The organism is Thalassolituus marinus (genome assembly GCF_020320395.1).
In the GTDB taxonomy this organism is placed as follows: domain Bacteria; phylum Pseudomonadota; class Gammaproteobacteria; order Pseudomonadales; family Oceanobacteraceae; genus Venatoribacter; species Venatoribacter marinus.
On the sequence record NZ_JAEDAH010000041.1, the window covers coordinates 1 to 57671 of the forward strand.

54 protein-coding genes (1 of these 54 running past the window's edge) are annotated in these 57671 nt (G+C 53.6%); 29 read left to right on the plus strand and 25 right to left on the minus strand.

Features of this window, described 5'->3' with window-relative positions; translation table 11 throughout:
- Nucleotides 1–350: 350 nt before the first annotated feature.
- Entirely contained in the window at nt 351–1676 is a 1326-nt protein-coding gene (gene tyrS / locus I9W95_RS07660) for a tyrosine--tRNA ligase (RefSeq protein WP_225673511.1), read from the minus strand.
- Between the two features lie 92 nt (nt 1677–1768).
- Between tyrS and I9W95_RS07665 the strand changes: the two genes are divergently transcribed.
- The gene (locus I9W95_RS07665; protein ID WP_225673512.1) at nt 1769–3118 is read left to right on the plus strand and encodes an OapA family protein; all 1350 of its coding nucleotides are present in this window, start codon (nt 1769–1771) and stop codon (nt 3116–3118) included.
- A complete protein-coding gene (locus tag I9W95_RS07670; protein WP_225673514.1) occupies nt 3115–4197 on the plus strand; it encodes an anhydro-N-acetylmuramic acid kinase in 1083 nt (360 codons plus the stop codon). Before I9W95_RS07665 ends, I9W95_RS07670 begins: the two co-directional genes overlap by 4 nt.
- 7 nt (nt 4198–4204) lie before the next feature.
- Here I9W95_RS07670 and I9W95_RS07675 read toward each other — a convergent pair whose 3' ends face one another.
- From I9W95_RS07675 to argC, 6 genes are read right to left on the minus strand one after another with little or no spacing between them, the layout of a single operon-like run.
- On the minus strand, nt 4205–4822 hold the full coding sequence (locus tag I9W95_RS07675; protein WP_225673516.1) for a FecR family protein: 618 nt from the start codon (nt 4820–4822) through the stop codon (nt 4205–4207).
- 56 nt (nt 4823–4878) lie between these two features.
- A complete protein-coding gene (locus I9W95_RS07680; RefSeq protein WP_225673519.1) occupies nt 4879–5370 on the minus strand; it encodes a DsrE family protein in 492 nt (163 codons plus the stop codon).
- A 14-nt stretch (nt 5371–5384) separates the two neighbouring features.
- Complete coding sequence (erpA, locus tag I9W95_RS07685) at nt 5385–5732, minus strand: iron-sulfur cluster insertion protein ErpA (protein ID WP_225673521.1); 348 nt, start codon at nt 5730–5732, stop codon at nt 5385–5387.
- A 52-nt stretch (nt 5733–5784) separates the two neighbouring features.
- Nucleotides 5785–6213 (minus strand): bactofilin family protein, encoded by a 429-nt coding sequence (locus I9W95_RS07690; protein ID WP_225673523.1) that lies wholly within the window; start codon nt 6211–6213, stop codon nt 5785–5787.
- Nucleotides 6213–6959 carry a DUF6776 family protein gene (locus tag I9W95_RS07695; RefSeq protein ID WP_225673525.1) on the minus strand — a complete coding sequence of 249 codons (747 nt, stop codon included), beginning with the start codon at nt 6957–6959 and terminating at the stop codon, nt 6213–6215. Before I9W95_RS07695 ends, I9W95_RS07690 begins: the two co-directional genes overlap by 1 nt.
- Before the next feature lie 36 nt (nt 6960–6995).
- Complete coding sequence (gene argC, locus I9W95_RS07700) at nt 6996–8030, minus strand: N-acetyl-gamma-glutamyl-phosphate reductase (protein ID WP_225673527.1); 1035 nt, start codon at nt 8028–8030, stop codon at nt 6996–6998.
- 128 nt (nt 8031–8158) lie between these two features.
- Between argC and I9W95_RS07705 the strand changes: the two genes are divergently transcribed.
- From I9W95_RS07705 to I9W95_RS07725, 5 genes are read left to right on the plus strand one after another with little or no spacing between them, the layout of a single operon-like run.
- Nucleotides 8159–9889 carry a chloride channel protein gene (locus I9W95_RS07705; RefSeq protein WP_225673529.1) on the plus strand — a complete coding sequence of 577 codons (1731 nt, stop codon included), beginning with the start codon at nt 8159–8161 and terminating at the stop codon, nt 9887–9889.
- A complete protein-coding gene (hemJ, locus tag I9W95_RS07710; RefSeq protein ID WP_225673531.1) occupies nt 9889–10314 on the plus strand; it encodes a protoporphyrinogen oxidase HemJ in 426 nt (141 codons plus the stop codon). Before I9W95_RS07705 ends, hemJ begins: the two co-directional genes overlap by 1 nt.
- 20 nt (nt 10315–10334) lie before the next feature.
- Nucleotides 10335–11630, plus strand: a complete 1296-nt coding sequence (gene hemL, locus I9W95_RS07715; protein WP_225673533.1) for a glutamate-1-semialdehyde 2,1-aminomutase — start codon at nt 10335–10337, stop codon at nt 11628–11630.
- Between the two features lies 1 nt (nt 11631).
- Nucleotides 11632–12171: a hypothetical protein gene (locus tag I9W95_RS07720; protein ID WP_225673535.1), complete on the plus strand. Its 540-nt coding sequence runs from the start codon at nt 11632–11634 to the stop codon at nt 12169–12171.
- Nucleotides 12172–12226: 55 nt separating this feature from the next.
- Nucleotides 12227–13717, plus strand: a complete 1491-nt coding sequence (locus I9W95_RS07725; RefSeq protein WP_225673537.1) for a methyl-accepting chemotaxis protein — start codon at nt 12227–12229, stop codon at nt 13715–13717.
- A gap of 20 nt (nt 13718–13737) precedes the next feature.
- On the opposite strand, the gene I9W95_RS07730 is transcribed toward I9W95_RS07725, so the two are convergent.
- The gene (locus I9W95_RS07730; RefSeq protein WP_225673539.1) at nt 13738–14154 is read right to left on the minus strand and encodes a tetratricopeptide repeat protein; all 417 of its coding nucleotides are present in this window, start codon (nt 14152–14154) and stop codon (nt 13738–13740) included.
- Entirely contained in the window at nt 14133–16448 is a 2316-nt protein-coding gene (gene mrcB / locus I9W95_RS07735; protein ID WP_225673541.1) for a penicillin-binding protein 1B, read from the minus strand. The genes I9W95_RS07730 and mrcB overlap by 22 nt, the downstream gene beginning before the upstream one ends.
- 347 nt (nt 16449–16795) lie before the next feature.
- Between mrcB and I9W95_RS07740 the strand changes: the two genes are divergently transcribed.
- The 6 genes from I9W95_RS07740 to I9W95_RS07765 all read left to right on the plus strand — a co-directional run bounded on the left by I9W95_RS07740 (nt 16796) and on the right by I9W95_RS07765 (nt 25021).
- Nucleotides 16796–17896: a polyamine ABC transporter substrate-binding protein gene (locus I9W95_RS07740; protein WP_225673544.1), complete on the plus strand. Its 1101-nt coding sequence runs from the start codon at nt 16796–16798 to the stop codon at nt 17894–17896.
- A gap of 116 nt (nt 17897–18012) precedes the next feature.
- Complete coding sequence (locus I9W95_RS07745; RefSeq protein WP_225673545.1) at nt 18013–19149, plus strand: ABC transporter ATP-binding protein; 1137 nt, start codon at nt 18013–18015, stop codon at nt 19147–19149.
- Nucleotides 19146–20087 carry an ABC transporter permease subunit gene (locus tag I9W95_RS07750; protein WP_404818748.1) on the plus strand — a complete coding sequence of 314 codons (942 nt, stop codon included), beginning with the start codon at nt 19146–19148 and terminating at the stop codon, nt 20085–20087. The genes I9W95_RS07745 and I9W95_RS07750 overlap by 4 nt, the downstream gene beginning before the upstream one ends.
- Nucleotides 20088–20097: 10 nt before the next feature.
- Complete coding sequence (locus I9W95_RS07755; protein ID WP_225673547.1) at nt 20098–20913, plus strand: ABC transporter permease subunit; 816 nt, start codon at nt 20098–20100, stop codon at nt 20911–20913.
- 213 nt (nt 20914–21126) lie between these two features.
- Nucleotides 21127–24036, plus strand: coding sequence for a bifunctional [glutamate--ammonia ligase]-adenylyl-L-tyrosine phosphorylase/[glutamate--ammonia-ligase] adenylyltransferase (gene glnE, locus I9W95_RS07760; RefSeq protein WP_225673549.1), 2910 nt, complete (start codon nt 21127–21129; stop codon nt 24034–24036).
- 55 nt (nt 24037–24091) lie between these two features.
- Entirely contained in the window at nt 24092–25021 is a 930-nt protein-coding gene (locus I9W95_RS07765) for a branched-chain amino acid transaminase (protein WP_225673551.1), read from the plus strand.
- A 78-nt stretch (nt 25022–25099) separates the two neighbouring features.
- On the opposite strand, the gene I9W95_RS07770 is transcribed toward I9W95_RS07765, so the two are convergent.
- Together I9W95_RS07770 and I9W95_RS07775 are read right to left on the minus strand one after the other, a co-directional pair.
- Nucleotides 25100–25729 (minus strand): TetR/AcrR family transcriptional regulator, encoded by a 630-nt coding sequence (locus I9W95_RS07770; protein WP_225673552.1) that lies wholly within the window; start codon nt 25727–25729, stop codon nt 25100–25102.
- Nucleotides 25730–25812: 83 nt separating this feature from the next.
- Entirely contained in the window at nt 25813–27090 is a 1278-nt protein-coding gene (locus I9W95_RS07775; RefSeq protein WP_318653600.1) for an NAD(P)/FAD-dependent oxidoreductase, read from the minus strand.
- A gap of 294 nt (nt 27091–27384) precedes the next feature.
- On the opposite strand from I9W95_RS07775, the gene I9W95_RS07780 reads away from it, so the two are divergent.
- A complete protein-coding gene (locus I9W95_RS07780; RefSeq protein WP_225673557.1) occupies nt 27385–28728 on the plus strand; it encodes a glutamine synthetase family protein in 1344 nt (447 codons plus the stop codon).
- Nucleotides 28729–28917: 189 nt separating this feature from the next.
- Nucleotides 28918–30039 carry an extracellular solute-binding protein gene (locus I9W95_RS07785; protein WP_225673559.1) on the plus strand — a complete coding sequence of 374 codons (1122 nt, stop codon included), beginning with the start codon at nt 28918–28920 and terminating at the stop codon, nt 30037–30039.
- Between the two features lie 161 nt (nt 30040–30200).
- Here the strand turns inward: I9W95_RS07785 and I9W95_RS07790 are convergent, their stop codons facing one another.
- From I9W95_RS07790 to I9W95_RS07810, 5 genes are all read right to left on the minus strand, one after another.
- Nucleotides 30201–30926 carry a type 1 glutamine amidotransferase gene (locus I9W95_RS07790; protein ID WP_225673562.1) on the minus strand — a complete coding sequence of 242 codons (726 nt, stop codon included), beginning with the start codon at nt 30924–30926 and terminating at the stop codon, nt 30201–30203.
- A 36-nt stretch (nt 30927–30962) separates the two neighbouring features.
- Nucleotides 30963–31775, minus strand: a complete 813-nt coding sequence (locus I9W95_RS07795; protein WP_225673564.1) for an ABC transporter permease subunit — start codon at nt 31773–31775, stop codon at nt 30963–30965.
- Nucleotides 31775–32734: an ABC transporter permease subunit gene (locus I9W95_RS07800; protein WP_225673566.1), complete on the minus strand. Its 960-nt coding sequence runs from the start codon at nt 32732–32734 to the stop codon at nt 31775–31777. Before I9W95_RS07800 ends, I9W95_RS07795 begins: the two co-directional genes overlap by 1 nt.
- A complete protein-coding gene (locus I9W95_RS07805; protein ID WP_225673568.1) occupies nt 32731–33900 on the minus strand; it encodes an ABC transporter ATP-binding protein in 1170 nt (389 codons plus the stop codon). Before I9W95_RS07805 ends, I9W95_RS07800 begins: the two co-directional genes overlap by 4 nt.
- 349 nt (nt 33901–34249) lie before the next feature.
- Nucleotides 34250–35575 carry a glutamine synthetase family protein gene (locus tag I9W95_RS07810; protein ID WP_225673570.1) on the minus strand — a complete coding sequence of 442 codons (1326 nt, stop codon included), beginning with the start codon at nt 35573–35575 and terminating at the stop codon, nt 34250–34252.
- Nucleotides 35576–35751: 176 nt separating this feature from the next.
- Between I9W95_RS07810 and I9W95_RS07815 the strand changes: the two genes are divergently transcribed.
- The gene (locus I9W95_RS07815; protein WP_225673572.1) at nt 35752–36447 is read left to right on the plus strand and encodes a GntR family transcriptional regulator; all 696 of its coding nucleotides are present in this window, start codon (nt 35752–35754) and stop codon (nt 36445–36447) included.
- Between the two features lie 12 nt (nt 36448–36459).
- Here I9W95_RS07815 and I9W95_RS07820 read toward each other — a convergent pair whose 3' ends face one another.
- From I9W95_RS07820 to I9W95_RS07830, 3 genes are all read right to left on the minus strand, one after another.
- Nucleotides 36460–37260: a helix-turn-helix domain-containing protein gene (locus I9W95_RS07820; RefSeq protein ID WP_225673574.1), complete on the minus strand. Its 801-nt coding sequence runs from the start codon at nt 37258–37260 to the stop codon at nt 36460–36462.
- Nucleotides 37260–38630, minus strand: coding sequence for an aspartate aminotransferase family protein (locus tag I9W95_RS07825; protein ID WP_225673576.1), 1371 nt, complete (start codon nt 38628–38630; stop codon nt 37260–37262). Before I9W95_RS07825 ends, I9W95_RS07820 begins: the two co-directional genes overlap by 1 nt.
- A gap of 115 nt (nt 38631–38745) precedes the next feature.
- Entirely contained in the window at nt 38746–39237 is a 492-nt protein-coding gene (locus I9W95_RS07830) for a winged helix-turn-helix transcriptional regulator (protein ID WP_225673577.1), read from the minus strand.
- A 133-nt stretch (nt 39238–39370) separates the two neighbouring features.
- On the opposite strand from I9W95_RS07830, the gene I9W95_RS07835 reads away from it, so the two are divergent.
- From I9W95_RS07835 to alr, 3 genes are read left to right on the plus strand one after another with little or no spacing between them, the layout of a single operon-like run.
- A complete protein-coding gene (locus tag I9W95_RS07835; RefSeq protein ID WP_225673579.1) occupies nt 39371–40627 on the plus strand; it encodes a D-amino acid dehydrogenase in 1257 nt (418 codons plus the stop codon).
- A gap of 31 nt (nt 40628–40658) precedes the next feature.
- Nucleotides 40659–41042, plus strand: a complete 384-nt coding sequence (locus I9W95_RS07840) for a RidA family protein (protein ID WP_225673582.1) — start codon at nt 40659–40661, stop codon at nt 41040–41042.
- Between the two features lie 10 nt (nt 41043–41052).
- Complete coding sequence (gene alr, locus I9W95_RS07845; RefSeq protein ID WP_225673583.1) at nt 41053–42162, plus strand: alanine racemase; 1110 nt, start codon at nt 41053–41055, stop codon at nt 42160–42162.
- Between the two features lie 108 nt (nt 42163–42270).
- Here alr and I9W95_RS07850 read toward each other — a convergent pair whose 3' ends face one another.
- Together I9W95_RS07850 and speB are read right to left on the minus strand one after the other, a co-directional pair.
- On the minus strand, nt 42271–43359 hold the full coding sequence (locus I9W95_RS07850) for a polyamine ABC transporter substrate-binding protein (RefSeq protein ID WP_225673585.1): 1089 nt from the start codon (nt 43357–43359) through the stop codon (nt 42271–42273).
- Between the two features lie 191 nt (nt 43360–43550).
- Entirely contained in the window at nt 43551–44492 is a 942-nt protein-coding gene (gene speB / locus I9W95_RS07855) for an agmatinase (protein WP_225673587.1), read from the minus strand.
- A gap of 121 nt (nt 44493–44613) precedes the next feature.
- Here speB and I9W95_RS07860 point away from each other — a divergent pair, with 121 nt between their 5' ends.
- Nucleotides 44614–45516 (plus strand): LysR family transcriptional regulator, encoded by a 903-nt coding sequence (locus I9W95_RS07860; RefSeq protein ID WP_225673589.1) that lies wholly within the window; start codon nt 44614–44616, stop codon nt 45514–45516.
- 35 nt (nt 45517–45551) lie between these two features.
- Here the strand turns inward: I9W95_RS07860 and I9W95_RS07865 are convergent, their stop codons facing one another.
- From I9W95_RS07865 to I9W95_RS07875, 3 genes are all read right to left on the minus strand, one after another.
- Nucleotides 45552–46841, minus strand: a complete 1290-nt coding sequence (locus tag I9W95_RS07865; protein ID WP_225673591.1) for an NAD(P)/FAD-dependent oxidoreductase — start codon at nt 46839–46841, stop codon at nt 45552–45554.
- Nucleotides 46842–46945: 104 nt separating this feature from the next.
- Nucleotides 46946–47437 (minus strand): glutathione binding-like protein, encoded by a 492-nt coding sequence (locus tag I9W95_RS07870; RefSeq protein ID WP_225673593.1) that lies wholly within the window; start codon nt 47435–47437, stop codon nt 46946–46948.
- A 119-nt stretch (nt 47438–47556) separates the two neighbouring features.
- A complete protein-coding gene (locus tag I9W95_RS07875) occupies nt 47557–48471 on the minus strand; it encodes a LysR family transcriptional regulator (protein ID WP_225673595.1) in 915 nt (304 codons plus the stop codon).
- Nucleotides 48472–48586: 115 nt separating this feature from the next.
- Here I9W95_RS07875 and I9W95_RS07880 point away from each other — a divergent pair, with 115 nt between their 5' ends.
- From I9W95_RS07880 to tatC, 8 genes are all read left to right on the plus strand, one after another.
- Nucleotides 48587–50047 carry an NAD-dependent succinate-semialdehyde dehydrogenase gene (locus I9W95_RS07880; RefSeq protein ID WP_263866136.1) on the plus strand — a complete coding sequence of 487 codons (1461 nt, stop codon included), beginning with the start codon at nt 48587–48589 and terminating at the stop codon, nt 50045–50047.
- A 56-nt stretch (nt 50048–50103) separates the two neighbouring features.
- Nucleotides 50104–51441, plus strand: coding sequence for an aminotransferase (locus tag I9W95_RS07885; protein WP_225673597.1), 1338 nt, complete (start codon nt 50104–50106; stop codon nt 51439–51441).
- Nucleotides 51442–51566: 125 nt separating this feature from the next.
- Nucleotides 51567–51947 carry a phosphoribosyl-AMP cyclohydrolase gene (gene hisI, locus I9W95_RS07890; protein ID WP_225673600.1) on the plus strand — a complete coding sequence of 127 codons (381 nt, stop codon included), beginning with the start codon at nt 51567–51569 and terminating at the stop codon, nt 51945–51947.
- Nucleotides 51948–51964: 17 nt separating this feature from the next.
- Nucleotides 51965–52297, plus strand: a complete 333-nt coding sequence (locus tag I9W95_RS07895) for a phosphoribosyl-ATP diphosphatase (RefSeq protein WP_225673602.1) — start codon at nt 51965–51967, stop codon at nt 52295–52297.
- 7 nt (nt 52298–52304) lie between these two features.
- Complete coding sequence (locus tag I9W95_RS07900) at nt 52305–52637, plus strand: histidine triad nucleotide-binding protein (protein ID WP_225673604.1); 333 nt, start codon at nt 52305–52307, stop codon at nt 52635–52637.
- A gap of 33 nt (nt 52638–52670) precedes the next feature.
- Nucleotides 52671–52910, plus strand: a complete 240-nt coding sequence (gene tatA / locus I9W95_RS07905) for a Sec-independent protein translocase subunit TatA (RefSeq protein WP_225673606.1) — start codon at nt 52671–52673, stop codon at nt 52908–52910.
- Entirely contained in the window at nt 52910–53263 is a 354-nt protein-coding gene (gene tatB / locus I9W95_RS07910) for a Sec-independent protein translocase protein TatB (RefSeq protein ID WP_225673608.1), read from the plus strand. The genes tatA and tatB overlap by 1 nt, the downstream gene beginning before the upstream one ends.
- Nucleotides 53260–54000, plus strand: coding sequence for a twin-arginine translocase subunit TatC (gene tatC / locus I9W95_RS07915; protein ID WP_225673610.1), 741 nt, complete (start codon nt 53260–53262; stop codon nt 53998–54000). Before tatB ends, tatC begins: the two co-directional genes overlap by 4 nt.
- Nucleotides 54001–54606: 606 nt before the next feature.
- Here the strand turns inward: tatC and I9W95_RS07920 are convergent.
- Nucleotides 54607–56274 (minus strand): long-chain-fatty-acid--CoA ligase, encoded by a 1668-nt coding sequence (locus I9W95_RS07920; protein ID WP_225673613.1) that lies wholly within the window; start codon nt 56272–56274, stop codon nt 54607–54609.
- 267 nt (nt 56275–56541) lie between these two features.
- Between I9W95_RS07920 and I9W95_RS07925 the strand changes: the two genes are divergently transcribed.
- On the plus strand, nt 56542–57671 hold the 5' portion of the coding sequence (locus I9W95_RS07925) for a SpaA isopeptide-forming pilin-related protein (RefSeq protein ID WP_225673615.1). The gene runs 772 nt beyond the window's last position; only the first 1130 of its 1902 coding nucleotides appear in the window; it begins with the start codon at nt 56542–56544; the stop codon falls past the right edge of the window.

Genomic DNA, 57671 nt, shown 5'->3' on the forward strand with positions numbered 1-57671 from the left:
TATGCTAATCTAAATCTTGCTCAAGAATAAAACTGTTAACATTCACGTAAATGAATTATCGACGAGTTCTTACTTGAAAATTTGCGCCTTCGCACATCTCAGTAAGCACCCACACGTAATTGTCTAAATACTTTGTTAAAGAACATCGCTTCGTTTCTCTCGAAGCGGGCTGCGCATTCTAAACATTTCGTTTTTCATGTCAACCCTTTTCTTTCTGATCGCCCTGGCTGTTGCCGTGTCGTTCAGAGCGGGGCGCATTATATAGTCGTTAAACTCAATGTCAACCCTTTGTTTTCCTTCGTTTTTATCTCTTTCGAGACCTCAACCCAGGAGCGGCGCATTATAGAGAACTAAAACTTGCCGTCAACACCTTTTCTTTCGATTTTCGCAATTTCAAACAGGTGATACTTCTTCTTACCCAGTTTCACGATAAAGAAGCGGCCATACATCGCTTTCTCTGAAGCAAAGATAGACGCGCCTTCCATCAATGCAGACATGCCATAGGCTTCACCGTTAACGATAACGGCATCTCTACCCAATGCGTCTTTAATCTGCTTGCCCTGGCCGAGTCCTGCCTCAGACAAAAGCGCCGTCAGAGGTTTCTCTGACAGTCCTTCAGTATCGAGATCACTGGCAGGTAAACCATCGAGCTTAATTTGTTCCAGCTCTGCCTCCGTCAGCTGATTAACATCGCCAGAGAACAGTGCTTCGGTAATCCGCTTAGCAGATAGCAGTGCCTCTTCACCGTGTACCAGGCGTGTCACTTCATCCGCAAGTATCGGCTGCGCAGTCTTACGCCCCTGGATCTCAGCATCTGTTGCTTCAATACCTTCGATCTGTTCAATCGGCAGGAAGGTGAAGTAACGCAGGAATTTGTAGACGTCAGCATCAGCTGTATTCATCCAGAACTGATAGAAGGCATACGGTGATGTTTTGCGGGAATCCAGCCAGATAGTGCCGCTTTCGGTCTTGCCGAACTTAGTGCCGTCAGACTTGGTCACCAGCGGCAGAGTCATGCCGAATACCTGTTTGCCGTACATACGACGCGCCAGATCGACACCACCTACAATATTGCCCCATTGATCTGAGCCACCTATCTGCAGAGTACATTCTTCACGCTGCGCCAGCTCGGCAAAGTCATAGGACTGCAGCAACATATAAGTAAACTCGGTAAACGAGATACCAGAGCCTTCGCGTTCAATACGCTGCTTGACCGATTCTTTCTGAATCATGTTGTTTACAGAGAAGTGCTTGCCGACATCACGCAGGAAGTCGAGTACATTCATCTGCCCAACCCAATCAAGGTTATTAACCACTTCGGCGGCGTTCTGGCCATCGAAGTCGATGAAACGACTGACCTGCGCTTTGAGCTTCTCAACCCAGCCTGCGACCACTTCCGGGCCATTCAGTTTTCGTTCTGCCGCTTTAAAGGAAGGATCACCGATCAGGCCGGTTGCACCACCGACCAGAGCAACTGGCTTATGACCCGCCATCTGGAAACGCTTAAGCGCCAGCAGAGGTACCAGCGAACCAATGTGCAGACTGTCAGCGGTTGGATCGAAGCCGCAATAAAGAGTACGAGAGCCGGATTCAAGATGATTGATCAGTTCGTCATCAGCGGTTGCCTGGTTGAGCAGACCGCGGTCTTTGAGATCGGCAATTAATGCAGCTGTCATGGGAGCTCTCGTAAAAATCGGTTGTCAGAAGGGTGCTGAACATTACCTGATCAAGGTGCAAAATCAAGCTCACCGGGTAAAATGCCAGTGAATTGTTTACACTTGTAAAGCGTAGCTACATCGACTCTTTCAATAATAAGGAAACGTCAGACACCATGGCTTTGTCGGGACGCCTGCAGTATTTCCCCCTCACGCACCTGGCCGCAACTGCAGCGGCATTTGTAGTCATACTGGCCGTTGTACTCTGGCCATCCGCTGCAAACAAACCGGTAGAGGAAACCCGCTTCACTATTGAGGTGGCCGAATCCATTCCGGTTGAACCAGAAGTACCCGCTCTTAACTGGGAGTCGGATAAGATTAAATCCGGCGATAGTTTGTCTACGCTGTTCAGTCGTAACAATCTTAGTGCAGCCGATGTAATTGAATTAGCCGCAATGGCCCCGCGAGAGGCGTTGAAGCTTCGTCCCGGACAAACCCTGAACTGGGTTCGCTCCAACGACAATCACATTCAGCTGCTGGAAATTGAAATCTCTCCACTGGCGAAGCACTCGTTTGCCCGCGACGATCAGGGCGCACTAAGCTATGAACTCGCAGAGCGCCACGCAGATTATCGTCCGCGCTTTGCCACTGCGACAATTCAGAATTCGCTGTTTCTTGATGGCTCCGAAGCCAGTATTCCGGATCAGATTCTGTATCAGCTGGCTGCTATTTTTGGCTGGGATATCGACTTTGCACTGGATATCCGTAAGGGCGACACCTTCAGTCTGATCTACGACGAGATCTATCTGGATGGTGAGAAGATCGGCAATGGCGACATCCTGATTGCCCGTTTCAACAATCAGGGCCGAGAACTGACAGCCATCCGTTACGAAGACAAGAACGGCAACGCCAACTACTACAATGCGGAAGGCGCAAGCATGCGCAAAGAGTTCCTGCGCAACCCGATCGATTTCGCCCGCATCAGTTCGCGCTTCAACCTGAATCGCCGCCATCCGGTCCTGAACACCCTGCGAGCCCACAAAGGCACAGACTATGCTGCGCCGACAGGAACGCCAATCAAAGCAGCTGGCGATGGCAAGGTCGTGTTCGCTGGACGCAAAGGCGGCTTCGGCAACTGCGTTATTATCCAGCACGGTTCGCGCTATCAGACACTGTACGCTCATCTGAGCAAATTCAATCGCGCTGCGCGTTCTGGCCGCAATGTTAAGCAGGGCCAGGTAATTGGCTATGTTGGCAGCACGGGTCTCGCAACCGGCCCGCACCTGCACTATGAATTCCGTGTGGATGGCGTACACCGTGATTCTTTGCGCGTAAAACTGCCCAAAGCCAAAGCCATTGCACAGGAAGAAAAGTCGGCATTCAGTCAGAAATCAGAGAGCATGGTGAACTGGCTTAACAGTTATACCGATGGCGAAGATAACCAGATCGGAGCCTTTCAGTGAGCCTGTTTATCGGCCTGATGTCCGGCACCAGCGCCGATGGCATGGATGCAGCCTTGGTCGACTTCAGTGACGGCGTACGCCTGATTGATGCCATCAACCTGCCTTACAGTGATGTATTCCGCCAGCAATTACGTGACCTTGCTATCGTCACTTCAGCCCGGGTAAGAGATCTGGCCCTGCTGGACCGGCATATTGCCGAGCAATCGGTTGCCGCCATCAATGAATTGCTGCAGCGTAATGCCCTGAGCTGTGAAGATGTAACGGCGGTGGGGTCCCATGGCCATACGCTACGGCACAAAAGCCAGCCAGATGGCTTCAGCTGGCAGGTTGGCGATCCGTCCTGGATTGCTGAGCACACAGGCATTACCTGCATTGCAGACTTTCGCCGCAGAGATATAGCAGCCGGCGGACAGGGCGCTCCTCTGGTGCCAGCCTTCCACCAGCACTGTCTGACCAGCGATGGCCAGCGCATGGTGCTGAATATTGGTGGTATCGCTAACCTAACTGTTCTTCCATTCGGTAGTCAGCCTCTTATTGGTTTCGATACCGGTCCGGGCAATGCACTGATGGATGAATGGTGTCAGCAGGAACTCGGCTGTCCCTGCGACATGGGTGGCCAGCTGGCAGCTCACGGCGAGGTAGTGGAAGACCTTTTGCCTGAGTGGCTGGCGCATCCGTTTTTCGATATTGCACCACCGCGCAGCACCGGGCGGGAATTATTCAATCTGCAGTTGCTTGGTGATCTTAGCCAACACAGTCCGGAAGATGTGCTGGCCACACTGGCTGAGTTCAGTGCTCGCAGCATCAGTCAGGCAATTACGTCATACGGTTATCTGACCGGAGAGCTGCTGATCTGTGGTGGTGGTCTGCACAATGCTCATTTACTGAAACGTCTGCAGGCATTGCTGCCGGCGCTGGATATCAAGAGCAGCGCACGTGCAGGCATTGATCCTGACTGGCTGGAGGCCATGGCTTTTGCCTGGTTGGCATGGCGTACCTCACAGCACCTGAGTGGAAACGCACCAGCCGTTACCGGTGCGCAGGGTGAGCGCATACTTGGCGGTATCTACCCCGCCTGAGTATGGGTTATTGCGGTAAAGAGATGCTGCGTACAGCGCGCGCCAGCTTTTCATCACTCCAGGCTTTCGGCTGTTGTGGTGCTTCACCCGCAACAACCGATACCCCAAGACCAGGTTGTTCAATCACGACCTCACCCTGATCGTTACTGATGACCAGCGCATGCTCGCCTTCGAGCAGGATGACATCGAGAACATCGGCCTGCAGATAGCCACCCCAGAAGTCTGTTCCGCGGATACCGATTGTCCCTGCTGGCGTTGCCACCTGCAAATCAGGCTGAGGTTGCTGCGTGATCAGCCCGGTGACAAAACGGAATACGCCCTCGACCAGCTCCATGCGGGCATGATTATTCTCACTTCCCTGCTGATACTGCCAGTCGCTGAAGACCACCTGAGAATCAGCGCCCAGCGTAATGACACTGCCTTCATTCATACGCAGTACCAGACGAGCATCCATTCCCGTGGTCACCCGATCTCCGGCGACAACGGAATCACCGCGGCGCAGGCTGATTACCTCTCCCGCGCGTTGCCATTGTGCGTCGCCGACAAGCGTCACCACGACTCCCACTGATGTTGCATGGGATACAGAAACAAAAAACAGACTCAGACAAAACAGTAAGGCTTTCATACGTGCCTCCGTTGGCTGGATACAAAAATGGCCACCCGAAGATGACCATTCAACAATCAGAAACTGGCAAAGCCCTGCAGCTGCATGCCCTGTATTTCGGCATTGCCGTCGGCAACCGGCTGCAGAAACGAAGGCAGATCGGCGGTTGTCAGACCCGAGCGTCCGAGCCACTGTTCGCAGACTTTAAGATCCACCACATTAAAGGCGTCGAGTCGGGCAGCGAGATCCACCAGCGCTTTGTTATCGCGGTACTGGTCTCTGGCGAACAGGGCAATTTCATCACCATACAGAACCAGCACTACCGGATCAGCATTCTGATAACTGGCATTGGCGGCCAGCGCATCTGCGCGCAGCAATACGGTGCGTAATTCTTCTTCTGTGTGCAGTAAAAGAACGGCCTGAGAGCGGCCGCTGCTTACCAGCCCGACAACCTCCGACACAACCTCTGCCTCTGGCTGAAGCGCGCCAGTGTCCTGCTCTATAGGTTGCAACTCAGCCATCACTGCGGCGGAGAACAGAGCTGCCCCAAGCAAAAACGCCTTACCCATGACAGCCTCCGACATCAGATAGAAAAAGAGGATCCACAACCACAAGTCGAACTGGCCGATGGGTTGTTTACCACAAAGCGGGAGCCTTCCAGACCCTCCTGATAATCCAGTACGGAGCCTGTCAGGTAGGAGTAGCTAAGGGAATCGACCAGCACGCGAACACCGTCATACTCAATCAGAGTATCGTCTTCCGCACGCTCGTCGTCGAAAGTGAAACCATACTGAAAGCCCGAACAGCCGCCACCGGTCACAAAGACCCGCAGGCAGAGTTCGTCGTCGGCTTCTTCGAGCAGAAGCTCGCGCACCTTGGCTTCCGCACTGGCGCTGAGTTCAATAGGGTTTGCTTGCTGAACGGCGTTCATACACTTTCCGGGATATGTCAGATACGGGCTATTATCCGTTTATCCGACTAATTCAGTCAACTTTGCTCTCTGTTGTGGATGCGTCCACCACCGGCTCACTGACTTTTTTACGCATATCGGCTTTGCTCTGATGATGCAGTTTACCGTTCACCTCGGCGCCCAATACCATTTCCATAGCCTGATAATGAACATCGCCACTCACCTGAGCCTTCTTGGCCAGCTCGATGTATTCACTCGCATGAACATCACCGATCACTTTACCGTTGATGATGATATTCGGTGCAGAGATCTGTCCTTCAACACGACCCTTATCGCTGACGCGGACGACTGCACCACTGCCAGCTTCTGCCACCAGATTGCCTTTGATAACGCCATCAATGTGGAGACCACCGGTGAACTTAACATCACCTACGATTTCAGTTTTGGAAGAAATCAGGGTGTCGTAATGGGTGTTGGCACCCTTATCTTTACTGCTGAACATTAAGATGCTTCTCCTGCTTGTGGCCAGTCAATGGTCTGCTCTACTCGCTGAGCCTTGCTGCCGGTTGACTGTAATACAACCTGAACCTGCTCAGGCGTAAAGTTATCAGGTAACTGGATTTCTCCCGAAACCTCCTGGAAATAGCGGAATCGGAACTTCACCCCTAAATCGGTGACGCTCGAATCCATATCACGCAATGGCAGGATGACTTTCTCGGTGGTCTGCAGACCAACGAAGTTCACTGCTGCCAGCCCCGAAATGTACGAACTGTTGTCCGCCACCTGAGTCAGCATGATGGAATAACGATAACGGCCTTTGGTCTCCAGCGGCTGAAGATCAATTTTGCTGATACGCAGCCCTTTATCATCTGCACTCGGAGCCATGATGCCTTTATAGAAGGCGACTTCTTCTTCCAGCGTAGAAATCTGGGCTTTCAGTTCCTTAACGGTCTGTCGGATACCTTCGGTGGCCTTACGATCTACTTCGCCACCCTTTTCCAGCACCCCTACCCGTTGTGTCAGCGTTGTGATGGTGCGTTCAGCATCCTGCAGCGAACCCTGCAGGGAATCCCGTTCGGCGGTTAAATCACTGATGCTCGACATGCTGTCGTAGACACCACCAAAATAGCCACCCACACCAATCGCAGCGATAAACAACAGTAAATACAGATTCCGGCGAAAACGTTCCCACGGACGATACTGGCGAATGACCAGTCGTTCTTGTTGGCTACCTTTTACTACCGCCATGCCTGTAGTCCCTTTGTCTATTCTGTGGATTTTTCCTCAGGGCAGCAGTGCAACCTGCTTCAACCCGGCGTTCTCATCCAGACCGAACATAATGTTCATATTCTGAATTGCCTGACCGGATGCCCCCTTAACCAGGTTATCAATCACCGACAGGACGATGATCTGACCTGTGTGCTCATGATAATGCACAGCAATACGACAGACGTTGCTGCCTTTCACACTGCGCGTCGCCGGATGACTTCCCGCCGGCATCACATCAACGAATGGTTCGTTGGCATAACGCTGTTCAAACAGCGTCTGCAGCTGTGCCTGAGTCAGGCCCGGCGCCTGAGCATAGAGTGTAGAATGAATTCCGCGGATCATCGGTGTGAGATGCGGAACAAACGTCAGATTGACCGCCTTACCCGCCGCCAGTTCCATACCCTGACGAATTTCCGGCAAGTGACGGTGACCTTTCACCGCGTACGCCATCATGGATTCACTGGCTTCGCACAGCAATGAACCAACCGCCGCACCACGACCAGCACCTGAGACACCGGACTTACAGTCGGCAATCAGCATCTGCTCTGGCAGCAGGTTGTTTTCCAGCAGCGGCAGGAAACCCAACTGTACCGACGTTGGATAACATCCCGGCACAGCAATCAGACGAGCATCTTTGATCTGTTCACGGTTCACTTCCGGCAGACCATAAACCGCCTGTGGCAGGATGTCCGGCGCACCGTGTGGCTGGCCATACCACTGCTCCCAGGTCGGAACGTCTTTGATACGGAAGTCTGCGGACAAATCGATAACACGAGTGCCGGTATTCAGAATCTCTTCCGCCATCGCATGGGCAACACCATGGGGCGTGGCGAAGAACACCACGTCACAGGCGCCCAGAGTATCCACATCCGGTACACTGAAGCGCAAATCAGTATGACCGCGCAGATTGGGGAACATATCGGCAACCGCCACCCCATCTTCACTGCGCGAGGTAATCACTTTGAGTTCCACATCCGGGTGGTTAACCAGAATTCTGAGTAACTCGACACCGGTGTAACCGGTGCCACCAACGATACCTACTTTAATCACACTGAACCTCACGTTGCATAGCTGCCGATGCAGGCAGCGATAATCAGAAAGACAGGTATAATACTCACTCTTATGACGCTATAACACCAGCCGGCTATGCAAATGCCGGATAAGGAAGCCGCCTCAACGTGAAGTTCCTGCGCCAGCATTGGCAGAACCTGATTTCGTTGTCCGATAACCAGATAGGTCTGGCGCTATTGGCGTTGCTGGCTGGTATTGCCAGCGCACTGGTCATCAGTCTTTTCCGTCTTGCCATCGAGTGGCCACTCACCGGCATCTTCGCTATCGATAATGCCGATCAGTTCGAAGCACTCTCCGAAAACTCACGCTTGCTGCTGTTACTGGGCGGCGGTGCTGCCTTGATTGCGCTGTTTCATTACCTCCGTCCGGAACGGCGCGGCGTCGGCGTCACCCATGTCATGCAGCGTATGGAGTTACATCAGGGCTATCTGCCGCTGGGTAATCTGGTCACCCAGTGGGTGGCAGCCGTGATAGCTATCGTCAGTGGCCATAGCGTAGGGCGAGAAGGTCCGGCGGTTCATCTGGGGGCGGGTACCGCCAGCCAGATTGGTCAGTCTGCCGGTCTGGCGCATCATCGTTTACGCATTCTCGCCGGTGCCGGTGTTGCCAGCGCGATTTCGGCATCGTTTAACACGCCAATGGCCGGGGTTATCTTCGCCATGGAAGTGGTATTGCTGGAGTACAACATACGTGGCTTCGTGCCAATCATTCTGGCCTCCGTTGCCGGTGCCATTGTGTCGGAAGCGCTGTTCGGTGCTGAAACTGCATTCGCGGTACCGGCATTCGACATGCGCTCGCTGGCCGAAATCCCCTACATTCTGGCACTGGGCGTCATAGGCGGCCTTGTCGCGACGGCTTTTATTTATCTGGTAAAGGGCTTTCAGAAACTGAATCGTTTCCCCATCTGGTTTAAATGGGGGGCACTGACGCTGACCACCGCTGCCATCAGCCTGATGTTCCCACAGCTGCTCGGGATTGGTTACGACACAGTGAACGCGACCCTGGCCGGCGAGGTTGTGATGGGCACACTGCTGGCGCTGTTACTGGGTAAGCTGCTGCTATCGTCCTGGGCAGCAGCAGTCAGCTTTCCTGCCGGATTGATTGGTCCGACATTGTTTATCGGCGCAGCACTGGGTGGTCTGATGGGGCAACTATCGGCCTGGCTGCTGCCGGAATATCCGGTATCCATCGGTTTCTATACCCTGTTAGGTATGGGTGCACTGATGGGTGCTGTACTGCGCGCACCGCTCGCTGCACTGGTCGCATTACTGGAGCTGACTGCTAACCCCAACATTATTATGCCGGGCATGCTGGCCATCGTGATTGCCAGTCTGGTGGTCAGTGAAGTGTTCCGCCTGCCATCGGTGTTTGAAGTTCAGCTTGGTGGCGGTCACAACTATCAGCTGCCCGACCCGGTTCAGCAGATGCTGCGTAATACATGGGTGGCGGCCGCCATGTCGCAATCGTTTGTCGTCGCTCCGCGCAGTGTCAGCGTAGAGACTGCTGGCTTTATGCTTCAGCGCGAACCGGACTGGCTGCTACTGGAAGATGAGAAAGTCATCGTGCCACCCGCGGCTATCGCTGAAGCACTGGAAATAAGCGAAGCCGATGATGATGGACGCCACCCGGATGTTGATCTGATCGCCATTCCGGCCGATCGCCAGCAGGTAGAATTTATTTCGCTGAAGGCCAATATGCAGGATGCCTTAGACCTGATGGAGCAGCATCACATACAATGGCTGGCCGTTTACCGCGACGACCAGTACAGTCGCTGCGTTGGTCTGGTGTCACAAACCATGATCGAACACTTTTACCACTATCACCCAAGAGGTCGCTGATGCTTTGGGTAAAAGCTTTTCACATTATTGCTGTCGTTACCTGGTTCGCCGCGATTTTCTATCTGCCGCGCCTGTTTGTGTATCACGCAGCTGCAGAGGATGAAGTCTCGCGTGAGCGTTTCAAAATCATGGAACGTAAGCTCTATCGCGGCATTATGATGCCATCCATGATAGCCGTGGTGGCACTGGGTAGCTGGGCCATCAGCTATAACCCGGATTACTATCTGGTGCAGACTCACTGGCTGCACGCCAAGCTGACGCTGGTCGCGTTGCTGATCGTTTACCATTTTTACTGTGGCCACCTGGTGAAGGTGTTCCGCGATGACAAAAACCAGCGCAGTCATGTGTTCTATCGCTGGTTTAACGAAATCCCTGTATTCCTGCTGATCGCCATCGTCATTCTGGTGGTCGTGCGTCCATTCTGATTTATACCGAAGAGATTGTTATGAGCTATTCCATCGCCCAATCCGAAGCCTTATTTGAAGCTGCACAGAAACACATTCCGGGTGGCGTTAACTCGCCGGTACGTGCCTTTAAAGGTGTTGGCGGCACGCCAATCTTCTTCGACCATGCCAAAGGCGCATATGTATTCGACGCTGACGGCAACCGCTATATCGATTACGTTGGCAGCTGGGGGCCGATGATTCTCGGTCACTCCGCCGATGAAATTCTGGATGCGGTAAAAGCGCGCATGGAAAAGGGCCTGAGCTTTGGCGCACCAACCCATATCGAAATCGATATGGCAGAAGAAGTGTGCAAACTGATTCCCTCCATGGACATGGTGCGCATGGTGAACTCTGGTACCGAAGCCACCATGAGTGCCATTCGTCTGGCGCGTGGCTTTACCGGTCGCGATAAACTGGTGAAGTTTGAAGGATGCTACCACGGCCACGCCGATTCTCTGCTGGTAAAAGCCGGCTCTGGCATGCTGACCTTAGGCGTTCCTACGTCGCCGGGCGTTCCTGCAGCCGTTGCTGAAAACACCATCACCCTGAACTACAACGACCTCGACCACCTTAAGGAATGCTTCGCTCAGTGCGCTAATGAAATCGCCTGTGTGATCATCGAGCCGGTAGCCGGCAATATGAACTGCATTCCGCCGAGCAAATCCTTCCTGCAGGGTCTGCGTGAGCTGTGCACTACCCACGGCATCGTACTGATTTTCGACGAAGTCATGTCTGGTTTCCGTGCCGCTCTTGGTGGCGCGCAGGAATACTACGGCATCGTGCCGGACATGACCTGTCTGGGTAAGGTCATCGGCGGCGGCCTGCCTGTGGGTGCCTTCGGTGGTAAACGCGAAATCATGGAATACCTGGCACCGCTGGGCCCTGTGTATCAGGCTGGTACGCTGTCGGGTAACCCGTTGGCGATGGCGGCTGGCCTGGCCATGCTGAAAGCCATTCAGAAGCCAGGCTTCTACGAGCAACTGAGCGCACGCGTACAACAGTTACTGAACGGCCTGCAGGCCGCAGCAGATGCCCACGGCGTTCCGTTTACCCACAACAGTGCGGGCTCTATGTTTGGCTTCTTCTTCACCGAACTGAAAGAAGTGAACACCTTCCGCGATGTCGCTGACCACTGCGATGGCGAGCGCTTCAACAAGTTCTTCCACGGTATGCTGAAAGAAGGCGTTTACCTGGCACCGTCTTCGTTTGAGGCTGGCTTTATGTCTATCGCGCATAGCGAGCAGGATATTCTGGATACCATCGCCGCCGCCGACCGGGTTATGGCGACGCTGTAAGATGCTGATTGCCGGTTCAATACTACTCGCCGCCCTGAGTGGCTTGCTGCTGTGGAGCAGTAAGCCCGCTGCTAATTGGTCGGGTATAGCCAGTGCCCGCTTTGCTGCGGGCCTGATTCTGCTGATTCATGCGTTGCTGTCGCTGACGGGCAACCTGATCCCCGCCGAGGGGCAGCTGATTGCCGAACAGTTAAGTCTGTATGCAGCACTGCCTTTGCTGGTTGCTACCCTGCTGGTTAACGCCCTTGGTTATCAATGGTCGCGCCTGATCTGGGGCCGCATATTGCTGGCCTTGTGTGTGGTGTTTGAACTGACCCGCCGAGCGGGAGAACTCCCTGCATTGCTGTGGGCCAGTCTGGCCATCGCGGCAATCAGTGCACTACTGCAGATACCAGCTAATAAGAAAAACGCCAGTGCGGCTCTGGGCTGCTGGATTCTTCTGGGTGTGTGGTTACAGCAAACTGCGCTGCATCAGGGGGATATTAACCTCTGGCTGAGCATCACTCTCATTCCTGTCATATATCTCCATCGCCGTCACTGATCCCGTTACATTGTCTACACTTACGTAATGTGTGGATATTTACAATGGTATCAGTATGGTTACAATCCGTGATCAGTTTTACCGTCAGGCGGACCGGTTTTTCACCGGCGTTCTGGCCGCCCTGCTGGGTGTTTCTTTCCTGCTGGCCAGTTGGTACAACACCTGGGCGGAAGCCCTGCTGATCGGTATTCCGGCGTTGCTGGTACCGGTAATAGTCAGCAAGATATCACCGGCCAGCCGCATGTCGCGCCTCAGCTATGCCGCAGCGCTGATGGTCTTTTCTGCGCTGCATATCCATCAGGCTCACGGCTTACTGGAAATGCACTTCGGCATCTTTGTGCTGCTCGCATTGCTGCTCTACTACCGTGACGTATTACCGATTGTGACCGCTGCAGCCGTGATTGCGGTTCACCACCTGACCTTTAATTATCTGCAGGAACAGGGCAATCCGGTATGGATATTCGAGGCCCGCACCGGCATCAATATTGTGTTATTGCACGCGGTATTTGTGGTGGTTGAGTCTGCAGCACTGATTTACCTGGCACGTAAGAGCTGGGCCGAATTCCTGCAGAATGCCGAGCTGCTGAAAATTGGCCAGCACATTTCCAGAGAGGGACCGGTCGACCTGACTTTCCGCGTAGAAAGACCGGAAGGCGAATTTACAGAGTCATTCAACGAATTCTTTGCCCTGATGAACAGCATTGTTGCGCAGGTGAATGACCTGTCACAGCAGATTGATAGTGTTGGGCGCTCATTTGCCGAAGGCACACAAAAGCTGAGTGCCGGAGCTCGGCGCCAGCATGACGAAACCGATCAGATTGCCACCGCCACCAGCCAGATGACCGCCTCGATGCAGGAAGTGCAGTCCAACTCACAGAGCGCCGCGACAACAGCAAGTGAAGCCGATCATATTGGTGGTGAATCTGAGGTCAGTATTACCAGGGCGCGTTCTACCATTGAAACGCTGGCGACCAGTATTACGCAGGCCAACAGCGTGATTCAGAACCTGGATAGCGAAAGTAACAATATTGGCTCGGTACTGCAGGTGATTCAGGGCATTGCCGAACAAACCAACCTGCTGGCACTGAACGCAGCCATTGAAGCAGCGCGCGCAGGCGAACAGGGCCGAGGCTTTGCCGTTGTTGCGGACGAAGTACGAACACTGGCTTCCCGCACCCATGAAAGCACCAAGGAGATTCAGCAGATGATTGAACGTCTGCAGAAAGGTTCCGCGGAAGCGGTTCATGCCATGGACGCCAGTAAGAAAGGGGTTGATTCCAGTGTCGAGCAGATTGCTCAGGCCGCCGACAAGCTGTTGAGCATGAAAGCATCGGTGACCAGTATTCATGGCATGAGCCAGCAGATTGCCCGCGCTATCGACGAGCAAAGCATGGCCATCAATGAAGTGAACTCCAACCTGACCGTCATTCGTGATATCAGTGAGGACACCACCGAACAGGCTGCACTATCGGCATCCAACTCCGCCCAGCTGGTTGCTATGGCCAGCGACCTGCGTGGATTGCTGACACGTCTTAAAGCGGAATAAACAGGCCAGTGCATAATCAGTTACTGGCACTGCGCCAGTAACTGATTCAGCCGCTCAGTCATCGCCACGTCACTTTGCGCAAAGACCAATCCACGCTGCAACAGATTACGTGCCTGAGCACGATCACCCATCTGCAGGCTGACCCAGGCCTGACGATAAAACACCGCCGGGTTACGTGGCTGAATCTGCCGCGCCTGATCGAGATAGGTCATGGCCGAACGCCAGCGTTGCTTACGTCGTTCAATCTCAGCTTTGGCAAAAAGACTGGCAATGGCCGGATGGTGATTCCCCTCGGTAAAGCTCCCCATCGAGCCGTCCGCCTGCCAGTCAGGTAAGGCTGCAACATTGACCCTCTGCTGGTCAGGCCCTTCAGGCACCGCAGAGCAGCCCGCCAGAAAAGCAGAAAAGGTAAAAATCAGAACAACCAGTCGAACCACGACTTTTTCTCCCCGGATGAAGGCTCGGTCAGTGGATCGCATTGCCCTGCTGCTGCCGGCACCCGATCCCTGATAAATGGGTACAGTGTACCGCGGCAACCGTTTTCTACCAGTTGCCCTGCCGCATTCACCGGCACCATCTGCAATAAGTCGGCTGGCGGCAATGGTTCACTGCCTGCACTGCGGAATGTATCCAGCCAGATTGGCAGGGCAGCACTACTGCCAGCAAATGGCATTGGCTGATTGTCATCACGACCGACCCAGACGACACCGAGATGGCGGTTATCAAAACCTGCGAACCAGGCATCACGCTGATCGTCACTGGTACCGGTTTTCGCCGCCAGCGGCCCTTCCAGCTCCTGAGTGATACGACGAGCGGTTCCGCGCTCAGCCACCTGTTCCAGACCGTAGCGCAGCCACTGCATCATAGCCGGACTGACGACCTGCTCCCCACGCAACGCATAGGATGAAAGCGTCTCACCTTTCGCCGTCGCCACCGCTTCGATGGTGCGCAGAGGCATGACAAAACCCTGCGAGGCGATAGTCTGATACATGGCCGCGACTTCAACCGGTGACAGAGAAATCGCCCCCAGCAACATGGATGGATACGGTGGCACTTCCGCCTGCAACCCCAGCTCTTTGAACGTGGCGGCAACGTTACCGAGCCCAACAGTCATGCCAAGACGTGCCGTAGCCTGGTTCAGGGATCGCGCCAGCGCATCGGCCATCGGCAACGCACCGTGCGACTTATGATCATAATTCTGCGGCTGCCACAGCTGGCCACCCGGACCGGAAACACTGACCGGCTTGTCGTCGATCACCGAGCCCCAGTGATAACGGCCACTTTCCAGTGCCGCCAGATAAACCACCGGCTTGGCCAGCGAACCAATGGCACGTTTCGCCGCCAGCGCGCGGTTAAAACCAAAGAACTCCGGTTTACGCGAGCCGAGTAAAGCCCTGACTTCACCACCATCCACACTGGTGATCACGGCAGCGGTTTCCAGTACATCCTTCAATTCACGACTGCGGCTTTCGAGTCGTTTCAGCGTCGCTTGTGCAGCTTCTTCAACCGCGTTCTGCATCCATGGATCAAGGGTGGTAAATATACGCAGGCCTTCACTCTGCAGGTCTTGCAGACGGTAATCCCGTTGCAACTGAGCACGCGCCAGTTCAAGGAACGCGGGATACTCACGTTGCCCAGCCCGCCCGGCTGCAGACGTCAGCAATGGCTTACCCTGTGCAACAATGCGCTGACCATCAGTGATAATGCCGTTGTCCGCCATCAGCCCCAGGATCAGATCACGACGTTCTTTGGCGCGCTCGGGATTGCGACGTGGGTTGTAGTAGGAAGCGCCTTTAACCAGTCCGACCAGTGTCGCGATCTCTCCGTTATCCAGCTCTTTAACCGACTTACCAAAATAGAAACGCGCCGCCAGTCCGAAGCCATGAATTGCGCGCCGTCCGGCCTGCCCGAGATATACCTCATTCAGGTAGGCCTGCAGAATTTCCTCTTTGCTGTAATGCAACTCCAGCAGCAGGGCCATCAGCGCCTCCTGCCCTTTACGTATCAGAGTACGTTCACTGCTGAGGAAAAAGTTTTTTACCAGCTGCTGGGTAAGTGTCGATCCCCCCTGAACAAAGCCGCCCGCTTTAACATTGGCCAGCATGGCGCGCGCAATGCCACGCAGCGAAATACCCCAGTGTTCGAAAAAGGCTTTATCCTCGGTAACCACCAGCGCAGCAACCAATGCCGGGGGAACATCTTCCAGCCTGACCAGCTCACGGTCTTCATTGTGGGCGGGGAAAATACCGCCGATGTACTGAGGCTCAAGCCGCACCAGGCCAACGTCCTCACCCTGCTCGCGCAGGCGACTGATGCGGCCATCGCGAATACTCAATTCGATCCGGCGCGCAGACTCAGGACCATCCCAGAACGGGAACGCACGGCGGAAAATAGTCCATTGCTCGCCGCTACGGGTGTAACTACCGGGGCGATCCGCATAGCCACGAGCGCTGTAGTCCGACCAGCTCAGCTCCGCTTCCAGCTGGCTCGCTGACAACAATTGCCCCGGATACAACAACAAGGGTCGCGCATACACCTTGGCCGGCAGAGCCCACTTATTACCGTCAAAACGCTCCCGTACCTGGGCATCAAGATACACCAGCCAGCCTGCCAGCAGCGCCAGCCCGACCAGGCTCAGGCGCAGCATCCATGCCAGCCAGACTTTACGTCTGCCTGATAAAGAAGGCCGTTCAGACTTAGATTTTTTAGCGGCAGGTTTGCGTTGACTCATCAGGTAATACCGGGCTCCGGACAGCGGGCATCATAGCAGCAGCCCTGCGCCAAACCTAACCTCGACGATAAGCATGGCAGCACCGCTGGGAACCCATCGGGCCAGAGATGACAACAAGTATTCTTCATCGTGACAATCCAATCTATTGTCTGTATTTTTTCCATATTATTGCCATTATTGCCAGCTGATGCCTGTCTTCCTGACAGTGGTTGGCGATGACTGATGGCATCTGATTCCGGGGTTTGCTGCGCACTGTCAGGCGCTTTAATCCCTGAATACCTGAGACGGTCACTGTATGACCGATTAATTGGCCCCCTGTTGCAGGGACAAGCTGGAGAACTGGCTTAATGAACAAGCGCTTACTGGGTATTAGCACTGTTACCGCGGCACTGATGGCGACCAGCCTGACGGTTTCAGCGCAGGAAGAACTGCACATCTACAACTGGTCTGACTACATCGCCGAAGACACCATCGCTAACTTTGAAAAAGCGACAGGTATCAAGGTGACCTACGACGTTTACGATTCCAATGAAGTTCTGGAAGCGAAGATGCTCGCTGGCCACAGCGGCTACGACCTGATTTTTCCAACTGCGCGCCCGTTCGCCGACCGTGGCATTAAAGCCGGTCTGTACCAGACCTACGACAAGAGCAAGCTGAGCAATTTCAGTAACCTTGATCCGATCATCATGAATTCACTGAGTGATATCGACCCGGGCAACCAGTATCTGGTTCCTTACATGTGGGGCACCACAGGTATCGCTTATAACGTCGACAAAGTGAAAGCGATTCTGGGTGACGATATGCCGCTGGATACCTGGAAGCTGGTATTCGACCCTGAAATCACCAAAAAGCTGTCAGCCTGTGGCGTTGCGCTGATGGATGACCCAACCGAAGTATTCGTTGCCGCCCGTGCTTATCTGGGTAAGCCGACTGATGACTTCAGCAAGAAAGCCGTCGCCGAAGCCGCTGATGTTGTCGGTGCTGTGCGTGAAAATATCCGTTATTTCCACAGTTCACAGACCATTAACGATATGGCCAATGGTGATATCTGTGTCGCTCATGGCTACTCTGGCGACATGCTGCAGGCTCAGGCTCGTGCCGTAGAAGCCGCAAATGGCGTACAGGTTGAGTACGTAGTGCCAAGCGAAGGCGCTGTCGTCTGGACCGACGTTGCTATCATTCCTGCCGATGCGCCAAACGTTGCTAACGCACACAAATTCGTTAACTACCTGCTGCAGCCGGAAGTGATTGCACCAATCACCAACTACGTTGCTTACGCAAACGCCAACAAGGCCGCAACCAGTCTGGTCGACGAAGAAGTGCGTAACAACCCGGGTATTTACCCACCACCGGCCACGCAGGAAAAGCTGCTGGTTCTGAAAACGCCTGCCGACAAGGAAGTGCGTAATATGAACCGCGCCTGGACCCGCGCGAAAACCGGTAAATAATTCGCAGACTGTTGCGAAATACACTGGAAGTGCTGCTTTAAATGCAGCCTTCCTGACCCCGTCCTGCAAAGTTCGGGGTCTTTTTGTTTTTAAGCCTACTGGAGCACTCAGCACGAATGACTCAACTTCGTCCTGCATCCTCCGAGCAGTCATGGGCTGCTCCTGAAGAAGAACCGATCGTCCGTATTGAGAACGTGACGAAAACCTTCGGCTCAACCTATGCCGTTGATGACATAAGCCTGACCATTCATAAGGGCGAGTTTTTCTCGCTGCTGGGCGCTTCCGGCTGTGGCAAAACCACCCTGCTGCGTATGCTCGGCGGCTTCGAGACACCAACCTCCGGGCGCATTTATATTGATGGCCAGGATGTCACCGACGTGCCGCCTTATCTGCGCCCGATTAACATGATGTTCCAGAGCTATGCCCTGTTCCCACACATGACGGTGGAGCAGAATATTGCCTTCGGCCTGAAAGAAGAAAAGATGCCAAAAGCCCTGATTCGCGAACGCGTACAGGAAATGATGGCGCTGGTGCAGATCGGGAAACTGGCCAGCCGTAAGCCACACCAGCTGTCCGGCGGTCAGCGTCAGCGCGTGGCGCTCGCCCGCTCTCTGGCTAAGCACCCGAAAATTCTGCTGCTCGATGAACCGCTGGGTGCGCTGGATAAAAAACTGCGTGAGCATACCCAGTTCGAACTGGTGAATATTCAGGAACGCCTGGGCATCACCTTTATCATCGTCACCCACGATCAGGAAGAAGCCATGACCATGTCATCGCGTATTGCCCTGATTAATGAAGGTCGGATTGAGCAGGTCGATACTCCGCGTCGCATGTACGAATTCCCTGCGACCCGTTATGCCGCCAGCTTTATTGGTTCGGTGAACTTATTTAACGGTTACGTCGCCTCACACGAAGATGACATGGTGATTGTGCATTCCGACGACACCGCCGGCGAGCTGAAAGTGCACCACAGTCAGCCACTGACTGCCGGCATGGAAGTCACCGTAGCAATTCGTCCGGAAAAAATTACTGTGCGCGATCAGCACACAGAAGAGCCGAATGCCATTTACGGCGTGATCAAGGAAATTGCCTATCTGGGCGACGTATCGATTTATCACGTCGAACTGCCTAGCGGTAAGCGTGTGCAATTCACTCAGTCGAACATTCAGGCACTGGCCGAACAGCCGCTGACCTGGGGGCAGGAAGTAGCTCTGAGCTGGAGCGCCTACAGCTGCGGAGTACTGACCCAATGAACGGGCCGGTGAAACTGATTCCGCAAACGCCGCTGGAAAAAATGCGTAGCCTGGTTTCCGGACGTGCCGTAATTCTCGGTACGCCGTGGTTCTGGCTGGCATTGTTTTTTGTGCTGCCGTTCCTGTTTGTACTGAAAATCAGTTTGTCCGAAGCACAGCTGGCACAACCGCCCTACCTCGACTGGATTCGCGAAGTTGAAGACGGGCTGGTGACGATTCAGCTGAATTTCGGCAACTACCTGATGCTGTTTGAAGATGAACTCTACCGTGATGCACTGTGGGGTTCGTTTGAAGTAGCCAGTATTTCCACCCTCCTGTGCCTGCTGCTGGGTTACCCGATGGCTTATGCAATATCGCTGTCACCCAACCACTGGCGACTGCCGCTGCTGATGCTGATTATTCTGCCGTTCTGGACCTCATTCCTGATTCGTGTGTACGCCTGGATCGGCATATTAAAAGGCAACGGTTTGCTTAATCAGCTGCTGCTTGGCCTCGGCATTATTGATACTCCTCTGGAAATTCTGCACACCCCGGTAGCCGTTTATATCGGCGTGGTATACAGCTATCTGCCATTTTTAGTATTACCCCTGTACGCCACACTGGTACGACTGGATAACACACTACTGGAGGCTGCGGCAGATCTTGGTGCGCGCCCGTGGAAACAGTTTCTGAAAGTGACATTGCCACAATCGGTACCGGGCATACTCGCCGGTTCCATGCTGGTATTTATTCCGGTAATGGGAGAATTCGTGATTCCGGATCTGCTCGGCGGCCCGGATACGCTGATGATCGGCAAACTGATGTGGACCGAATTCTTCAGTAACAAAGACTGGCCTCTGGCATCAGCACTGGCCTCAGTGTTGTTGCTGGTACTGATTATTCCGTTCGTACTGATGCGTCATTACGAACAGAAAGTCGCCGAACGCGAACAGAAATAGGAGCAGCAGTATGTTTAAACGTTATCCATTTCTGTTCAGCGTTTTGCTATTGGGCTACGCCTTCCTGTATCTGCCCATCATCAGCCTGATTGTTTACTCCTTTAACGAAAGCCGACTGGTTACCGTATGGGGCGGTTTCAGTACCAAATGGTACGGCGAGCTGGTGAATAACGGCCCACTGCTGGATGCCGCCTGGCTGAGCATAAAAATCGGTGCCATGAATGCCACACTATCCGTTGTGCTTGGCACTCTGGCAGCATTAGCACTGGTACGTTTTCGTAATCTGCGCGGCCACCAGAGCTTAGGTGTCATGGTGACAGCACCACTGGTGATGCCGGAAATTATTATCGGCTTATCACTGCTGTTGCTGTTCGTGGCGATGGAGCAACTGATCGGCTGGCCCGCTGGTCGTGGCCAGGTCACTATCCTGCTGGCGCACGTTACCTTCTCGATGGCCTATGTCACCGTGATTGTACAAAGCCGCTTAGCACACATGGATCGCTCGATTGAAGAAGCCGCACTCGATCTGGGCGCCCGCCCGGTTAAAGTATTCTTCAGGATTACCCTGCCAATGATTGCCCCGGCATTAATGGCGGGCTGGCTGCTGGCCTTTACCCTGTCTATGGATGACCTGGTAATCGCCAGCTTCGTCTCCGGGCCGGGTTCAACCACCTTGCCAATGGTGGTGTATTCCAGTGTGCGGCTGGGGGTAAGTCCTCAGATCAACGCCCTGGCAACCATTATTATTGGCGTGGTCGCGATGGCGGTACTGATTGCCGGCGTGGTGTTGTATCGCAAGGAAATGCGTAAGCAGCAGGAAGGCTGAACAAACTGCTGCCAGCTTCGTTCAAGCTGGCAGCAGCAGGAATAAGCCCCCTCAATCCAGAATGAGCACCACTCTCCACCGAAAGGAAAAATCCGGTTTAATATCTCTGCGCTTGCATTAAACACCGCTCAATATTCCTTTGACCCAACCCCCTACTCTTCTTCGCCAAACCCGCTAAAGTAGTGGGATAGCAAACAAGGAGAGCAGGAACCCATGCTGCCGCCATCCCTTCAGCAACACTGGCAAAAAACTTCCACCGCACTGAGCGAAGACGGTGCCCGCCACGGCTTCGACTGGCCGGCCTTATGGCAAGGCCTTAGCGAAGAGCAGCAGCAACAGGCACAGAAAGTTCTGACCATCAGTCACTATGTGGCCGATGCGCTGCCACGCGAGGCAGAGTGGTTCAGCAATGCATTACTCAGCAGCGCCTTTCACCAGCCACTGTTGCGCAGCACTATCAGTGGCTGGCTGGATGAGCTGGCGGCTAATGTCAGCAGTGAGGATGACTGGGCCAAAGCGCTGAGATTATTACGACGTCGCTGCATGGTGCACATTATCTGGCGTGATGTTCTGCGTCTGGCGCCAACACTGGAAACTACCCGCGCGCTGTCGGATCTCGCCGATGAATGTGTCAGCCGTTCTCTGGATTTCCTCAGTACCCTGCTGGAAGCCCGTCATGGCCAGCCTGTGGGCAAAAGCAGTGGCGACGTGCAACGTATGCTGGTGCTCGGCATGGGCAAACTCGGTGCGCATGAGCTGAACCTGAGTTCTGATATCGACCTGATTTTCACTTATCCGGAAAGCGGCGACACAACCGGGCCGAAGGTGATCACCAACCAGGAGTTCTTTATCAAGCTGGGGCAGAAGCTGATTCAGGCGCTGGATAAGAACACTATTGATGGCTTTGTATTCCGTACCGATATGCGTTTGCGTCCCTATGGTCAGAGCGGGCCACTGGTAATGAATTTCGCTTCAATAGAAGAGTATTACCAGGATCAGGGGCGCGACTGGGAACGTTATGCCATGGTCAAGGCACGCATCATGAACGGTGAAAAAACGGCAGAAGGCCAGGAGCTGTTATCGATTCTGCGACCGTTTACCTATCGCGTGTATGTGGATTTCAGTGCCTTCCAGTCACTGCGCTCAATGAAAGCCATGATCAACGCCGAAGTCCGCCGGCGCGGACTGGATAACAACGTTAAACTCGGCTCCGGCGGTATCCGTGAAGTCGAATTTATCGTGCAGGCATTTCAGCTGATTCGCGGCGGTCAGGATAAAAGCCTGCAGACCCGCGAGTTGATAAAGGTTCTGGATATTCTCGCCGCCGATGGTTATCTGCCCGCTGCGGCCTGCGACGAACTGAAAGCCGCTTACCTGTTCCTGCGCGATACGGAACATGCCATTCAATGCCTGAACGATGAGCAGACACAACTGTTGCCAGACGGCGAAGAAGAGCAGGCGCGCATTGCCTGGGCCATGGGGTTCAGCGACTGGTACAGCTTCGGCGAAGCATTGGAACAACACCGCGAGAAAGTACGTCATCATTTTGCCCAGATCGTTGCCGGTGATGACGACGACGAACAACATGGCGATGTTGATACCGTCTGGCACGACCTGTGGCTGGGCGAACTGCAGGGCCAGCACGCCGATGACTTCCTGCAGCAGTTCCCCTGCGCCAACTCAGATGAGGTGCAGACCCTGCTGAGTGGTTTCCGTGATTCTCGTGCCGTACTGAAAATGCAGCAGATTGGCCGCGAACGTCTGGATGCCCTGATGCCGCGCCTGCTGCGTGAACTGTGGCAGCAACCTGAACCGAAAGTCACACTGGAGCGCGTGCTGCCGTTACTGGAAGCCGTAGTTCGCCGGACGGCGTATCTGGTGCTGCTGAAAGAAAACCCCCAGGCGTTAACTCAGCTCATTCGTCTGTGCAGCGCTTCCAGCTGGGTGGCCGCCTACATCACTCAGACTCCGCTGTTGCTGGACGAGTTGCTGAACCCGGCCACTCTCTACACCCTGCCTAGTCGCGACGAACTGGCAGAAGAGCTGCACCTGCGTCTGCTGCGCGTGGATGAACAGGACCTGGAGCAGCAGATGGAACAGCTGCGTCAGTATGTACGTGCTCACAAGCTGCGCGCCGCTGCCTGCGAAGTAATGGATGCGCTGCCACTGATGAAAATCAGTGACTACCTGACCTGGCTGGCGGAAGTCACGCTGCAGACCGTCATGGAACTGGCCTGGAAACAATCGGTGGAAAAATACGGCTACCCGCAAAATGCCGCGGGCGAAGCGGTCACCAGTCCGGAACTGATCATTGTCGGCTACGGCAAAGTGGGTGGACTGGAGCTGAGCTACAGCTCAGATCTTGATCTGGTGTTCCTCAACAACAGCTATGCCATGGGCAGCACCAACGGCGACCGCAGCCTGGATAACGGCGTGTTTTACACCCGCATGGGACAGCGCATGATTCATATCCTCAGCACTCAGACCCGCAGCGGTGATCTGTACGAAGTGGATATGCGACTGCGCCCATCCGGTAACTCCGGCATGATCGTGGCGTCGATGAAAGCGTTTGAGGAATATCAGCAGAAACATGCCTGGACCTGGGAGCATCAGGCACTGGTACGGGCGCGCGTATTGTGTGGCAGCGACAGTGCCGCGGAACAATTCCTTACGATCCGTAATGCCACTCTGGCGCAGACACGCGACCTTGGTGGATTACGTGAAGAAGTGCGAGCTATGCGCCAGAAAATGGTGGATAATCTCGGCTCCAAAGATACGAGTGGCCAACAATTTCACCTGAAGCAGGACGCCGGGGGTATTGTTGACATCGAGTTTCTGGTTCAATACGGGGTTCTGGCCTGGTCACACCAACACCCAGAGCTGCTCGACGTAACCGACAATATGCGTTTACTGGATGCGTTCGCAGCCACTGGTCTGATGAATCCACAAGATTGTCAGACACTGCAGGAAACCTACCTGACCTATCGAGCCGAAACTCACCGGCGTGCATTGCAGCAACAGAGTCTGCTACTGGATTCGGCCAGTCTTGACCGACTGGGCTTCAAAGCGCGGCGTGACGATGTGACCCGACTGTGGAAACTCTGGCTGGAGCCCGCAGACTGACGGCGGAATCCCGGCCACCCGACACTGTTATTATTCGAATTTGAGCGAGGTCCTTATGCTACCTTCCATGTCCGACCGTGATGGTCTGATCTGGCTTGACGGAGAGTTGGTTAACTGGCGTGACGCCAAAGTACACGTACTGACTCACACTTTGCACTATGGCATGGGCGTATTCGAAGGTGTGCGGGCTTATGAAACAGATCAGGGCGCGGCGATTTTCCGTCTGCAGGAACACACCGACCGTCTGTTCAATTCGGCTCACATCCTGAATATGCCAATGCCTTTCAGCAAGGCAGAGATTAACGAAGCACAGCGTGCTGCGGTTCGTGAAAACAACCTGAACAGCGCATACATCCGCCCGATGGTGTTCTTCGGTTCCGAAGGCATGGGTCTGCGTGCAGACAACCTGAAGGTTCACGTTATGGTCGCTGCCTGGGAATGGCCGGCGTACATGGGTGAAGAAGCCAAGACTCAGGGCATTAAAATCCGTACTTCCAGCTACACCCGCCACCATGTGAACATCACCATGTGTAAGGCGAAAGCAAACGGTAACTACATCAACTCTATGCTGGCGCTGCGTGAAGCGATCGACAGCGGTTGTGAAGAAGCCCTGCTGCTGGACAACGAAGGTTACGTAGCAGAAGGTTCCGGTGAGAACATTTTCCTGGTGCGCGACGGCATCATCTACACCCCGGAACTGACTTCCTGCCTGGACGGTATTACTCGCCGTACCATCATGGAGATGGCTCGTTCTCTGGGTTATGAAGTACGCGAAAAACGCATCACTCGCGATGAAGTGTACATTGCTGATGAAGCCTTCTTCACCGGTACTGCCGCAGAAGTTCTGCCAATCCGTATGCTCGATGGCCGTAGCATTGGTACTGGTAGCCGTGGCCCGGTAACCGAAAAACTGCAGAGCATGTATTTCGATACTGTCACTGGTAAAGCACCGTTCAACGCTGAATGGCTGACACTGGTTAAGTAAAGCCAGTCACGCCATCCGGCTATAAAAAAATCCGCTGCGGGCAACCTCAGCGGATTTTTTTTGCTCGGCCAGGCGATATTACTGCAGGTGATGCTGCAACCAGGTACTCATCACCATACGCAGATCATCCAGTGTTCGTCTGGCGCGCTGACCATTCTGATTAACAATCACCAGAAACGCCGCATGCGTCATCTCCAGATAAAAACGGCCCAGTCTTTCCCGTTCTTTCGGGTGGCGCTGAATCCCCATACGGCGGAAGATCTCAGCCATATGACCAATCACCATATCATCGTGACGGGTATCCAGTTCCCTTAGTTCAGGCACCGCAAACATAGCCTGTACCAGCGTCAGTACCGCCCGCTGTTTACGATACACTGCCAGATGCGTCGTCAGCATTTTATCCAGCAGCTCATCGCTATCCATACTTTCCACCGACCAACCGGCAATAGTGCCCAGCGCCTGTTCAATTTCTTCCAGCCAGCGCAATCCCAGCGCATGCAGAATGGCGTGCTTATTCGGATAGTAGTGATACAGAGAGCCAACGGAGATACCCACTCCTTTGGCGATCAGAACCGTCGTCAGATCGTCGAACCCCACCTTCTCCAGCAACTCACTGGTGACATCCAGAATAAGCCGGGTGCGCTCGCGCGAACGCCCCTGAACCGGTGCGCTGCGTGGTGCCAGATCCTGTACTTTACGGTTTTCCACTGTGCTCTCTGTACCTGTATTAAGCGTTGTAGCAACGCGCATTATAGAGTCTGAGACGCTGCGCTTACAGCACTGCAGCCGCCTCAGAACAACGAGTCACGCAGCGAGTAATAAAGCATACCAGCGACCATGCCCGGCTTACGCAGCAAGGTGCCGCCCGGAAAGGTCGGCGTCGGGAAGCGAGCAAAGACGTCAAACTGCTCCGCACTGGTGGCAATGGCATCGGCCATCAGCTTACCGCCCAGTGTCGCCAGAGCAACACCATGACCGGAGTATCCCTGAGCAACAAACAGTTGCGGGTCCAGTCGTTCAAAGTGCGGCATTCGGTTCAGTGTGATGGCTAGCTGGCCACCCCAGCCATAATCAATCTTCACATCTTTCAGAAACGGATAACGCTTCAGCATCGGTCCGCGAGCATAGGCACCTATGTCGGCCGGCATGCGCCCGGTATAGGTTTCACGCCCCCCCCAGAGCAGGCGCTTATCGCCGGAGATGCGAAAGTAATTCACCGAAAACTTAGAGTCAGCAACCGCCACATCATCGCGGTTAATACGGCGAATCAGCTCGTCCGGCAGCGGCTCGGTAGCCAGCATCAGACTCTTGATTGGCATAATTTTTCCGGCGATGCGCGGCTCAAGGTTCCCCAGATAGCCATTGCAGGCAAGCAGGATATAACGACTGCGCACACGCCCCTGAGCCGTCTTCACCTCACACTGATCACCGCTGGTGTAACCAGTAACAGCGCTGTTTTCATAAATAACAGCACCAGCTTTCTGTGCCGCACCGGCCAGCCCCAGCGCATAATTAAGTGGGTGCAAATGCACAGCATCAGTCCAGAGCTTACCGCCAAAATAACGGTCAGTGCCCAGCATTTCCTGCACCTGATCAGTACTCAGATGACGAATACCCTCATAGTTCAGCTTGTCCTGCATATAAGTCGCAGAATCATGTATCCAGGAAACATCGCCCGGCTTGGCGGCCACATAGGCAATACCCTGCTTCAGATCGCAATCAATCTGATGCTCAGTAATCAGATCTTTTACCAGCTCAACCGAATCCAGCGACAACTGCCACAGAGCATCGGCATCCTGCTTACCGACCTTCGCCTGCAACTCCTCGTGGTCTTTGTTATGACCCGGGCAAACCTGACCGCCATTACGCCCGGAAGCGCCCCAGCCCACACGTTGCGATTCAAGAACCGCCACCCGATAGCCACGCTGAGCCAGGTGCAGGGCAGCGGACAACCCTGTGTAGCCTGCACCCACAATACAGACATCGGTTTCCACATCGCCTTGCAGCTGCCCGAATGACACACCCGCATTGGCGCTGGCGACATAATAAGAAGGCTCATAACCGGACATATTCATTTCCAGACTCCGATAACAACTACCCGACAAAGGCCAAAGCACGGCACTTTGCCAATTCATAACCCGAATGATAATTCGGGTTTAAGAAATGATAAAGGTAACATTCCCGCCATTCTGACCCGATTCTTACATTGATTTAAAACAAGCCTTTTCATAATCTAGAACCGAATGATACTTCGGGTTACGAATCCAGCCCGGTTATTGTGAAGGCGTTCGCAAAAGTATCTGCCTATAAATGAATAGGCTATATAAATACGATTTCTTAGCGCTAAAAAGCACAGGTGACTTATGGAAGCCGTCGAAAGGTTTCTTAAAGAACACAACATCACAGAAGTAGAATCCACCCTGCCAGATCTGACAGGTAATGCCCGCGGCAAATTCTACCCAACCAAAAAATTCCTGGCCGAAAAAGGTGGCCGTCTGCCTGAAAGTGTTCTGGTGCAGACAGTAACCGGAGAATGGGCCGACAATCACTACGAGCTGGTCGATCCCAGCGATCGGGATATGCATCTGCGTCCGGACCCGGCGACCCTTCGCCTGGTACCCTGGACCGACGAACCAACCGCTCAGGTGATCAACGACTGCTATACCGCCGATGGCCTGCTGCATCCGCTGTCCAGCCGAACAGTTCTGCGGCGGGTATTGAATCTGTTTGAGAAAGAAGGGCTGAAGCCTGTGATTGCTCCGGAAATGGAGTTCTACCTGATTCAGAAAAATAACGATCCTGACTACGAACTGAAACCTGCGACCGGACGCTCCGGCCGTCAGGAGAGCGCGCGTCAGTCGTACAGTATTGATGCGGTGAACGAGTTCAATCCTTTTATCGATACGCTGTACAACTACTGCGAAGCTCAGGGATTGGATGTCGACACTCTGATCCACGAACAGGGAGCCGCGCAGATGGAAATCAACTTTCTGCACGGCGATCCGCTGAACCTCGCAGATCAGGTTTATTTCTTTAAACGTACACTGCGTGAAGCTGCGTTTAAGCACGGTATCTATGCCACCTTTATGGCTAAACCGATGCAGAATGAACCCGGCAGCGCCATGCATATTCACCAGAGTATTATCGACGTTAAGTCTGGTAAGAATATCTTTGCCAGCGAAGAAGGTAACTTCAGCGAGAAATTCCATAATTATCTTGGTGGACTGCAGAAATACATTCCAAGTGCGATCAGTTTTTTTGCACCAAATGTGAATTCCTATCGTCGTTTTGCACCAGATAATGCCGCTCCCATCAATATGAAATGGGGAATCGATAATCGCACCGCAGGTTTGCGTATTCCTGAATCCGATCCGGCAGGCACCCGTATCGAAAACCGCTTCCCGGGATCAGACTGCAACCCATATCTGGCCATCGCTGCAAGCCTTGCCTGTGGCTACCTTGGTATTAAAAACAGCCTTCAACCGACAAAACCGACATACGATGCCGCTGCAGAAGACGGAGATACCGTAGAGTTGGCACGTACTTTGGAAGAAGGATTACGATTACTGGAAGACTGCCCTGAGCTGCGTGACATTATGGGTTCAGACTTTGTTGACGCTTATATTGGTGTTAAACGTGCAGAGTTTGAAACCTTCCATCGTGTTATCAGTTCCTGGGAGCGGGAATATCTTCTGCTGAACGTTTAAAGAAGATTATATGGGCCAGCGATGGCCCATAGTTGCCGTTAATATATCGGCCACCTGACGCTTTTCCAGCTGGATATCTACCTGTTGTTAGCAGAGAAAATGAATTCGGAGCAAGTCTGCTTCGTGCTCTTCTGTTGCCGCCAACAGACATAAGTTTTGATAACGAGAAAACCCGATGAGGAAAGAGCAATGAAAAAATCATGGACAAAACGTCTGACGTTTTCTGCTTCACTACTGGCACTTGGCGTCGCCGGCTATGCGCCAGCGGGGCAGGCTGAAGAAGAGTTAAAATTCTATAACTGGTCTGACTATATAGCCGAAGATACCGTTCCGGTATTCGAAGAAAAAACCGGTATTAAAGTTACCAACGATGTTTTCGATAGCAACGAAGTGCTGGAAGCGAAACTGCTCGCAGGAAGCTCTGGTTATGATCTGGTAGTACCTACCGCCCACTTTATGGGCCGTCAGATTAAAGCAGGTGTATTCCAGCCTCTGGATATGTCTAAACTGCCAAACTACAAATATCTCGATAAAGATCTGATGTCTTTCCTCGCTGCCGTTGATCCGGGTAACAAATACGGCGTACCTTATCTTTGGGGAACCACGGGTATCGGTTACAACGTGGAAATGGTTAAGAAGGTTCTGGGAGAAGACGCTCCGGTAAACAGCTGGGATCTGGTATTCAAACCTGAAAACCTGAAAAAACTGGCCGAGTGCGGTGTTAACTTCCTCGATTCTGCCGACGAAATCTACCCACTGATTATGCACTACGTTGGCATTGACCCTAACAGTGACAAAGTAGCGGACTACAAGTCTGATTCAAAAGCAGCTGCTCTGTTAAAAGAACTGCGTCCATTCATTACCCAGTTCCACTCTTCACAGTACATTAACGGCCTGGCGAATGGTGATATCTGTGTCGCAGTTGGCTGGTCAGGCGATGTACTGATGGCTCAGGACCGTGCAGCAGAAGCTGAAAACGGCATTGAAATTGAATACGTTATTCCGGAAGAAGGTACTCAGATCTGGTTCGACATGCTGGCGATTCCAGCGGATGCGAAGAATGTTGATGCCGCTCATACCTTCATCAACTACCTGCTTGAACCTAAAGTCATCGCAGATGTTTCCAACTATGTTGCTTACGCCAACCCAAACCCGGCATCAGCTGAGTTCCAGGATGAGGAAGTAACCAATAACCCTGGTGTATACCCAAGCGATGAAGTGAAAAAGCGTCTGTTCCCAAGCAAACTGCGTGGTCAGAAAATCGACCGTGTAATGACCCGTATGTGGACAGATGTAAAAACCGGGCGTTAATTCAGCACGGTTAATCCGCTTTTAAGCCCGGCACAGTGCCGGGCTTTTTTTTCATTTGAAGTCGGACGTCGGACGTCGGACGTCGGGCTTCGTATACCCCAGCCACAAAAAAGCCAGTGTCTGCTAAGCAGTACACTGGCTCGTTTATATCAATACCAGACTCAGAGTTCGCCTTGCAGGCAAGCCGCCATCCAGCCGCCGATAAGGTCACTATCGGGCAACGGGCTATCACTGCTAACGGTGGTAAGTGCCTGATCGGTTAATTGCTCGGGCAATACCGAACCTTTACGCGATTGCAGCAGTGCCTGTTCGAATTCCTGACTGAATTCCGGATGTGCCTGCACTGTCAGAATACGATTGCCATAACGCAGACCAGCAAAACGGCAGAAATCGGAACTGGCGAATACTTCAGCCTGTTCCGGTTTTACCGTCACCTGATCCTGATGAATGGCATTCAGGCAAAAGCTGGCTGGTGCAACATGTGCAGTTTTGGTTAAAGGGCTCTGTACAATCTGATAATCCTGCAGACCCAGTCCCCAACCACCGCTGTATTTTTCCACCTTACCGCCCAGCGCCTGAGCAATAATCTGATGGCCAAAGCAAATGCCGATCAGGGGTTTTTCCGCGTCGTTCAGTGCGCGGATAAAACCCTGCAGTTCCAGCATCCAGGGCTGATCTTCGTACACACTGAATTTTGACCCGGTAATCCCCCAACCATCACACTCGTCGATGCTCTGCGGGAAATTTCCGTCGCGCACGTCGTAAACCTGATAACTGAAGTCACTGCCACTGCGATCAAGCAGGCCCATCATCATACCGGCGTATGTATCGTACTGCGCTGTCAGCTCTTCCGGTGTGGTACCGGCGGCCAGAATACCTATTTTCATTGTCTGTCCTGAGGCAGGCACTGCCTGCCATTGCACTTATTCTTCGACGCGGGATTTTTCTGTGCGACGTAATTGCAGCATAGCGACAACCACGCCAACTGCCACCACGGCAATCATCAACGTTGCCAGCGCATTAATTTCCGGCGTAATACCCAGACGTACTTTCGAGAAGATCACCATCGGTAATGTACTGTCTCCGGGGCCTGCGACAAAGCTGGCGATAACCAGATCATCCAGTGACAGAGTGAACGACAGTAACCAGCCGGAAATAATGGCCGGCGCGATCAGTGGCAGGGTCACCAGAAAAAACAGTGTCGACGGCTTCGCGCCAAGGTCCATCGCTGCTTCTTCAAGTGATTCGTCCATATCACTCAAACGTGATTGTACGATCACCGCCACGTAAGCCATGCAGAAGGTGGTGTGGGCAATAATAATGGTCAGTGTGCCACGCCCTGCTGGCCAGCCAAACATACTTTCCATGGCAACAAACAGCAGCAGCAGTGAAAGACCTGTGATCACCTCCGGCATTACCAGCGGCGCTGAAATCCAACCCGACAGCAGCATCTTGCCACGAAATCGGCCCATACGGGTCAGAGCAAAGCCAGCCATCGTACCAAGCACAACCGCCAGACAGGCACTGATAAAGGCAATTTTGATACTGAGCATGGCAGCGTCCATGATCTGGTCATTTTTGAACAGTTCGACGTACCACTGCCACGACCAGCCACCCCAGACGGTGACCAGTTTGGATTTATTAAAGCTGTAAATAATCAGTGAGATAATCGGGATATAGAGAAAGATAAATCCCAGCGTCGCACTGATATTGAGAAAATAAGAACGTCTTTGCATCAGATGGACTCCTTATTTCCGACCCGGTTGCGCAGGAACATAATCGGCAGTACCAGTACCACCAGCATAACGATGGCTACCGCCGATGCCATAGGCCAGTTACGGTTGAGTGAGAACTCATCCCACAGTACCCGACCAATCATCAGAGTATCCGATCCACCCAGCAACGCCGGAATTACGTATTCGCCAACCACAGGAATAAATACCAGCAGACAACCCGCGACAATACCGGGCATAGCCAGCGGTACGGTTACCAGAAAGAAGCTCTGAATCGGATGGCAGCCAAGATCTTCAGCGGCTTCGATCAGAGTCAGATCCATTTTTTCCAGCACCGCGTATAACGGCAGAATCATGAACGGCAGATAGGTGTAGACAATACCGACATACACAGCAAAATCGGTTTGCAGCATACGTACCGGCTCGTCAATCATGCCCAGCGCCATCAGCATATCGTTTACCACGCCATTCTTTTTCAGCAACGCCATCCACGCATAAACGCGCAACAGGAAGGATGTCCAGAACGGCAGTATCACCAGCGACAGCAGAATCAGACGCTTACTGCCCTGACTACGGGCAATCAGATACGCCATCGGAAAGCCGACAATCAGGGTAATAATGGTGGAAATCGCCGCGATTTTTATCGAGCTGAGATAGGCATCGAGGTAGAAACTGTCTTCAATCAGATAGGCGTAATTACCCAGATACAGGGTCAGCGTGGCGTAGGCTTCGTCAGCATCCCAGGTAAACAGCGAGGTATAGGGTGGGATGGCAATATCCGATTCTGAAAAGGAGATTTTGAACACCACAAGAAACGGAATAAAAAAGAAAACGGCCAACCAGAAGAAGGGGATGGAAATTACCGCTTTGCGTCCGGGGTTAAAGGCAGCAAAGCGATTAAACGTCAGATTTCGTCGGGCCAGTATGCGCCCGACCAGAGCATAGCCAGGTAGTTTACTCATACGGTCAGTACCACGCTGCTGTCGATGTCCCAATGCAGGTATACGCGATCTTCCCAGGTAAAACGCGCACCCATGTCACGGGCAAAGTTCGGTTGCGTAACCCGGATCTCTTTACCGCTGTTAAGTCGCACCCGGAAGACCGACAGACTGCCCATGTATGCGATATCCTCAATCACGCCCTGCATACAGTTTTCTGTTTGCTCCGGAGCGTGATGGCTGATCTGAATTTTTTCCGGGCGTAACGCTACATGAACGGTCTGATTTGGTGCACAGCTGATGCCGTGATTCACATGCAGAATACAACCGGCGTCGGCCGACTGAATTTTCACCTCATCGGCTTCATCGACAATCACCTGACCTTCGAGCAGATTCACCGAACCAATAAATTGCGCGACATAACGACTGCCAGGGTATTCGTAAATGTCATGTGGCTCACCCACCTGAACCACTTCACCGTTGTTCATCACACCAATACGGGTCGCCAGCGTCATGGCTTCTTCCTGATCGTGGGTTACCACGATAAAGGTCACGCCCAGCTCATCCTGAATATTCATCAGCTCAAACTGAGTTTCTTCCCGCAGCTTTTTATCCAGCGCCCCCAGCGGCTCATCCAGCAACAGCAATTTCGGGCGCTTCACCAGTGAACGGGCCAGAGCCACACGCTGACGCTGCCCACCGGACAACTGATGCGGCTTACGCCTGGCCAGATGCCCCATCTGCACCATATCGAGAATATCCTTCACTCTGCGCTTCACATCGGCTTCTGCCATGCCTTCGCGACGCAGACCGAAGCCTACGTTGTTTTCCACTGTCAGATGTGGGAACAGCGCGTAGGACTGGAACATCATGTTTACCGGTCGATTCCACGGCGGAATACCGGCCATATCGACACCATCAATCAGGATGCGGCCTGAGGTTGGCTGTTCGAAACCGGCGAGCATGCGCAACAGCGTACTCTTGCCCGAACCGGAACCACCCAGCAGGCAGAACAATTCGCGCTTGTAGATATTCAGACTGATGTTATCCACCGCAGTGAAGTCATCAAATTTCTTGGTAATGCCATCAAACACCACAAAGGGTGTTGCATCCGGGTCGCGCCACAGCTCCGGAGCAGGTTTGGTCAGAGGGTTGTAGTTCGGCCGGGATGCCTTATCAGATGCTGTCATACGCTTGCTGCCAAAAAGTGCGGGTAAAACCCGGTGTATTCTGTGCGCCTGTCGATGGTGCCGACTGCGCCTGTTATGAATTCTTCAGCAAAGGCTGTTCCACCCTGCAGAGAACTTATGATCGCTGAGGTTACGCTAAGAAAAACGGTCGATCTTTCCCATACCCCCCGGAGGGTAGGCACTTCAGGTCAGTAACAACTGAGCAACAGAAAGTCAGGTAAGTACCCGTGAGAGCCACGAAAAACGTGGCCTGCAGTGAGGCAGAGCGGAGTAACAGAGGCAGAAAAAAGAAAGCCCGGAATTTCTCCGGGCTGACAAAGCGGTCATTGTAAAAGGCGCTCAATAGTCCTTACAAAAGACCCAGGTAAGACTCGTATTCAATATCTGAAATACGCTTGAAGAGTATCTTCATTTCATGGCGTTTGACTGCGCACAGCACGTCGACAAACTCGTCGCCCAGATACTGGCGCAACGGCTTACTCAGATCGAGCAGATCGATAGCATCATCCCAGTTCCATGGCAGGCGACTGTTTTCATTGCATACCGTGTAGGCGTCACCTTCCGTCGGTGCTGGCGCCTGCATGAAGTTTTCCATGCCATACAAAGCACCGGCCAGCACACCGGCCAGCACCAGATACGGGTTAGCATCGGCACCGGACACGCGGTGCTCTACGCGACGCGCTTCCGGCTCGCTTTCCGGCACCCGTACCGCAGCAGTGCGGTTCTCATAACCCCAGCAAGCGTACACAGGGGCGTGAGAGCCATCCTGGAAGCGATGGTAGGAGTTCAGGTGCGGGGCGAACAACAACATGCTTTCCGGCATCAGCTTCAGCATCCCGGCAATGGCCTGCTGTAGCATGATGGTGCCTTCGTCACCGCCGTTGTCGAACAGGTTATTACCATCCTTATCGACCATGCTGAAATGCACGTGGAAACCGTTACCTGAGTGCTCGGCGTAAGGCTTAGCCATAAAGGTCGCGGTGTAGTTGTACTTACGGGCAATGCCTTTCAGCATGCGCTTGAACCACACCGCCTGATCAGCCGCATTCAGTGGATCGGACACGTGCTTGAGGTTAATTTCAAACTGACCCGGGCCCAGTTCAGAAATGATGGTGTCAGCCAGTACCCCCTGCTCTTCACAGCAAGCGCGCACAGCAGCAAAGAAGGATTCCAGACCGTCCACGTCTTCAATCGAGTAGGCATCCTTGGTATTCAGGCGGCGACCATGGCCGCGATCCAGTACCGGCGGACGCGGGCGCTGAACTTCTTCGGAATCACCATCCATCAGATAGAATTCCAGCTCGGTCGCCATCACCGGATACCAGCCATGGGCATGATATTTTTCCAGAATGCTCTTCAGCACCTGACGCGGATCCGCACCAAAAGGTGAGCCATCGGGGTTGCTCATCATCGCATGCAACTGATGACGCGGTAATTCGGCCCAGGGAACGCGCACCGGGGCATCCTGAATCGGCATACAAATGCCATCATTGTCACCCGTTTCGAACACCAGGCCATTGTCGGCAACGTCGTCGCCCCAGAAATCCAGACCGACCACTGAGCGAGGCAATTTAATCCCTTCTTCCATGGTCTTTTCTAAAGAGCTGCCCAGCAGGCGCTTACCTCGCAGGTTGCCGTTCAGATCAACAATAAACAAATCAAAATCGTTATCCATTGGAGCACCAGATAGGGCCGTGTTTACACATTTCAAACCGGCCTGTTAATTCTTAAAAACCCCTCAGGAAAGCGCTGAGAGTGGTATGACATACCCTGTTCGCTATATCTTTCGATTGTGATCACAAATATGATGGATCGCAATCCTGTTTAAACCTTTATGACGAAACCCGGGATATGGATAAGTATTCGCCCATTACCATCACACTAGACCAACGTTCCGATGCTGTAACTATCACTCAGTGGGTGTACAGCACATTACGCCGTGCAGTGATGCTTGGACAGATCCCTCCGGGCCGTGCATTAACCATTCGCGAGCTGGCGGCTTTACTGGACGTTTCGCCCATGCCGATACGCGAAGCCCTGCGTCAGTTGTCTGCGGAGGGTGCTCTGGAAATCAAAGGCAACCGCCGGGTTATGGTGCCGGATATGACACCGGTTAAATTCAGTGAGCTGGTCGACGCCCGCATCGCGCTGGAACCCGCTGCGGCGGCTAAAGCCCTGCCCTATATCAACAGTGAGCGGGTTGCGCTTCTGCGCAGCCTGGACGCCCGTATCGACGAAGCAGAGGCCGCTGGCGATGCCGAGGCCGTTACTCACTGGAACCAGGAATTTCATCGGGCAATTTATACATCTAACCCACATCAGGTGACCTTGCCATTGATCGAAAGTCTGTGGTTACAGCTGGCGCCCTTTATGCGCCGCTCCGCCGAAAGTCTTGATGAGTACTACCAGATCGACCGCCATCAGGAAGCACTGGAAGCCATTCTGCGCAACGATCCTGCCGCGTTACAGCTGGCCATCGCTGCCGATATTCGTGATGGCTGTGCCTTCGCTCAGACGCCAGCCAAACTGCAGAAATTGTTACGCTGACCAACGTTAAGGTCAGGCAACAATACGCATTTCCATTTCACTCAGATGATTGAGGAACAGGGTAAAAATTTCACTCTGCTGTGAGGTATTCAGCCGCGCATGAATATTTTTCCGATGCACTTTCACTGTTCCCACACTGATACTCAGCTGACTGGCAATCGACTGCGAGCTGTGCCCCTGCAGAATCAGAGCGGTAATTTCCTGCTCACGACGCGTCAGTACACCACGACCGAATGTGCGCAGCGCCTGAGTAAGAGTGCTGCGACTACGGTCCTGCGGCAGAAAATCGTCGGCGTTGGAAATCCAGAACTGACGAATCAGTGAACACAACATGGGGAAATAGCCCTGCAGTTTATTCAGTTCTGCACGGGTAATACTGCCCAGTGATGACTTACGTCCCAGCGACAAAGTGAAGTAGCAATCTTCTTCCAGTTCCGTCACCAGGTTAATTTCATCAATGAGATCAAACGACTGATAGCAGCTGTGAAAATATTCACTGTGCATAAAGGAATCCGGCGCAATTGCGCTGAGGCGGAACACACCTTCAGCGGCCCCCTTCTGCAGCACGTTATACACAGGATCGAGTAAATAACTTTTGCTCAGATAAGTATCCAGGGCCGGGCTGATGTCGTCACTTTCGGTATACACCAGCGCCGGCGCCGTTCCCTGCTTAAACACCACCATCAGGCAGGTATCGAACAGACACACAGAAGACAGAAAATCAGCCAGCTCTTTCGGGAAACTGGCCATACGCAGGTGATCGATCAGACCGGCCAGCTGACGCGACGATTTAACTTCGGTGGATTCAGCCATCAGATCACCCCCATGTCCTGCACTGTTTTTAACGTCAGATCGAGACAGTGACGGGCTTTCAGGAACAGCTCATCCAGCTCCGCTTCGGTGATGACCAGCGGCGGCGACAGAATCATACGACTGCCGGTGGCACGCATAATCAAACCGTTCTCGAAACAGTGATCACGACAGATCATGCCGATATCAATATCCGCCGGAAACGGAGTTTTAGTGGCCTTATCCATCATCAGCGCCATGCCCGCGACCAGACCTTTTTTATCGATATGGCCAACCAGCGGATGGTCCGCCAGCTCCGCCAGCTTCTGCTGGAAATACGGCGCAATGACATCACGCACACGCTCAACGATGTTTTCCTGCTGCATGATTTCGATGGTTTTTAACGCCACCGCCGCCGCAACCGGATGACCGGAATAGGTGAAGCCGTGGTTAAAATCTTCATCGTGATCAATCAGTGCATTGGCCACACGATCACCGACCGCCACTGCGGCAATCGGCAGATAACCGGACGACAGGCCCTTGGCCATGGAAATCATATCCGGCTCAATGCCGTAGGTCTGACTACCGAACCAGTTACCGGTACGGCCAAAGCCACAAATCACCTCATCCGCGACCAGCAGAATGTCGTACTTGCGACAGATACGCTGAATTTCAGGCCAGTAGGTTTCCGGCGGCACAATCACACCACCCGCCCCCTGAATCGGTTCGCCGATAAATGCCGCTACATTATCGGGGCCGACCTGCAGAATTTTTTCTTCCAGCGCACGGGCACAAGCCAGACCAAATTCGTCTTCACTCATGTCGCCGCCTTCGCCATACCAGTAAGGCTGGCGAATACGCTCAATACCCGGCACCAGAGGCGCGCCCTGCTTATGCATACCACCCATACCGCCAAGGCTGGCCCCAGCCAGTGTACTGCCGTGGTAGGCATTCTCACGGGCAATAAGGATGTTGCGATAGGGTTTACCCTTGATCGCCCAGTAATGACGCGCCAGACGCATAATGGTGTCGATCGCTTCGGAGCCGGAGTTGGCAAAGAAAATATGATTGAGGTCGCCCGGCGTCACCTCGGCAATGGCTTTTGCCAGTGCTGCTGCCGGACCATGAGTGGTCTGGAAGAAGGTGTTGTAATACGGCAGTACCCGCATCTGTTCGTTAGCAACATCCGCCAGTTCGGTACGGCCATACCCCAGGTTTACACACCACAGACCAGCCATGCCGTCGATGATCTTCTGTCCACCTTCATCCCAGATATAGACGCCTTCGGCGCGGGTAATCACCCGGGCGCCTTTCTTATTCAGGCGGCCGCTGTTAGTGAAAGGGTGCAGGTGGTGCAGGGCATCCTCGTGCTGAATCGCTGACTGTGGGCTCATGGCACACTCCGGTAGAGTATTCAAAATGTGATCACAATTCTGTGATCACAAAATGCTTTGTGCAATAGCAGGACAGACAATGGCCCGGATTGTCAGCTTTGCTATTCAGGCCAGATCAGCCTTTTCGGTACTCCACCGGTAATTCCAGACTTTCCTTAACTTCTTCCATAACAATGTAGCTCTTGGAGTTTTTCACCCCCGGCAATGTCAGCAGCATATCGCCCAGCAACGCGCGGTACTCCGACATGCCATTAATGCGCGCTTTAATCAGATAGTCAGCATCACCCGATACCAGATGGCACTCCAGGATATAGGGCAGCTGCCTGACGGCTTCGCTGAATTTCATAAAGGCATCAGGAGACTGGTAAGACAATGATATTTCGACAAAAACCAGCATGTTGTAGCCCAGTTTTTCGGGATCCAGATGGGCATGATAACCGGTGATATAGCCCTCTTTTTCCAATCGTTTCACCCGCTCTATACAAGGGGTTGAGCTCAGCCCGACTTTATCCGCCAGATCAACATAACTGATGCGACCATCACGCTGCAGGGCACGCAGGATGCTTATGTCCAGTTTGTCCAGAGGCCGTTTTTTAGCATAACTCATAAAAGTTAAATCCACTTTTTAAAAATAATTTCCCAGTTTTTTACGCTTTTTAATTAAAAACTTCAAAGCTTTCCTCTGGCAAAAAACACCTAGACTGGTGATATCTGATTCTGAACTTTTTCCTGAGGCACGTATGAAAATTCTGGTTCTTGGCAGCGGTGTTATCGGCGTTACCAGCGCCTGGTATCTGGCAAAGGCCGGACATGAGGTCACGGTTGTCGATCGTCTGGAAACGCCAGCGACGGAAGCCAGCTACGCCAATGCCGGTATGCTGTCTTTCGACTATTCCACGCCATGGGGTTCGGCCGATGTCCCACTGAAAGTTATGAAGTGGATGCTGCAGGATATTTCACCGCTGTATTTCAGCCTGAAAGATTTTGATGCCAACACCCTGCGTTTCATGACCCGCATGCTGGGGCAGTGCAACACCCGCGCCTTTGATATCAACAAGGAACGTATGCTTCGTGTAGCACGCTACAGCGCACAGTGCTTCCGTGAACTGAACAATGAAGTATCACTGGATTACGACCTGCGCATGAAAGGCACACTGGAGGTGTTCCGCAGCCAGAAGGAAATGGATGCTGCCAGTGGCGACATCGCTATTCTGCAACGCTGTCAGGTTCCCCACAAACTGGTCGATGTAGCCGAATGCATTGAACGGGAACCAGCGCTGGCCAACGTCCGCGAGAAAATCGTTGGCGGCTTATTTCTGCCCGGCGATGGCACCGGCGACTGCTACAAGTTCACCAACGGTCTGGCAGAAGAATGCCGCAAGCTGGGTGTCACCTTTCTGATGGAAACGGATATTCAGTCGATTGAAACCGCCAAAGGCAAAGTCACCTGCGTGAAAACCTCCGCCGGTGAATTACGCGCCGATAAATACGTGGTTGCCCTGGGCAGCTATTCGCCATTCCTACTCAGCAAAATTGGTATTCAGGTGCCGGTTTATCCGCTCAAAGGTTACTCACTAACCATGCCGATTATTGATGCCGACAAGGCACCAGTGTCCACCGTTATGGACCAGAAATACAAAGTGGCAGTAACACGCTTTGATGATCGTATCCGCGTTGGTGGCATCGCTGAAATTGCCAGCTACAACAAAGAACTCAGCGATAAACGTCGGGCAGCCATTGAATTTTCAGTACGGGATTTGTTTCCCGGTGGCGGCGATGTTGAAGCCGCAGAATTCTGGACCGGCCTGCGCCCCATGACACCTGACAGCGTGCCGGTACTGGGCGAAACCCGCTACGACAATTTAATTCTTAACACCGGCCACGGCACCCTTGGCTGGACCATGTCGCTGGGCGCATCAAAATTCGTTGCTGACATTGTCAGTGGCAACACCCCCGATATCGACCCTGCCGGGCTGTCTGTCGCGCGCTACGGCTGAATCCACCCCGCATTTATTCAGGAGACATCTTATGACTGAAAAAACCATCATCGCCACTGCCAATGCACCCGCAGCCATCGGCACTTATTCTCAGGCCGTTAAAGTCGGCAATACCGTTTATTTCTCCGGCCAGATTCCACTCAACCCGCAAACAATGGAAATGGTCAGCGAATCATTCGAGGCCCAGGCAGTGCAGGTATTTAACAACCTGAAAGCGGTGGCTGAAGCCGCCGGTGGTTCACTGAATGACTTCGTTAAGATCACGGTGCTGCTGTCCGACCTGAAATACTTCGCCGAAGTGAACAGCATTATGACGACCTTTTTCGATGAACCTTATCCGGCCCGTGCTGCCTATGCGGTCAAGGCATTGCCAAAGGATGCCGACATTGAAATCGAAGCCATTATGGTTGTCTGAGGTAAGCACTATGGCCCGTCCTGCCACCGTTACCATTGATCTTGAAGCCATCGCCCACAATTATCGTCTGGCAAAATCGCTGGCACCGGAACAGCAGGCGCTGGCCGTTGTTAAAGCCAATGCCTATGGCCATGGCGCGGTGCCGGTGGCACGTAAACTGGAAAGCGAAGCCGATGCCTTTGCCGTTGCCTGCATCGAAGAAGCGGCCGAACTGCGCGTCGCCGGTATTCGTAAACCTATCCTGTTGCTGGAAGGGTTTTTCAGCGCCGATGAGCTGAACTATATCAGCGAACACAATCTGTGGACTGCCGTACATAATCAGCAGCAGATTGATGCCATCACCAGCGCGAGCATAAAAAAACCGCTGCATATCTGGCTGAAACTGGACACTGGCATGCATCGGCTCGGCTTCTCTGCCGCCGAATACCCTGCTGCCTGGCAACAGTTAAAAGCACTGCCACAGGTCGCCAGCATTACTCTGATGAGCCACTTCAGCAGTGCCGATGATCCGCACAGTCCGGTAACCGCAGCACAGCTGCAATGTCTGGATGATATATCGCGCCAGTGTCCTTCACCCGTCAGTATTGCCAATTCGGCTGGCACCCTGATTCACAGCAGCGCTCACCGTCAGTGGCAGCGTCCGGGGATTATGCTTTACGGCTCTTCTCCTTTTGCTGAGGGACAGGCCATTGATCAGCAACTGCGCCCGGCCATGACCCTGAGCACAGAAATTATTGCTGTGCATGACTTACAGCCCGGCGATGCGGTGGGTTACAGCGGCACCTTTGTCTGCGATAAAGCCACCCGTGTCGGCACAATTGCCATGGGCTATGCCGATGGTTACCCTCGTCAGGCGAAGACCGGCACACCGGTAATTGTTAACGGTCAGCGCACACGCATTATTGGCCGGGTATCGATGGACATGATCACCGTCGACCTGACCGGTATTAATGCCGGCATTGGTGATCCGGTTGAGTTATGGGGCAAGCAATTACTGGCCAACGAAGTAGCCCCCTGCTGCGATACCATTTCCTATACTCTGTTTACCGGTATCACCCGCCGGGTACATCATCGCTACACAGGTCAACGATCATCCGGCGGATTGCTGACGGCCGTATAGAACCATTGCAGCCAGAATCTGGTACTGAGCCTTATCCGGCTCTGATTTAAAAAACCAATAAAAAACCCCGATAAATTGCTTTATCGGGGTTTTTTATTGCCTGAATACTCAGCGTCCGGTTTTTATATTGGTCCACTCTCGGGTAAGTAGCCTGTCGAATTTCAGTGAATGGGATGCCTGAGTAAACAACTTTTCTTTTACTTCAGCACCCGGATAAATTCCCGGATTGGTCTTCACATCATCGGACAACAGCGCATCAACCTTCGTATTCGGAACGGCGAAATATACATAGTTAGAAATATCCGCTGCAGCCTGAGGGGTCAGAATAAAGTCGATAAGCTGGTATGCAGCATCAATATGACCAGCATCGGCTGGAATGGCCATCAGATCGAACCACAACAGAGTGCCTTCTTTCGGAATTGCGTAATCAATGGCAATGCCATTGCCCGCTTCTTCGGCACGACCAGCGGCCTGCAGAACATCGCCGTTATAACCCAGCGCAAGACAGATTTCGCCACTGGCCAGATCGGCAATATACCGACTGGAATGGAAATAACGATACTGAGCTGCGTTGGCTTTGAGCAGAGCAGCAGCCTGTTGCAGGCCACTTTTGCTTTCCGAATTCGGATCAAGACCGAGATAGTTCAGTGCGATACCGGTAATTTCCGCAGGCGAATCCAGAATCGCAATACCACAATCCTGTAACTTAGCTGACAGTTCCGGATTGAACACCAGATCCAGCGTGTCAGCTGGTAACTCGCCAAGACGTTTTTTAATTTCCGCAACGTTGTAGCCCAGACCAATCGTCCCCCAGGCGTACGGTACGCCAAAGCGGTTATCGGGGTCATTGATCGCTACCTTGGCCAGAAGATCGGCATCGAGATTGGCATAGTTTTTCAGACGGGATTTATCTATCTCTGCGTATACACCCGCTTTAATCTGGCGTTCAAGAAAGGAATTACTGGGCACCACCACATCAAATCCGGAGCGACCCGGCATCAGTTTAGCTTCCAGCATTTCATTGGAATCGAACACGCTGTAGTTCACTTTAATGTCTGACTCTTTCTCAAAGCGTTCGATCGCCTGAGGGTCAATGTAGTCCGACCAGTTAAACAGATTCACAATATTTTCAGCCTGAACGGCTGACGAGCAGGCTGCTGCCATAATGGCTGCAGAGAATGTTTTTCTAAGCTTCATGGTTCTTTTCTCATAGTCAGGTAAGAGCCGTCATGAAGACAAGAGAGCGTATTTTATTCGTTATATTAATGTCCGCTGAAAACGGGCCTTCCTCCGTTTTCAGCGGTCAGAGCGATGAACAACAAGAACCAGAATACGCATCAATGCATGTTCAATACGCCGTCTGATTCCTGTTCGACAAAGCCCCGATATCAGCGACTGGCGGCCAGTGCGTAAAGAAACTCCAGCGCCAGCGTGGCACCGGCCAGAGAGGTAATTTCTGCATGGTCATAGGCTGGCGCAACTTCCACCACATCCATACCTTTCAGATTCAGCCCCTGCAAACCGCGAATCACTTTCAGTGCGAAATCACTGGTAAGGCCAGCCAGTACCGGCGTTCCTGTACCCGGAGCAAACGCCGGGTCCAGTGCATCAATATCAAAGCTGACATACACCGGCTTATCACCAACGCGTTGCTTAATACGTTCCAGCGTTCCGGCCCATCCCAGGTCATTGGCTTGCGCCGCATCAATGACTTCGAACGGATGGTTCTCAGTTTCATAGGCGGTACGAATACCAATCTGAATGGAATGCTCTGTATCGAGCAGACCTTCCTGCACCGCGTGATGAAACAGCGTACCGTGATCGTAAGCGCTGCCACCGTCATAGGTGTCGGTATGAGCATCAAAATGCACCAGCGCCAGCGGGCCGTGCTTTGCTGCTACCTCGCGAATGACCGGCAGCGCGATAAAATGATCACCGCCAAATACCAGTGATGTTTTACCGCTGCCAACAATGGCTCGTACGGCCGCCTGCAGGTTGTCGACCATGGTTTGTGGTTCACCATGTTTAAAATCGACGTTGCCGGCATCTTCTACTTTCAGACGATCGTCCAGGGCAAAATCCCACGGCCAGCGCGCGCCTTCCCACACCAGGTTGGCAGACGCTGCTCGTACACCCGCAGGCCCGAAACGCGCCCCCGGGCGACCGGAGGTTGCCATGTCAAACGGTACCCCCAGCACAATGACGTCAGCGTCACTGTTGCTGATATCACGGGTTACCGGACACTGCATAAAGGTCATGCCCAGACCGGCGTAAATCGCCAGATCAGCATTGGCGGTAACGCTGTTACCGCCGGAATCTGCGCCACTCATATTCTTGCTCCTGATTGATCAGAAATGATTCATTACAAAGCAGACTAACCCCTGCCCATGAATGAGTAAAATGAATAGTATGTGTGCTTAAATGCATAGCATGCATACCATGGAGACCAATATGTCGCCTGCGAATTTTGATCTTAATCTGCTCCGGGTATTCGAAGCTCTGGTGTCCGAATCCCATGTCACCCGTGCCAGTGAGCGTCTGTTTCTCAGTCAGTCCGCCACCAGCCATGCGCTGAATCGTCTGCGTGAACAACTTAACGACCCGATTCTGATTCGTTGTGGCAGTGGCTTACAGCCTACGCCGCGCGCGTTGTCGATGCTGGCCGATGTGCGTCACATTCTGCGCCGGGTCGATAACACCCTGAATCAGCCGACAGAGTTTGACCCGACCACCAGCGAGCGCCACTTTACCCTCGCCGTCACCGATTTTTTTGAAGCTGTTATGTTTCCAACATTAATGCAGCAACTGGCCGACTCGGCTCCGGGGGTTGTGATCAATCTGGAAATGATTGGTCCGGCGGCGTCCATGCAGGATCTGGAAGACGGCCGGGTGGATATGGTGGTTGGCATCGACAGCAGTGTCAGCCTGCCCGCTCACCTGATGCGCGAGCCCTGGCTCAGCGAACGCCCGGCTTGTCTTGCCGGCAGTCGCTTCACCGATATTCCCGACAGTCTGACACTGCGTCAGTACCTGGCGCTCCCTCACGTCACCATGCTTGATCAGACCGACAGCAGCACCACAGGTATTGATCGCTGGCTGGCCGGGCGCAAACAGAAGCGTCAGCATTGTGCACAGATGATTAATTATCTGGCAGCGGCGCGTCTGGTCAGTCAACGCCGGGCGCTTCTGACGCTACCGCAACGGATGGCAGAATTATTCTGCGACTGGCTGCCGGTAACCATGGTGAAAGCACCAGCCGCCATTCCCAGCTGGGATATGTCACTGGTGGTGCATCCACTGCAACAACAGGACAGCGGCATTCGCTGGCTGAAGGACAAAATTAAGGCCTGCTGAATGCAGGCCTTAATTTGTGATCATAGCGAACCGGCTCAGATACCGAGCTTATCGCGCATGTCGTAATAGAAAGCACCCATTGCGGTGTAAGGTACACGCAGCAGACGACCACCCGGGAACGGATACTGCGGCAAACTGGCAAACACATCGAAGCGTTCCGCCTGCCCCTGAATCGCACTGGCAATCAGTTCACCCGCCAGGTGAGTCGAGGTTACACCATGACCACTGTAGCCCTGAGCATAATAAATATTGCTGCCAATACGACCGAACTGCGGTAAACGCATTAACGTCAGCAGGAAGTTACCGGTCCAGGCGTAATCCACTTTCACGTCTTTTAATTGCGGGAACGTTTTCAGCATTTTCGGACGGATCAGCGATTCAATTTTTCCTGGTTCACGTGCACCGTAGGTCACACCACCACCGTAAATCAGACGACCATCGCCACTGATACGGTAATAGTCGAGCAGGTAGTTACTGTCCTCGACACAGTAATCCTGTGGTAACAGCTCACGCTGCAATTCTTCACTCAGCGGCTCGGTGGTAATCACCTGAGTTCCGCAGGGCATGGATTTCTGCGTCAGCTCCGGCAGCTGATCACCAATACCATTCAGGTAAGCATTCCCCGCCACCACGACATAACTGGCTGTCACTTCACCCTGAGCAGTTTTAACAACGGCTTTTTCGCCCTGCTGGACAAAGGTCACCGGTGAGTTTTCAAATATTTTTCCGCCCAGTTTTTCGATTGCATCGGCTTCACCCAGAGTCAGATTGAGCGGGTGAATATGGCCACCGCTTTTATCCAGCAGTGCACCGGTGTAACGCTCAGTGCCAATGTATTTCTTAACCTCGTCGGCACTCAGTAATTCCAGCTGGTCGTTGCCGTATTTTTCCCACAGCGCTTTGTGGTGCTGCAGGCCACGGAATTGTTTGTTATTACACGAGGCAAAAATACCGCCGTCTTTCAGGTCACACTGAATATCGTGATCCTTCACCAGACGGCGAATGATTTTGCCGCCCTCAAAGGCCATGGATCCCATCGCATCCGCAGTACGCTTACCGTAGTGACGTTCGATGAAATCCATATCACGACTGTAGCTGTGAACAATCTGACCGCCATTGCGACCGGAAGCGCCAAAGCCAATACGGCTGCCTTCCAGTACCACCACGGAAAAACCGCGCTCAGCCAGATGCAGCGCCGTCGACAGGCCGGTAAAACCAGCACCCACCACGCACACATCTGCTTGCAGTGATTCAGTCAGAGAAGGGCGGGCATCCTTACGGTTGGCGGATGCCGCGTAATAAGAAGCAGGGTATTGGCTTTGCATTGACGTATCCTGTAATCCCGGCACAGCGGCCTGTATACGCTCACAATAGGCGACTGTGCACAGCGCCGCCATACCCTCTGAGAGATAGTTTCTGCGTAAGCGGTTTACAACTGTACAGGTAATTGCAGGTAGTGCCGATAAATGTAATCGCGATGGCCAACGATCACGTTATCCAGCGCCGCGGCCACCCCGGGAGTCAGACTTTCAAATACCTTACGCACCACCGGATTCATAGCACACAGGGATTCATCCAGCGGCTTCAGATAGGCAAGAAAACAGGCACTGTAGATATCCGCTGCGCTCAGCGAGTCACCGCACAAGTAGGGTACGCCGCGCGCCTGCTGTTGACGCAGTTGCTGTGCCAGCTGTGCCAGGCGGCTGATCACTTCGCCTTCATAACCGCCAGCCTGCTGTTCATCGTAACCGTACTTGGCTGCCAGATACTGCGCCACCGGTTGCGGAAACCCACCCGCCTGCTGCGCCATACCCAGTGCCACAGCCTGCAGGCGACGATACCAGCCCAGACCACCGGGATCGGCCAGTAACCGACACCAGTCGAACACTGCGGCGCGAGCATCCTCGTCGGCTGGCAGCAAGGACTCCCCTGTTCCGTGGTCTTCACAGAACTGCAGAATATCGAACCAGCCACTGATACAAACAGCGCGACTACGCCCTGCTGCGCGACTGGCTGCTCAGGCTGTTCGCCAGTCTGTAATCACCCGGCCTGCAGACAACGGCTGAACAAGGCCACGGCATCAGCGTTGCGCGGCTGTCGCCGGTGAATTGCTTCATAGGTGTTGGTATAGCGATAACGCTCTGCCAGCACTGGCTGCAGGCGGTCTTCATACCCCCAGCTACGCACCATATGTACCGGCAACATGCCGAGGTAGTGGCCGGTCAGAATCAGTGCCGCGCGTGCCTCCTGATGATGGGCCCGCGCCTGGCGCTGCCATAAGCGCACATCTTCCGACATTTCCCGACCCGGCATCAGCCGCGGCGACTCAACAAAGCGGTATTGCTGCAGTTCTTCCGCCTGAATAGCGCTGCGTCCGTACAAAGGATGACCCTGCGCACAGTAGAGTTGCATTTGCTCATCGAACAGGCGCAGTGTCTGTAATTCCGCGAATGCCTGCGTCAGCACCGTTACCCCAAGGTCGGCTTTTTTATCCACAACCGCGCTGGTAACGTCATCGGACGAGAGGGTGATGATATTCACCTCAACATCCGGCGCCTGCTCACTGAAACGGCGCAGTGCTCGCACGATCACCGAATCCGGCCCGCCCGGCAAATGCTCGGCAAAAGCCAGATTCAGCTGGCCAAGGAGGCGCTGATGGGAATGGTTAACCCGGCTGCGAAACTGATCCACCGCCGAGAACAGTTCTGCGCTGGCGTCATACACCACTCGCCCCTGACTGGTCAGAGCAAAACCGCCGCGGCCGCGCTCACACAGGCGCATGTCGAGACGGCTTTCCAGTTCCGCGATGTAATTGGAAATGGTGGAGTTGGCGAGGTTCAGGCGCAGCTCGGCGGCACTGATGCCACCGGCTTCCACCACCGCACGAAAGACGCGCAACAGGCGCAGATCAAGGTCAGACAAAGGGCCGGGCAAAGCGGCTTTACGGCGTCCCATACAGGCTCCGGACAGGATACGTTTACATTTGCATATTCAAATGTAAGAAACTGAAAGTAATTATATTAGCCAAAGATTCCCAGAGCTATGCTGATTGGCAACTAAGGAGATTTTCATGCAACTGAACGACCGCGGATTATTGCAGACACAGGGGTTTATCAACGGCCAGTGGTGCGCTGCCGCCAGTGGCAAAACCTTTGCTGTCATCAACCCGGCGACCGGCGAACAGCTGGCCCAAGTGGCTGATATGGGCGCCGATGAAACCGCACAAGCCATCAAGGTTGCCGAACAGGCACAGATTGAATGGCGCGCGCGCAGCGCCAAAGAACGCTGCGCCATCCTTGAACGCTGGTACGATCTGATGATGGCAGCACAGGAAGATCTGGCCATTCTGATGACCGCCGAACAGGGTAAACCGCTGGCCGAATCGCGCGGTGAAGTAGGCTATGGAGCCTCTTTCCTTAAGTGGTTTGCCGAAGAAGGCAAGCGCGTGTACGGCGACATTATTCCGCAAACCCCCGATCGTCGCGGCCTGGTAATCAAACAGCCAATCGGGGTGGTGGCTGCCATCACCCCCTGGAATTTCCCCAACGCCATGATTACCCGCAAAGTGGCTCCGGCGCTGGCCGTGGGCTGCAGCGTGGTACTGAAACCGGCAGCCGAAACACCACTATCGGCGCTGGCCATTGCCGAGCTGGGCAAACGCGCCGGTCTGCCGGAGGGTGTATTCAATGTCATTACCGGCACCGACGCCCCCGCCATTGGCAACACCATGACCAGCAGCCCGATTGTGCGCAAGCTGACCTTCACTGGTTCAACGCCGGTGGGCAAGTTACTGATGAAACAGTGTGCCGATACGGTGAAACGTACGTCGATGGAGCTGGGCGGAAATGCGCCGGTTATTGTGTTTGACGATGCCGATCTGGACCGAGCCGTGGATGGCGCGATTGCCGCCAAGTACCGTAACTCCGGCCAGACCTGCATCTGCTCCAACCGCATGCTGGTACAGGCCGGTATCTACGATGCCTTCGTCGCTAAATTCGCCGAGAAAGTGAAGCACTTTAACGTTGGTAACGGCCTGCTCGACGGTACCACCCACGGCCCGTTAATTACCGTTAAGGCGGTTAATGAAGTACATGCCAAAGTGATGGATGCCGTCGCTGGCGGCGCCAAAGTGGTGATCGGCGGTCAGCCGGGTGATCAGGGCGAACACTTTTACCAGCCGACGGTACTGACCGATGTGCACAGCGGCATGCGCGTGTTCCGCGAAGAAATCTTTGGCCCGGTAGCACCGGTGTTTAAGTTCGAAAGCGAAGAACAAGCCATCGCCATGGCCAACGATACCGAGTTTGGTCTGGCGTCGTATCTGTACAGCGAAAACATGGGACGTATTTTCCGCGTCAGCGAAGCGCTGGAGTACGGCATGGTCGGCGTTAACGAAACCGCCATCAGTTCGGAAGTGATTCCGTTCGGCGGCGTGAAGGAATCCGGTCAGGGACGCGAAGGTTCAAAGTACGGCCTCGATGATTATCTGGAAACCAAATACATCTGCCTGGGCGGCATGAACCGCGCTTAAGCAGACACCAAAGCGCTGACATCTGGTCGGCGCTTTAACAAGCAGAGCATTACTCTATGAGCACCATTATTTATCCAACCAGCAACCTGAAAACCGGCGAAACCCTGAGTATCGCCCGTGGCGAAGGTGTGTACGTATACGACGACCAGGGTAACAAATATCTGGAGGGCATGGCCGGGCTGTGGTGTACCTCGCTGGGCTACAACCACCCGGAGCTGATCGAAGCCGCCACCCAGCAGCTGCACAACCTATCGTACTCACATATGTTCGGCGGCAAGACGCATCAGGTCGGCAAGGATCTGGCCGAGAAAATCCGCAGCATGGTGCCGGTGGATGATGCGCATATCTTTTTCGGTAACTCCGGCAGCGATGCCAACGATACCCAGATCAAGCTGCTGCGTTACTACTTCAATGCCATCGGCAAACCGGAGAAGCGCAAGATCATTGCACGCAAGCGCTCCTACCACGGCATCACCGTAGCCTCGGCCTGTCTGACCGGGCTGGAAGTGAACCACACCAACTTTGATCTGCCGGTGGAAGCACTGGGCATCATCCGCACCGATGCGCCCTACTACCTGCGCGAAAAGCTGGCCGGCGAAAGCGAAGCACAGTTTGTCGACCGTATCGTCGGCAATCTGGAAAAGCAGATTATCGCCGAAGGTCCGGAAACCATCGCCGCCTTTATTGCCGAGCCGATTACCGGCGCCAGCGGTGTGATCATTCCGCCTGCCGGTTACTACGAGAAGGTGCAGGCGCTGCTGACTAAATACGACATCTTCTTCTGGGCCGACGAAGTGATCACCGGCTTCGGCCGCACCGGGAACGATTTCGGCTGCACCACCATGGGCATCAAGCCGGACATGATGAGTCTGGCCAAGCAGTTATCGTCCGCCTACCTGCCAATCAGCGCGGCAGTGGTGAAAGGTGGTATCTACCAGGCCATGATTGAGCCCAGTAACCAGCTCGGTGTGTTCGGCCACGGTTACACCTACTCCGGCCACCCTGTGGCCTGTGCCGTGTCACTGAAGACTCTGGAGATCTATCAGCGCGATGAGATCTTCGCCCGCGCCGCCAGCAACGGTGAATACCTGCAAGCCGGCCTGCAGCAGTTTGCTGATCACCCACTGGTCGGTGAAGTGCGCGGTCGCGGCCTGATTGCTGCCGTCGACCTTCATAACCGCGCCAGCGACGAAGCCTTCCCGGCGACGGTACCCTACCGCCTGCAGCAGGCTTGCCAGGATCACGGGCTGATTCTGCGCGCCGTTGGCGGCACTGCCATCGCTTTCTGCCCGCCGCTGATCATCAGCCGTGAACAGATTGACGAACTGCTCGGCAAGTTCGCTCGCGCACTGGATGACACCCTGCAATGGGCCACCCAGCAAGGGCTGATCTGATTCCCTGCCCGGCGGCGGCCTGCGGGCTGCCGCAATTTCCCTCCCGTAAGCTTCCTCCTGCTTAAGAACTACCCGAACCCCGGCCCATGCGGTATCCTGCGGCCTCAACCAAGCGGGGAGTTATTATGAGCAGCTGGCTTGATGCCGTGAAATGGGACGCCGATGGTCTGGTCCCGGCTATCGCTCAGGATCACAAAACCGGGCGTATTCTGATGATGGCCTGGATGAATCGCGAAGCACTGCAACTGACGGTGCAGGAAAACCGTGCCATTTACTATTCACGCTCGCGCCAGAAACTGTGGCGTAAGGGCGAAGAATCCGGCCACGTACAGACGCTGCATGAAGTCCGCCTCGATTGCGATGCCGACGTTATTGTCCTGCAGGTTGAACAGATAGGCGGTATTGCCTGTCATACCGGCCGTGAGTCATGCTTCTATCGCGTGTACGAAAACGGCGAATGGGTTACCGTAGACGCGGTACTGAAAGACCCGAAAGAGATTTACTGAGACGGAAACCAAACGCTATGAGCGATGTACTGTCCGCACTGGGTGACATTCTGGAAGAGCGCAAAGGCGCAGCGCCGGACTCATCCTACGTTGCCAGCCTGTACCACAAAGGCCTGAACAAGATTCTGGAAAAAGTCGGCGAAGAAGCCACCGAGACCATTCTTGCCGCCAAGGATGCAGAAACCAGCGGCGATAACAAAGATGTGATATATGAGACTGCCGACCTGTGGTTTCACAGCCTGGTGGCTCTGGCCAAACTGGGCGAGCGCCCGGAAGCGGTTATTAATGAACTGGCCCGTCGCTTCGATATGAGCGGGCTGGAAGAAAAAGCATCACGAAGCAAGAAGTAATCAACCTATGACTGACTGCATCTTCTGCAAGATCGCTAATCAGGAGATTCCTGCCGACCTGCTGTATCAGGACGAGCATATTGTGGCGTTCGCCGATATCGCCCCCAAAGCAGAGAAGCATCTGCTGGTGATTCCACGTCGCCACATTGAGAATCTCAACGATCTGACCGCAGACGATGAGGCATTGATGGGTCATCTGATGCTGCGGCTGCCGGAAATCGCAGCTGCACAGAAACTGACTGGTTTCCGCACCATTACCAACACAGGTAAGGAAGGCGGCCAGGAAGTTTTCCACATGCATTTTCATATTCTGGGCGGCAGCGAACTGCCCGGCTTTTAATATTCACCACGAGAGAAAATAAGAGGATTCCCTATGCTCGGCGGTATCAGTATCTGGCAACTTCTCATCATCCTGGCCATTGTCATTATGATTTTTGGCACGAAGAAGCTGCGTAACATGGGTGGCGACCTGGGTGGTGCCATCAAGAACTTCAAAAAAGCCATGAACGACGATGGCGCAAAAGCGGAAGAAGAACCAGCAAAGCCTCTGGAACACAAACAGGGTGAGAAGCAGGACGCTGAGTTCAAAACCAAGGACCAAGATAAAGCCTGATGTTTGATATCGGTTTTATGGAGCTGATGGTCGTCGGGATTCTGGGACTTCTGGTTCTGGGTCCTGAACGGCTGCCCAAAGCCGCACGCACCGTCGGCCTGATGGTGGGACGTGTTCGTCGCACCATGAGCAATATCCAGGATGATCTGGAGCGCCAGGCACGTACCGAAGAACTGCGCAAAAAGCTCGAAAATCCTTACGCTACCTTCCTCGATGAGGAGGATGACAATCGCATGCTGCCAGCCCGCAACCAGAGCAATGACGCGACCAGCGAAAGCCAGGTCAGTCTGCCTGCCGCCAGCGATGCGACGCCAGACTCCCCAGCACCGGCCAACGATCAGAAACCATCATGACCGATCAGGAACAACCGATTATTACCCACCTGGTGGAGCTGCGTAACCGCTTGCTGAGAAGCGTTCTGGTGGTTCTGGCTCTGTTTCTTGGCCTGTTTTACTTCGCCAACGATCTGTACCTGATTCTGGTAAGCCCACTCTCAGGCTTGCTGCCGGAAAACAGCGCCATGATTGCCACCGGTGTTGCCTCGCCATTTCTGGTGCCATTTAAGCTGACACTGGTACTGGCAGTGTTAATTGCTGTGCCCTACATCCTGCATCAGATCTGGGCGTTTATTTCCCCCGGCCTGTATCAGAACGAAAAGAAATTCGCCATTCCACTGCTGGTTTCCAGCATTGTGCTGTTCTACACAGGTATCGCCTTTGCCTACTTCGTTGTATTACCGCTGGCATTCGGTTTCTTTACCGGCGTCGGGCCGGAAGGCATTAACTTTATGCCGGACATCAGCAATATTCTCGACTTTATTCTGAAGATCTTTTTTGCCTTCGGAATCGCTTTTGAAATTCCGATCGCAACTTTTCTGATGGTGCTGAGCGGCATGACCACCGTCGCCGCCCTGGGCGAAAAGCGGCCGTACATTTTTGTTGGCTGTTTTGTCGTTGGCATGCTGGTGACACCGCCGGATGTTATTTCCCAGACCATTCTCGCCGTTCCCATGTTTATGCTGTTTGAGGCCGGGGTAATGGCGGCTCGTCTGATCAAAACCGACGACGATGAAGAAAGTGAACAGGCATAAATAAAAAAGCAGTGCCCACTGCTGTCCCACCGTTTTAAAGATATCTGTTTTCTATAAACGACTTTTAAATCTGCAATTCCTACTGCCTACCAGGGGAACTTACCGAGCGTCGGACCGCCCCTGGCCGGCAGGGCCGCCCCCAGCTTTTCGCTCCTGAAGCGTTACCCTCACTCTCTCGATTTTTCAGGCCGCGCGCCCATACGACATCCCTGTCGCCGTCCGCTCGCCGGGCATCCTTGCCCGGCGGACCGGAAAAATCATCGTTCATTTCGGCGCTCCAGAATGCGAAGGAATGGCTTCCTCTATGCTGCTTTTTAGTACAACGTCTACTCTGAATTTCAGTCAGAGACATGACATTCAGATTCTGTAGGATGTTTGAAATAAGGCTGTGAGCTTAGCTAACACAGCGCCTCTGGGCTCGCCGTAGAAAGCGTAGATATTTCCGACCTGCCCGAAGGAAGTCGGGCATGCGGCCCCGGCCATGGATGGCCGATGGGGCGCGAGGGGTAAGGCCCCTCTATGAGGACAAGGGGCCAGGAATATCTCACAAAAGTTCAAATGAAAATTTGTGGGACAGCAATGCGGCAGTGCCGGGCTTTTTTATGGTCAGCTGCTCGCCTTCTCCATCAGATAGTCGATATATTCATCACGTAATGTACGTTTCTGCAACTTACCGGTAGCAGTGTGCGGCAGCTCCTGCACAAACAGCACATCGTCCGGTAACCACCATTTGGCAACGTGCTGCTCCAGGTAACTGAGCACCTCTTCCTTCGTCAGGTTCGCGCCTTCCTGCTGCACAATAAACAGCAACGGACGCTCGTCCCATTTCTTATGACGTACGCCGATCACACAGGCTTCCATCACCTGCGGATGACCAACGGCTGCGTTCTCCAGATCAATACTGGAAATCCATTCGCCGCCGGACTTCACCACATCCTTGGCGCGATCCACAATCTGCAGGTAGCTGTTTTCATCAATCACCGCGATATCGCCGGTATCAAACCAGCGGCCACCTTCGGCATCGATAAAGAAGGATTCAGGTTTTTCGTTTTTGAAGTAGGCGTCCAGTACCCATGGTCCGCGCACACGCAGGTAGCCGCGGGTAATACCATCGTGTGGCAGTCGTTCGTCATCATCACCGAAAATCTCGATATCGACGCCAAACATCGGACGTCCGGCAGTAGTCTGCAGGCGATAGCGCTCCTCATCACTCATACTCTGCATAGCCCTGGTTGGCGCACCCAGTGTTGCCAGCGGTGAGGTCTCAGTCATGCCCCAGATCGGCAGCAGATAAACGCCGTATTCCTTATCCAGGGTTTCCACCAGCGAGCGTGGAGAGGCAGAGCCACCGACACCCACTGTTTTCACCGAGTCCATGCGTTTACCGGTCTTCTTCAGATAGTCGATTAATCCCAGCCATACCGTCGGCACGCCCAGCATCAGGTCGACCTGTGCAATCTCAATCAGCTCGTGCAGACTCTGGCCATCCATACCGTCACCCGGCAGTACCAGATTGGCTCCACTCATCGGTGCGATATACGGCATTCCCCAGGCGCAGACGTGATACATAGGCACCACCGGCATCACCACCGAATCGGCCGATACATTAAGGGCATCCGGGTTACGACTGGCATAGGCATGCAGAATGGTTGAGGCGTGGGAATATAAAACGCCTTTCGGGTTCCCCGTGGTGCCCGAGGTGTAACATAAACCAGAGGCCGTTTCGGCCGGGAAACGCGGCCAGCTGAAGGTGCCTGCCTGCGCTGCCAGCAAGGCTTCGTAATTGATCGGATTCGGCAGCGTTGTCGCCGGCATCTGATCTTCATCAATCATAAAAATAAAGCCGCGTACGGAGGTCAGCTTATCCGCCACGGGTTCGAGCAATTTAGCAAAACAGGCGTCGAGGAATACGTAGCAGTCTTCGGCATGATTAATGATGTATTCGACCTGCTCGGTATACAGACGCGGGTTAACCGTATGACAGATCGCACCGATACCGGAAATAGCGTAGTAACACTCCAGATGGCGGTAGCCATTCCATGCCAGCGTCGCCACGCGGTCACCGGGCTGAACACCAAGAAACTGCAGCGCATTGGCCAGCTGTTTGGTGCGAGTCAGGGCATCGCGATAGGTGTAGCGATGAATATCCCCTTCCTGACGGCGGCTGATTACTTCGCTGCCACCATGATGAGCAGCGGCGTATTCGAGTAAATCAGAAATGATTAATGGCTGGGTCATCATCTGACCTGCCATCACTGAAGAAGTGGTGGTCATAGCGGCATTCCGTGGCTGTTCGTTGTTATTTAAGAGAATGAATTAAGAATGCCACTATAACAGCTAAGATTGTTGACTCTGTTACATGACTGAGGCGATTAGCTGCTTTTCGCATAAAAGAATTAAACGGGTTACAGCCGGAGGAGAAAAAGAAACAGAAAAACCGCCTAAGGTTGATAGTTTGGTCAGCAAAACTACGACGGTATTCCGATTCAACGGCTGAGGCAGGCTGATAGCATAGCGGCCACCAATGGAGGGTACCAACTTATGCAAAAATCACTTGTGTGCATCGCTGTGTCTGCAGCATTAACCGGATGTTTTGGCTCAGATCATCACAAAGACCATTTTCATCCTGGCAAAGGACATGGTCATGGGCACACCGCTGAACCAGAAGAGCCTGTTATTTATGCCCCGACACCGGCGGCAGTGAACGAACTGGTTTTCCTGGACAGCACCCATAAGCCGCTGGCTGGTGCAGAAGTTACCATCACAGCTCTCAGCAACAGCACTGTCAGCACCACCTCGACGCGCGTGCGTACCATGGCGACAACCGAAAGCGAGGTGTACTACACCGACGCAGCAGGGCGCATCGCTTTAACTGATCTGCAATCCGGTACTTACATTCTTACCACAAGCATTGGCGGGATCGCCGTATCTTCTACGCTGATCATTGATGCTGACAATGCAGCTTATCAGGCTACAATTTCGACGCCGATTACCGTCATAGAAGGTAGTGGTAGTGTCATGGTTGAAGATCTTAGTGCTGATGCTGTTTTCGCAACAATTTCCGGTCAGCTCTACGATGACAATGGTCCTGTTGCAGGAGCACAGATTGAACTATCCGGTGGAGAACTGACCAACGGAGTCGTTACCAGCACACTGTCAGACAGTAACGGCGTATTCACCCTCTTTGTCGGCATTCCAGCGGAACAAGCCGAAGCGCTCAGCGCGGCTACCATACGAATCATTGACGCCAACTATGAAACCATCGCCGAAACCATTGATGTAACTTTATTCCAGGCACTGGCAGGGCAAAACTACCAAATGGTTGCGGCCAGCAACAGTCTGCCTGCACTGTATTCTGAAAACTTCGAGCAGGGCTCAAATACCTGCGGAAACTGGTCTGCGGAAAGCGTTAATGGCGATAACGCGAATCTCTGGCATCTTCATACCACCGGCCAGAATGTAAAGAACTCTGCTGCCACTAACGGGCTGGTACAGCTGGCCTACAACGACACCTCAATGGGCTACGCCCCTGAACCAATTGACAGCGCCGCCTGCTGGTATGGCTCTGCTGATGGAGAAGGTTCCGCCAGTGGCAACTACCTGGCCCAGACCACCTCAGAGAACAATGCAGCGGATGGTGGTACATCAGCGACGGCTCATGCCGGAGCAAT

Excerpts from the sequence above, each read along its gene's own strand:
- speB (WP_225673587.1), bottom strand. The coding sequence starts at position 44,492 with ATGAGTGGCGCAGATTCCGGCGGTAACAGCGTTACCGCCAATGCTGAT.
- erpA (WP_225673521.1), bottom strand. The coding sequence starts at position 5,732 with ATGAACGCCGTTCAGCAAGCAAACCCTATTGAACTCAGCGCCAGTGCG.
- I9W95_RS07895 (WP_225673602.1), top strand. The coding sequence starts at position 51,965 with ATGAGCGATGTACTGTCCGCACTGGGTGACATTCTGGAAGAGCGCAAA.
- I9W95_RS07820 (WP_225673574.1), bottom strand. The coding sequence starts at position 37,260 with ATGGCTGAATCCACCGAAGTTAAATCGTCGCGTCAGCTGGCCGGTCTG.
- tyrS (WP_225673511.1), bottom strand. The coding sequence starts at position 1,676 with ATGACAGCTGCATTAATTGCCGATCTCAAAGACCGCGGTCTGCTCAAC.
- I9W95_RS07720 (WP_225673535.1), top strand. The coding sequence starts at position 11,632 with ATGCTGATTGCCGGTTCAATACTACTCGCCGCCCTGAGTGGCTTGCTG.
- I9W95_RS07825 (WP_225673576.1), bottom strand. The coding sequence starts at position 38,630 with ATGAGCCCACAGTCAGCGATTCAGCACGAGGATGCCCTGCACCACCTG.
- I9W95_RS07750 (WP_404818748.1), top strand. The coding sequence starts at position 19,146 with ATGAACGGGCCGGTGAAACTGATTCCGCAAACGCCGCTGGAAAAAATG.
- I9W95_RS07805 (WP_225673568.1), bottom strand. The coding sequence starts at position 33,900 with ATGACAGCATCTGATAAGGCATCCCGGCCGAACTACAACCCTCTGACC.
- I9W95_RS07695 (WP_225673525.1), bottom strand. The coding sequence starts at position 6,959 with ATGGCGGTAGTAAAAGGTAGCCAACAAGAACGACTGGTCATTCGCCAG.
- hemL (WP_225673533.1), top strand. The coding sequence starts at position 10,335 with ATGAGCTATTCCATCGCCCAATCCGAAGCCTTATTTGAAGCTGCACAG.
- I9W95_RS07680 (WP_225673519.1), bottom strand. The coding sequence starts at position 5,370 with ATGGGTAAGGCGTTTTTGCTTGGGGCAGCTCTGTTCTCCGCCGCAGTG.
- I9W95_RS07835 (WP_225673579.1), top strand. The coding sequence starts at position 39,371 with ATGAAAATTCTGGTTCTTGGCAGCGGTGTTATCGGCGTTACCAGCGCC.
- I9W95_RS07875 (WP_225673595.1), bottom strand. The coding sequence starts at position 48,471 with ATGGGACGCCGTAAAGCCGCTTTGCCCGGCCCTTTGTCTGACCTTGAT.
- I9W95_RS07860 (WP_225673589.1), top strand. The coding sequence starts at position 44,614 with ATGTCGCCTGCGAATTTTGATCTTAATCTGCTCCGGGTATTCGAAGCT.
- glnE (WP_225673549.1), top strand. The coding sequence starts at position 21,127 with ATGCTGCCGCCATCCCTTCAGCAACACTGGCAAAAAACTTCCACCGCA.
- alr (WP_225673583.1), top strand. The coding sequence starts at position 41,053 with ATGGCCCGTCCTGCCACCGTTACCATTGATCTTGAAGCCATCGCCCAC.
- hemJ (WP_225673531.1), top strand. The coding sequence starts at position 9,889 with ATGCTTTGGGTAAAAGCTTTTCACATTATTGCTGTCGTTACCTGGTTC.
- I9W95_RS07865 (WP_225673591.1), bottom strand. The coding sequence starts at position 46,841 with ATGCAAAGCCAATACCCTGCTTCTTATTACGCGGCATCCGCCAACCGT.
- I9W95_RS07745 (WP_225673545.1), top strand. The coding sequence starts at position 18,013 with ATGACTCAACTTCGTCCTGCATCCTCCGAGCAGTCATGGGCTGCTCCT.
- mrcB (WP_225673541.1), bottom strand. The coding sequence starts at position 16,448 with ATGAGTCAACGCAAACCTGCCGCTAAAAAATCTAAGTCTGAACGGCCT.
- I9W95_RS07840 (WP_225673582.1), top strand. The coding sequence starts at position 40,659 with ATGACTGAAAAAACCATCATCGCCACTGCCAATGCACCCGCAGCCATC.
- I9W95_RS07885 (WP_225673597.1), top strand. The coding sequence starts at position 50,104 with ATGAGCACCATTATTTATCCAACCAGCAACCTGAAAACCGGCGAAACC.
- I9W95_RS07830 (WP_225673577.1), bottom strand. The coding sequence starts at position 39,237 with ATGAGTTATGCTAAAAAACGGCCTCTGGACAAACTGGACATAAGCATC.
- I9W95_RS07880 (WP_263866136.1), top strand. The coding sequence starts at position 48,587 with ATGCAACTGAACGACCGCGGATTATTGCAGACACAGGGGTTTATCAAC.
- I9W95_RS07785 (WP_225673559.1), top strand. The coding sequence starts at position 28,918 with ATGAAAAAATCATGGACAAAACGTCTGACGTTTTCTGCTTCACTACTG.
- I9W95_RS07800 (WP_225673566.1), bottom strand. The coding sequence starts at position 32,734 with ATGAGTAAACTACCTGGCTATGCTCTGGTCGGGCGCATACTGGCCCGA.
- I9W95_RS07920 (WP_225673613.1), bottom strand. The coding sequence starts at position 56,274 with ATGACCACCACTTCTTCAGTGATGGCAGGTCAGATGATGACCCAGCCA.
- I9W95_RS07690 (WP_225673523.1), bottom strand. The coding sequence starts at position 6,213 with ATGTTCAGCAGTAAAGATAAGGGTGCCAACACCCATTACGACACCCTG.
- I9W95_RS07675 (WP_225673516.1), bottom strand. The coding sequence starts at position 4,822 with ATGAAAGCCTTACTGTTTTGTCTGAGTCTGTTTTTTGTTTCTGTATCC.
- I9W95_RS07725 (WP_225673537.1), top strand. The coding sequence starts at position 12,227 with ATGGTTACAATCCGTGATCAGTTTTACCGTCAGGCGGACCGGTTTTTC.
- I9W95_RS07740 (WP_225673544.1), top strand. The coding sequence starts at position 16,796 with ATGAACAAGCGCTTACTGGGTATTAGCACTGTTACCGCGGCACTGATG.
- I9W95_RS07790 (WP_225673562.1), bottom strand. The coding sequence starts at position 30,926 with ATGAAAATAGGTATTCTGGCCGCCGGTACCACACCGGAAGAGCTGACA.
- I9W95_RS07810 (WP_225673570.1), bottom strand. The coding sequence starts at position 35,575 with ATGGATAACGATTTTGATTTGTTTATTGTTGATCTGAACGGCAACCTG.
- tatC (WP_225673610.1), top strand. The coding sequence starts at position 53,260 with ATGACCGATCAGGAACAACCGATTATTACCCACCTGGTGGAGCTGCGT.
- I9W95_RS07795 (WP_225673564.1), bottom strand. The coding sequence starts at position 31,775 with ATGCAAAGACGTTCTTATTTTCTCAATATCAGTGCGACGCTGGGATTT.
- I9W95_RS07815 (WP_225673572.1), top strand. The coding sequence starts at position 35,752 with ATGGATAAGTATTCGCCCATTACCATCACACTAGACCAACGTTCCGAT.
- I9W95_RS07765 (WP_225673551.1), top strand. The coding sequence starts at position 24,092 with ATGCTACCTTCCATGTCCGACCGTGATGGTCTGATCTGGCTTGACGGA.
- I9W95_RS07900 (WP_225673604.1), top strand. The coding sequence starts at position 52,305 with ATGACTGACTGCATCTTCTGCAAGATCGCTAATCAGGAGATTCCTGCC.
- I9W95_RS07850 (WP_225673585.1), bottom strand. The coding sequence starts at position 43,359 with ATGAAGCTTAGAAAAACATTCTCTGCAGCCATTATGGCAGCAGCCTGC.
- tatA (WP_225673606.1), top strand. The coding sequence starts at position 52,671 with ATGCTCGGCGGTATCAGTATCTGGCAACTTCTCATCATCCTGGCCATT.
- hisI (WP_225673600.1), top strand. The coding sequence starts at position 51,567 with ATGAGCAGCTGGCTTGATGCCGTGAAATGGGACGCCGATGGTCTGGTC.
- I9W95_RS07780 (WP_225673557.1), top strand. The coding sequence starts at position 27,385 with ATGGAAGCCGTCGAAAGGTTTCTTAAAGAACACAACATCACAGAAGTA.
- I9W95_RS07755 (WP_225673547.1), top strand. The coding sequence starts at position 20,098 with ATGTTTAAACGTTATCCATTTCTGTTCAGCGTTTTGCTATTGGGCTAC.
- I9W95_RS07775 (WP_318653600.1), bottom strand. The coding sequence starts at position 27,090 with ATGTCCGGTTATGAGCCTTCTTATTATGTCGCCAGCGCCAATGCGGGT.
- tatB (WP_225673608.1), top strand. The coding sequence starts at position 52,910 with ATGTTTGATATCGGTTTTATGGAGCTGATGGTCGTCGGGATTCTGGGA.